Consider the following 57,671-nt stretch of genomic DNA (forward strand, 5'->3'; position numbering starts at 1 on the left):
CGTATCAATTCTGCCGAACATATCCGAATACTTCCCCTTATCCGGGAGGATGCCCTCCACGATCGTGCCGAGTGCTAGGGAGTCGAGCGGCAGAAGATCGCGCACCACCGGCTCCTGGCTGAAGGTGGAGCGGAAGTTAGTGTAGGCCACCGCCACGCGATTGAAGCCGCGGGAGAGGTAGCTCTCGATAGCGCGGCGTCCTACCTCCTCGAGCACAGAGAGCTCTGGCATATCGCCCGTCTTGTCGAAGTGCTCGAGTATTGAATAGCCGCGACGCTCGAAGTACTCGAAGCCCTTGCGACCGATAGCGATGATCTCCGTCTCCTCTTTGGTGATCCCTTTCTCTGCAAGATACGCTGCGGCAGCCTTCAAGAGCGAGCTGTTTAAGGCGCCCGCGAGCCCTCTGTCACTCGTCACTACGATGAACAGGAATTTGCCCTGCGCCTTCTTCTTCACGAGCGGATGCTCGCGACTCTCCATCGTGCCGCTTAAGCGCTTCAAGATACGGAGCGCGGAGACCGAGTACGCACGCGCCCTGAGCGCGCGCTCCTGACTCTTGCGCATCTTCACCGCAGAGACGGCTTCCATGGCACGGGTCACCTGCCGCGTCTTGTCGACGGCGCGGATCTTGCCTTTGATAGCTTTCAGGGACGCCATACGGGATTAAGAGCGATAGGCGGAGACGAAACCTTCGATAGCGGCACGGAGCTTCTTCTCAGACTCTTCGTCGAGATTGCGGCTCTCACGGATCGTCGTGAGAAGTTCCGCATGTTGCCCTTCGAGATACTCACGGAGCCGCTCTTCGGCCTTACCGATCTCGGAAATAGCGATACGGTCAAAGAGCCCATGCACTCCGGCATAGATAGAGGCGACCTGGAGCTCGAAGCCCAAGGGTTTGCCTTTGTCCTGGATGAGAAGACGAGAGAGGCGCTGACCCTTATCGAGGCGCTGCTTGGTCTCCGGATCGAGATCAGAGCTAAATTGCATGAAGGCTTCGAGCTCGCGGAACTGCGCGAGCTCCAGGCGGATGCGTCCGGCAACCTTCTTCATGGCCTTGGTCTGCGCAGCAGAACCCACGCGAGAGACAGAGAGGCCTACGTTGATGGCAGGCTTGCTGCCTTTGTTGAAGAGATCGGTATCAAGGAAGATCTGTCCGTCAGTGATGGAAATCACGTTGGTCGGGATGTAGGCAGAAATGTCACCTGCCTGCGTCTCGATGATGGGAAGCGCAGTGAGAGAGCCTCCACCCTTCTCCTTAGAAAGTTTAGCTGCGCGCTCGAGAAGACGAGAGTGGAGATAGAAGACGTCGCCCGGGTACGCTTCGCGACCTGGCGGGCGACGGAGAAGGAGGGAGAGCTGACGATAGGCCACGGCGTGCTTGGAGAGATCGTCATAGATGACCACCGCATCCCTGCCCTGCTCCATGAAGTACTCACCGATCGCAGCACCTGCAAACGGAGCGAGATACTGGAGCGTAGCCGGGGCGCTCGCAGAGGCAGAGACGATCACCGTGTAGGCCATGGCTCCTTTAGAAGCGAGCTCGTGAGCGAGGTGTGCCACCTTGGATTCCTTCTGACCAATAGCGACGTATACGCAGATAGGGCGCTTGTCCTCCGGCTCATTGAGCTGGTTGAGGATGGTATCGATGGCGATGGTGGTCTTACCAGTGAAGCGGTCTCCGATGATGAGCTCACGCTGGCCGCGACCGATAGGAATCATGCTATCAATCGCCTTGATACCGGTATGAAGCGGCACGTTCACCGCAGAGCGGTCGATCACGCCGTAGGCTTCCCGCTCGATGGGGTACTCTGCAGACGCTTTGATATCGCCCTTGCCGTCGATCGGAGCACCGAGTGCGCTTACCACGCGGCCGAGCATCCCTTCGCCCACCGGTATGGAGAGGACTTTGCCGAGGCGCTTCACCGTCATACCCTCATGCACGCGCGCGGAGTCCCCGAGCACTACCGCCTTCACGCCTTGTTCTTCGAGGTTCAGCACCAGGCCATAGAGCGGGTCCTTGGCAGTATCAAAAGAATCCTTGAGCGCCTTCCCTTCAGCCTCGTCGAACTGAAGCATCTCCGACATCACCGCCTTGGTGAGGCCGTCGATAGTGGCGACGCCGTCCCCCACGGACATCACGGAGCCGATCTCCTCCACATTAGTGGTGGGGACGAATCCTTCGATCTCCTTGCGGATCTTCTCTACGACGAGGTTATGCATGGAATTAGCGCTTAAGGGATTGCTGGTATAAATCGAGCAGATGGCGTTTGAAGCTCGCATCGATGCGGAGGTCGCGGGTCTTTATAGTAAATCCGCCGATGAGATACCCATCGAGCGCTTTTACCAAGGCCTGCTCCCCTACGCCGTACTCCGCGAAGCTCTTCTTGATCTGCTCCACATGCTCGGGAGATGCGGGAGTGGGCGTAGTGATAGTCACAGAATCGCGGGTCTTGAGGAGCTCGGAGTAGCGATCGAGCTCGCGGAGGATATGCGGCAGAAGCGTGACATGCCCCTTCTCCTTGAGGAGCACGAAGAAGCGCTCCAAGGTCGCGTCGAGCTCCTTGCCGGATTTTCCGGCGATGGCGAGAGCTATGGCGAGCGCGTAGTACTTAGCGAGCATGGGTAGGGTTTGCCTTCTGGTGAAGGATCTTCTCCGCTGCAAGCAAGGAGAGCTTAGTGATCTCCTCTTCGCTCTCGCGGAGCGCGCGGCGCTTCTCCTCGTCGGCTTCCTTCTGCGCCTGGCTGATCATCTCTGCACTGCGAAGGGCCGCTTCGCGGAGGAGCGATTCCTTCTTCTCCTCCCCGTGACGGCGCGCCTCTGCAGAGACCCTTTCCGCCTCACGCTGTGCTTCGTTGCGAGTATGTGCCGCCGCATCCTCCGCCTCGGAGAGCTTCTTCTCTGCCTCCGCCGCATCCTCTACCCCCTTGGTGATGACGCTCTGCCGCGCAGAGATGAAATCAAGCAACGGCTTGTACAGGAAGCGCTTGAGGATGAAGAGGAGCAGGACGAAATTGGCTGTTTGAATCAACAGCATCTTCCAGTCCAAGCCGAATGTATGTACGAGTTCTTCCATTGGCTAATGTGTTGGAATGAGTTCCAACTAGATTCACCTAAAACCTCTTCAGGCCTTAGGTGAACTTAACGATGAAGGCGATGACGAGGGCGAAGATGGCGAGCGCCTCCGTGAAGGCGATACCGATGAACATGGTCGCCGTGATCTTGCCGGAGGCTTCCGGATTCCTGCCGATAGCTTCGAGGGCGCGTCCTACGAGCATGCCGATGCCGATGCCAGGGCCTAATACGCCCAAGCCTACGGCGAGGGCCATACCGAGAGTCTTTGCTACTTCGAGTTCCATAGTATGAGGTTAGTGCGGTTCAGTGACCGCGATTTTGATAAAGAAGAGTGTCAGGAGAGCGAAGATCGCCGCCTGGATGACGCTCACCAGAAGCTCGAAGACTAAGAGCGGGACCGGGAGAACGAGCGGGACGAAAGCCGTCGCCACGAGGATCATCACCTTTCCTGCGAACATGTTTCCGAACAATCGGAAGGAAAAGGAGACGAACCGGGCTAATTCGCTGAACAACTCGATGATCCCGATCGCGAAACCGAGGACCGAGTGCAGATTAACAAACTTCGAGCCGTACTTCAACACGCCGAGGACCCCGATACCCGCCACCTGAATCGAGATCACTGCGGCTATAGCCAAGGCTAAAGTGACGTTGATATCCGTATTCACCGGGCGGATGAGGGCGGTCAGCGTACTCTCTCCATGATGCTCCTCGAAAAAGCCAATACTGCCTACCCCAGGGAGGAACCCGAGGAGGTTCCCGATGAGGATGAAGGAGAAGAGAGTGGCGATGAGCGGGAAGAAGCGCTCCGCGAGCTTACGGTCTTCAAGAACACTCTCCACGTACTCGAATCCCCCGCCGACTGCCGTCTCGAATAAGGTCTGACCTTTGGAGGGAATGAGCTTGAGGGTGCGCGGGATAACTACGGCGAGCACGAGAAGTATCACGCTCGTAAGAAGCGCTGGGATGAGGGTATTAGTGATGGGAATCCCGAGGAAGTGCCCGAGGGTATCCGCGCCGAGGGTGATGTGTAAGCCTTCCATACTAAAATGCGACGCGATGGAGCCCTGTGGTCGGGCCGCCGGGAATCGAACCCGGTCTCTACGCACCCGAAGCGCATGTACTACCGGTATACTACGGCCCGGCCACAGGACTCCATCAAAATGCGTTGCGAGTATAGCACGGAGGCTTAAAGCGAGCCACGGATACGGTGTATTTCAGAAGAACACGCCGCCATGGTAGCGTAAAGGCATCGGGCAGGTGGCGAAATTGGTAGACGCGCCAGCCTTAGGAGCTGGTTCCATCAAAAGAGTGGGAGTTCGAGTCTCCCCCTGCCCACAGCGATGTATCGTTTAGCCTTATGCCTTAAGGTTTTTTGCTGATTCTGCTACTTGACTTTTGTATTAATATGTGATAGCATTTTTGCCAGACCCAAACGGGTACCCTGACAATCGGATCGAGACGATCCCCCGACTCGAGAAAGGACTAACAATGACCCCCCTGGTTTCTATCCCTCTGGGGATCACCGGAGCAGCCGGCATTCTCTTGCTCGGTTACTACCAGCTCTCAAGCATCGCGTCCAAAAGCGCGAACCGCGAAGACGAGAATGGCATCTGGATCGTCAAACGAGAAGGTGAGGCCCGCAGCGTCATCCGCAACGGCACTCACATCAAGACGATCATGGCCTACAGAGGCCATACCATCGGCCGCAAAGAGGGCCTCCCCCTCGTCGGCGACGGCTTCGACGATGAATACGTCGTTCCCGAAACCCCACCCGCGCATCCTCGCCTGCACAAATACCTGCAGCGGATGAACTGGTTCCAGGGTATCGCCTTCGTGGGGGTCCTCAAGGGTACCGAGCTCTACCGAGGACCCTTCGCTTGGATGTCCTTCAAACGAGGACTCATGAGCGATAACGAAAAGCCGTTCAAGCAGCATGAGGAAAAGCCGTTTAGCTACCTCTACGTCCAGCCGGCCATATACGTCTTCAAGATGAGCAAGGTAGAGGTCGCAGGCGAATTCCCTCACGACATCTGGATCCTCGTAACCATCCAGGTGACGAACCCGGCACGGGCCTTTCATCGGATTCCGGCCTGGCTCGACGCCACCATCGCGATCCTGGAGCCCCAGCTGCGAGAACTTTTCGGACAGCTGACTCCTACGGAGATCAACCAGGGCAGCATGCGCACTGTGGCGACGGCTGCCTCTCCGGGAGCGGGTACAACCCCGACCCCAGGGGAAGTTGACGAGCGCCTCCAGAGACTCGAAAAAAGACTCCTAGAAGGGAGTGACGACGAAACCCAAGTCGCCAAGCTCCTCAGAGATCTCGCTGAGCATGTCACCTACGCAAGGAACAACCCGGAGAAGAGCACCGAGCTCGTCTGCGGAGCCGCCGTCCGGAGCATCGGGGTATTCTCGATCGACCCGAGCGACGAGTCCCGCCGCAACGCGCTTCTCGCTAAAGAAACCGCTCGGCTCGAGGGAGAAGCCGAAGTCGTCAGACAGACCCTTGGTGCGCGTGCAGCCGAAGCCGCAGCCGAAGGTGAGGCAAACGCCATCAAAATGGTCCGTAAAGCCTCAAAGAACATGAACCCGGCAGAGCTGACGATCGCTCTGGCCAACGTCACCACCAGGGGCTGGGTGGACGCCGCCAGCAAAGGCGCCCGCATCGTCATCAACACCGGCCAAGGTGGAATGACTTCTTCCCTCCTCACCGCAAGTGAGTTGGAAAAGCCTTGATTTGCCTTGCCGAACAGCAAACCCCGTCGCTCTCGCGACGGGGTTCTTTTTATGCTCTGTTACTTGACTTTATTTAATAAACGTGATATCATTCTTACAAAGCCCTTTAACAAGTTCGCAGAAAGAGGTTCTCCCATGATCGACCAAGCCCTCGACTTCCTCTCCTCATTCTGGGGATTCGTGAGTCTCGTTGCCCTCGGAGTGGCGATCCTTGCTGTCGTAAACTGGACCTACGGGAACAGGACGCGCATGGCATTCACCATCGTCGCTCTCATCGTGGGTTACACCCTGATCATCATCGGCTGGCAGCAGTGGGACACTGAGTACAACAAGCCAATCCTGGCCGTGTTGATCCTCGCAGCCATCGCCGTCGCCCTCACTCTTGGGCTCAAAAAGGCGTTCCCGCCCGACCAACTGAAGGCGTGGTTCAAAGAGTACTGGGGATGGTTCCTCATAGGGATCATGCCGCTTCTCGCTCTCGTGATTCTCTTCGGCGCAGACGGCTTAGCTATCGCCCTCTCCGGACCGTTCCTCCTGGCATACGCCATCATCATGATCTTGGCGGTGTTCCTCAAGTGGATTCTGGTGCCCTGGGGAATCGCAGCTTTCCTCCTGGGTATCTGGATCTTCGGCGGAACGCCGCAAGGCTTCCTGAACGGATTCGTTGGCAATACAACCTCGGTTGCTAAAGCCATCAAAGCCGACGCAAAAGCAGGAGCGGCACAGGCCAGCTGGATCGCGCAAGCGATGCAACCCGGGATGCGCCCTCATGAGAAGGCTCCTCCCGCCTACCTTGTCTCCACGATACCAGTCGAGACGGACAGGTTTCAGCTCTTCAACAACAAGAGTCACGGCTTCAAGGATCTATGCAAGGACAAACCCTGCATCAACCCCCCGAACGCCCCCTACTGGGACGGAAAGGTCAACCAGAACAACGCACAGACCGCCCCTGCTCCGGCCAAGACTCAGACAGCCAACCTCAAGCCGGCAGAGGTACCCTCCCTAATCGTCGAGCCCCAGTCAGCCGACGTCGTAAGCACCAGCCCGCTTCCTCGCGGCAGGTGCGTCCGAGCGAAGAGCGGCTATCCGGATATCTGGCACGCCGCCAGTAACCAGCGCCGGGAGCTCTACAAGGACTGGGTGGAGATCAGCATGTCGGGAGACACCTATCCCCTGCTGAGCGAGAATGGAAAAAAAGCGACGGTTGAAGTCGCCCCCTGCGCCCGCTCGTGAATATGTTCTTGCCCCGCAATCGGGGCGACCCGCCGCAGCTCCTCACCGAGCTGCGGCGGTTTTCTTTTCTTCAGTGTGGACCCTACCGGGATCGAACCGGTCACCTCTTCCATGCCATGGAAGCGCTCTACCAAATGAGCTAAGGGCCCTTATAGAAACAAAAATAGAGTAGCGTCTTAGACGATCAAGAGCAAGACGATACCGGAGTTATCCTCCTAGACCCTCCCCGCCACTCTCGCGTACAATATGAAGCACCTTTCTTCTCGAGAGCATATGAACCGCAAGTATCGCTTCCTGGTCATCGCCGCTTCTTCTTTCGTAGCCTTCTTGGCTATCGCCTCCCTCCTCGCCTGGCGCGGCTCGGTAGCGCCGGACGTTCCCCCTCTCCTCACCACCAACCTCGACTTAGAGAACAAGGTCATCCTTGATGAGCCCGGCTTCGAGATGCCCTGGCCGCTCTCTGCGGCCACCAATGTATTCTATGCCATCGGCGAGACCTTCTCGGATAGCGGGAACCGCCTCGTCGCCCTCGCGAGCCCTTCTACGAAGTACATAAAAGTCCTCCCTGGCATGCGCAAGGAACAGATGGCTGAGGTCATCGGCAAGCAGCTCGGCTGGGATGAGTATGACAAAGAGATCTTCGCCTCTGCGGTAACCTCCTCCGGATTGATCAACGCCGAGGGGTATTTCTATCCCGGCTCCTACCTCATCGGCTCAAGCACCAGCCCCCAGGCACTCAGCAGCATGATGCTGGAGCGCTACGAAGAGCAGATCGGCAGCCGCTACGCTTCTTCTACTAAGAAGACCATCAATCCGCAGACTGCTTTAAAGATCGCCTCCATCATCGAGCGCGAAGCGGGCGGCCTTCACGACATGCGCCTCATCTCCGGCGTCATCTGGAACCGCGTATTCAGAGGCATGAGCCTGGATATGGATGCCACTCTTCAGTATGTAAAAGGAAGCAAAGAGAACGGCTGGTGGCCTCGCGTCCTCTCCAAGGACAAGTTCATCGACTCCCCCTACAACACCTATCAAAACAAAGGCTTCCCTCCGACCCCTATTTCTAATCCCAGCCGCGCCTCCATCGAAGCAGCCCTCAATCCCAAAAAGACCGACTACCTCTTCTATCTCCACGATCGCTACGGCAACATCCATCCTGCACGCACCTACAAAGAACACGTCGCCAACATCAAGCGCTGGCTGTAGCTCCGTACTTTTAGATATTGTAGGCTTCCCCCTATGAAGCTTCTGGTAGTGATGAAGACCTACTCCAAGGACAACCGCGACCCTTCACGGGAGCGCTACTGCAAGGCGCCCAAGTCCGAGGTCATGCTGCGCTGCCTCTTCTCGGTAGTACGCTCCCTCGCCGAGCTCCAGGGGGATATAAAGCTGGTCCTCATCAACAACAAGGACGACACTGCGCACCTCCCTGCCATACGCGGCATCCTCTCCCTCCTGCCCCACCCCTCCGAGATCGTCTTCATCGACCCTCCAGTGCCGCCCATCGCTCCTACGACCACCGACCGACAGACTACGCCAGGAGCAGCCTTGGCCGCCTTCCAATACGGACTGGCCCACGGAGAAGGTGGCCTCCTGTACTTCGTGGACGACGACTATCTCCACGACGAGGGCGCCATCGCCAAGATGGTGGGAGCTCAGAGGCTCTTTAGCCAGAACCTTGGCCGCGAAGCCTGCATCGATGGTTTCAATGATCCCTTCCGTTACTACGAGCCGCGCAATATCGAGCCGACCCGCGTAGTGCACGGCCCTGACCGCCACTGGCGCCTCACCTATTTCTCTACCGCTACTTTCCTCATCCCCCACTCCATACTGAAAAACTACTGGCACTACTTCGAAGCTCTGGGCAAGCATCCTTCCGACGGCAAGGCCGAGGACGACACCGTCAACCACCTCTGGCAAGACGTGGGCGTGCCCCTGTTCATGCCCATCCCCTCAGTCTCCCTCCATCTGCAGTTTGATACCGAAAAAGATCCCTTCATCGACTGGAAATCTTGGTGGGAGAATGCGGATTACCGGCAGGCAATCGAGGTTATTTAGTCCTAAAGCACCGGGGCAAGAGAGACCTTGACAGGTCTATATATGTGGTTTAAGGTGTTCGAGCCTTGCCGGAGAGTCCGGTACAGTGCACACCCAACGGGAGTTCGTTCACATGCAGCGTTTCTCGAAGTTCAGTGGCAACCCGATCCTCCACACCCTTCTGACCTCCGCCGCGGCGACCATCACCGGCATCGATCCGCAGAAGGCGAAGACCGAGTCCTACCGCCAGCAGACCGTCGGCAAGATCGAGATGGCCGGCACGACGCTGAAGGCGCTCGCCAAGGACCTGCCGCCGAACGACTTCAAGGAGATCGTGAGCGAGTTCGACAGCATCATCGGCGGCCGCCTCGGCGACTTCAGCAAGCAGGGCTCGATCCACGCCAAGCTGGGCGACCTGAAGGTCGACCTCGGCAAGCTGGCCAGCCCCGGCGCCAACGGCACCGGCCACCAGAAGGACCAGCGGCCGCAGTCCGGCGCCAAGCTGGGCGATCGCATCGCCGCCTGATCGGCAACACTGCACCTTCCTGACGGGGCGCCTTCGGGCGCCCCGTTACCACCCTCACCCGCCCCCAAAGGCGGTTTTTGTTTTTATACCCACCCTCGATTCATCTAGCTTTTCAGGAGATTTCGTGTAAATATGCCTGTCTAAGGGCCCTTAGCTTAGTTGGTAGAGCGCCTCATTTGCAATGAGGAGGTCGGGAGTTCGAATCTCCCAGGGTCCACTACGGCAGACAAAGGGACCGCAAAGGTCCCTTTTGCTTTGAAAATACTAGCAAAACAAAAACTAATTATTCACCGCTAACCCCAACACATGATCCAAAAAGTTCGGCAACGGCAGCCCCGCTGCCTCTAACGCCATGGTCATAGGAGCGTCCGCGTAGAGACCAGGAAGAGTATTCACTTCCAGGAGATATATGCCGCGAGAGGGCGAGACGATGCAATCTACGCGAGAGTAGTGCCGCAGACCCAAACCTTTATGCACGTCGGAAGCCAGCTTCTCCACTTCCCTCTTCCTCTCTGCGCTGAGCGGCGAAGGACAGTGAAGCGAAGCTCTCCCTTTGCTTTTAGAATCGTAATCAAAAAACTTCGCGCCTTGCGGCTTCACTACCACGGGAAAGAGTGAGTACGCTTCATGCCCGCGAAACCCCTCCACGACCCCACAAGTCACCTCTTCGCCACGGATGTGCTCCTCAATGAGTACCGAGGTGCTATAGGCAAAAGCCTTCTTCACCGCGGCTTCCAATTCGGCGAAAGAATGTGCCACACTCACCCCGAGCGACGAGCCTGCGGAAGCGGGCTTAACCACTACCGGCATCGGAGAGGAGCGGAAGAGGAACATCAGGCGTTCCGGGAGGTTCTCCCTGATACTCAAGATGCTAGAGCGAGGAGTCTTGAAGCCCAGAGCACGGAAGCGCTCCTTGGCGAGCGTCTTCTGCATACCGACAGATGACGGCAGCACTCGTGAGCCTGTGTAGGGCACGCCGAAGGCCTCCAAAATCCGCTGCGCCTTGCCGTCTTCGCCGAATTCCCCATGGAGTGCGTTGAAAACTACATCTACGCCCGAAAGCGCTCTTCCTGGGGTCATGGGGATACCATTCCTGTGCCACGCGCCGTCTTTGCTGATGAGGATATCGGCGAGACGATGACGCTCGCGCAGAGCGCGCAGCACCATATTGCCCGTCTGAAGCGATATCTCATATTCGCTCGAAGGACCTCCCCGGAGCACGCCAACCATCGCGTGAGTCATGAGCTAAGTATACCAAAACGAAAGAGCAGGGGCGTGCCGGTGGCGCGCTCCTGCTCTTCTTATACGGCTCCTTCTTACGCCTACCTGTTCCCTGCCTTCATATGCATGAAGGACGAGTACGTTCGGTGCGGGGAGGGAGCCTCCTGCGTTCTTAGCCTCGTACACCCCGGCTCGAGGCGTGCCGTAACCCACCGGGCCACGACAGAAGCAGGAACATACTCGAACCGATAGAAGTTAAACAAAAGGCGAAAAGCAGGTCAAGCGCGGGTGATGAACTTTTTGCGGCGGAGATGCTTGTGATAGGCAATAGCGAAACGGTGGACCTCCTGGTTCAAAGCAAGGATCTCCTTCTCGTATTTCTTCATCATATCCGCCCTGCCCTCCAAGCGCTCGGGACGATGCCGCTCGTTCTTCACTACCGAGACGAGCGGGATGGAAAGGTTGTGCTCCTTGAGCACCTTCTCCGCAGCGTTACGCTGCGCGAGCGCTCCGTCGAGCACAATGAGATCCGGCAGCGGCCACTCCTCGTGGGCTAACCTGCGGCGGAGCACCTCTGCGAGCGCACCTACATCGTGTGCATCCTCAAAGCCGTAGATACGGAAGCGACGGTAGTAATTCTTGGCGAACTCGCCATCGATGGAGACCACCATGGCCCCCGCCATGGACTCTCCCGAGAGGTGCGCGATGTCGTACGCCTCCATGCGGAAGCCGCTGCGCTGCCCCAGAGAAGGATCCTGCTTGATCAGAGCGATATCGTGGATATGGAGGAGCGCTTCCAGGGTACGCTTCAGCTCCCCTGCTTTTTCGAACTCCTTCGCTTTCGCGTGCTCCTTCATCTCCTTCTCAAGAGTACGGAGGAGCGTAGCCTTCTTCCCTTCCAGGAAGAGCGCCAGGTGCTTGATCTGCTTCTTGTACGCCGCCTCATCCGCCACCCCCGCGCAGACGCCAGGACAGAGGCCGATCTGATAGTTAAAACAAGGTTTCGGAAGCTTACCGCGGGCAATAGCTTCGGAGGCTGGCTCGCAGCGATCCCGATATGGGAAAAGTTTCCTGATTATCTTCAAAGCATCCTTCAAGACTGCTCCGTGAGGAAAAGGCCCGATGAGGTAGAGACGCTTCTTCTCCGGATATTCCAGAGGAACGTTCCTGCCACGCGAGAGGAGTACCCGCGGGAAATCCTCGCGAGTGATGACGATGTAGTTGAAGCTCTTGTCGTCTTTCTCCTGGATATTGGCCGGAGGCTGGTGCTTCTTGATGAGATTGGCTTCAAGGATCACCGCCTCGAGCACTGAATCGGTCTCGGTATAGGAAAGTGCAGTTCCCCGCGTGACCATGTCCACGATGAGAGGTCCGCGGGTATGGATGACGTCATTGTTGAAATAGCTCCGCACGCGATCACGTAGCGAAGTGGCTCTGCCGATATAGAGGATGTGGCCCTTGGCGTCCTTGAAGAAGTAGACACCCGGCGCATCCGGTAAATTGAGTTTCTTGAAATCTTCGAGGGTCATGGGAAGTAGGTTCGCCGCGACAGGACCTCCAAGGTTGTCGCGGCGATATGGGGATGTCCTCATCGTGACCACTCCGAGCTGGGCACGTCCAGCCGAAGGATCCATTCCGAAGGCACAGGCTCCGACTCGCAGCCGAAGTATTTCTGAAGCAACGCGGCAAGCTGCCGAGCACGTTTCTTGGGAACCTTCTTGTTGGACAAGAAATTGCTCACCGCCTGCTCCACCTCGGTCCACAACCGATCATCCAGCCCGATCGGCGAGCCATCCTGTTCCACCCAAGAAGTCGGCGGAGCCTTCTCGAAGGACGAAAGGACGCGATTCACTGGGGGCAGGTCGAGCCATGAGAGCCCGGCTAGGTTACGCTCCCAGAAGGCGTCGATGGCTTGCGTGATACTCTTGGCGGCCTGATCGGGACATTGATCCAGCCATTCCGCCTGAGTGAAGGTGAGCCGAGCCAAGAAGCAGCTCAGATCCTTTGCTTTCGCCAACGACTGAAGCAATGCTTCTAAGCGCTGCTCGCGAGCCTTTTCACGGGCCTTCTGCATTTCTGCAAGCAGATTGACCCGCAGCGCCAGAGCCGGCGACATCAGGTCCACCACAGGAACGCGAGGGCGTTGATAGTGGTGTTGGGTCTGATGCTGAACGTGACTGTCAAACAAGGCGACCTCCGCAGATGAAGGAGAAGAATGGAGTGCAAGAACACTTCCTAAAGCCCAATCCTATCTTAGACGTGCAATGTTGTCGAACCTCATTTCTGACACTGTGGACAATACACGGTTGTGCGTCCATTCAGCTGTATGGTAAGCAGTTTTTTGGCGCATTTCGAGCATTTCTCACCCGTTTTTCCATACACTTTATGCTCCCTCGCATAATTTCCGCGCGATCCATCGGCCAGGAGATAATCCGCGACAGAGGAGCCGCCGAGGTGTATAGCCGCATCGATAGTACGTTTGATCGCTTTGTATAACTTCTCTATCTCCGCCGAGGTGACTTTTGCAATCTGCCGCGTCGGACGCACGCCTGCCTCATACGCCACCTCATCCGCATAGATATTACCGAGTCCAGTAACTACCTTCTGATCCATGAGCACTTTCTTGAGCGTACCCTTGCGTACTTTCAATGCATCACGGAAATATTCGAGAGTGAACGCTGGATCAAGCGGTTCCACTCCGAGATTGGAGAAATGCCCGAGCCTCTCTGCTTCCTCCAAGTTCTTGTAGTAAAGGAGATAGCCGAACATGCGCGTGTCGTTATAGAAAAGAGTTTCCCTCCCAAGATGGAAGATGAGACGGGTATGCTTGTTGGGAAGCTCACTCTCAGAGAGCTCGATAGGATGCCCTCCGGTAACGGCCTTCTTACCCTTCTCTTTGTAAACCAATTGCCCCGTCATCTTGAGATGCACGATCATGACTTTCCCATGCGAGAAATGGAAGATGAGGTTCTTGGCGCGGCGGCTGATCGAGAGGATCTTCTCTTTCTCTAAGCCATTCATGAAAGCCTTGGTCTTTGCAGGCGTAGCTGTACGTGCATTACCAAGCCCCGACACCATCTTTGGTGCGAGCACTTCTATCCTCTTTATTGTCTGCCCCAGTACCACCTTCTCCAGGCTGCGGCGCAGGCTCTCTACCTCGGGGAGTTCCGGCATAGAAACATGCTAGCACATTTGACAATACTAATATGGAGTTGTTCTATTAAAATATATCAACCCTTGGGAGGCGCCCAATGCAGTTCTTTCTCAACCGACTGGAGTCTCCTGCAGGACTCCGACCGCTCTCGACAACCTGCTGGATCGGCGTGACCATACCGTTCGTCCTGTTCTTCGTCGCGAATGGTCACGCGCGATATCCGTGGTACCTTCAATTCCCGCTTTTCTGGATGCTGGGTACTTCCCTGCTCGGCTTCATCGTGCTCGCGTTCCTCGGCAAAGCCGCGAAGGCGTATGCCGAAGCCAACGTGACTGAAGTGCGACGTCGAGCACTCCTCGCTCCCCTCGCCTTCGGCTTTTTCACCAGCATGCTGGTGATAAGCTGGCGTACCGGCGGGCTCCTCGCCGTCATCTTCGCGTTCGCAGCAATCATCGCCTTCTTCATGGCGATCCACTACGCCCGCAGCACATTCCTGATGGCCAAGAAGCAGGGACAGGTCGCAGCGAATGCCGCAAAACACGCGGCTTCGCGCTAAGAACAACCCCCTCCCGCGCGATGCGCGGGAGGGGGTTCGTCATTTTTACACTACGCCTTGAGCGCCTTCTTCAGATACTTGCCGGTATACGACTTAGAATTGTTAGCCACCTCTTCCGGAGTACCCTTAGCTACGATATCTCCCCCGCCTACGCCACCATCAGGACCGATATCGATGATGTAGTCCGCGCTCTTGATGATCTCCATGTTGTGCTCGATCACCACCACGGTATTCCCCTTGTCTACCAACTTCTGCACGATCTCGATGAGCTTCTTCACGTCTTCGTAGTGGAGACCTATGCTGGGTTCGTCTAATAGGTAAATGGTCTTCTGGAGATGTGCCCGGTAGAGCTCAGAGGATATCTTCACGCGCTGTGCCTCGCCGCCAGAGAGAGTGGTAGCGGATTGTCCGAGTTCCAAGTAACCGAGACCCACATCCGAGAGCGTCCGCAGGCGGTCGTAGATAGATGGAATATCCTCGAAAAACTCCATGGACTCTTCCACGGTCATACGGAGCACGTCATAGATACTCTTCTTCTTGTACTTCACTTCAAGAGTCTCCTTCATGAAGCGCTTGCCGTTACAGACATCGCAGGGCACGTAGACGGTAGGCAGGAAGTGCATCTCCACAGCGATCTCTCCATTACCCTGGCAGGCTTCACAGCGACCCCCCTTCACGTTGAAGGAGAAGCGATTGGCCTTCCAGCCGCGCGCACGGGCTTCCGATGTTTCTGCAAAGAGATCACGGATGAAAGTGAAGGAGCCGGTATAGGTAGCGGGGTTGGAGCGCGGAGTGCGGCCGATAGGAGACTGGTCGATGAGGATGACACGACTCACGTATTCGCTGCCAGTAAAGGAGGTTGCATTGAAGGTCTGATTAGAGCGGTAGCGGCGCTCAAAGCGGGCCTGCAGATTCTTGTGGAGGATCTCGTAGAGAAAAGAGGACTTACCCGAGCCGGAAACGCCAGTGACCAGCACGAGCTTACCGAGCGGAACGTCCACATTGAGATTCTTGATATTGAAAACCTTGCCGCCCTTGATCTTAAGCGCACCCTTGTCCGCCGTACGACGCGTCTCGGGGATCTCGATCTTCTTCTCGCCACGGAGATACGCGAGCGTGAGCGAACCGGAATCGTTCTTCTTAGCGGTGAGAAGCTTGTCCAAGTCCCCCGCCACTACCACGTTGCCGCCGTGCACGCCCGCGCCCGGACCTATATCCACCAGATAGTCAGAAGAGAAGATAGTATCTTCGTCATGCTCCACCACGATGATGGTGTTGCCGAGGTCGCGCAGGCGGATGAGCGTCTGGATGAGACGATCGTTGTCGCGGGAGTGGAGACCGATAGTAGGCTCATCGAGCACGTAGAGGGCACCCACAAGACCTGAGCCGAGCTGGGAAGCAAGACGGATGCGCTGGCTCTCTCCTCCCGAAAGCGTATTGGCCCTGCGATCGAGCGTGAGATAGTCGAGGCCGACGTTCAGCATGAACTGCAGGCGCGCAGAGATCTCACGCAGCACCACCTTGGCGATGCTCTTCTCCGTAGGAGTAAGGTCGAGATCCTCGAAAAAGACGTGCGCATCTTTTATAGAAAGATTGGTCAGCTCCACGATGTTCTTCCTCTTCTCCTTGTTCCCTCCGAGGAAGACATGGAGTGCCTCCGGACGCAGACGTGCGCCGTTACAGGTAGGACACGCCTCCGAGCCGAAGAAGTGCTTAGTGCCAAGGCCGTTACAGGCAGGACAGGCTCCGTAGGGAGAGTTGAAGGAGAAGAGGCGCGGCTCGATCTCCGGGAAAGAGAAGCCGTCGTAGGGACACATGAACTTAGCGGAAATGAGACGCTCTCCCTCAGGAGATTCCAGCTTGATGAGACCGTTCGATTCCTCAAGGGCTTTTTCTACCGCCTCCGAGAGACGCTCCCGCGCAGCAGATTTGTTATCCCGAAACTCCGTAAGAAAGAGCTCGTCCACCAGCACGTCGATGTCGTGCTTCTTCTGCTTGGCAAGGATGATCTGCTCACGCAGGCGCTTCATCTGACCATCCACCTTGACCCACTCGTAGCCCTTGCCGAGGAGGTCATAGAGGAGCTGGTAGTATTCACCCTTCCTACCCACCACGAGCGGAGAGAAGATCTTGATCTTGGCGTCCGAGAGCGGTACACCCATCACTTCCCCCTTCTTCTCCTTGTTGCCCTTCTCTGCCGTCTCCAGGATGGTCTCCAGGATCTCTTCGTTAGTGAGCTTGCGGATCTCGCGACCACAGGTGAGACAGTGCGGCTTACCTACGCGTGCATAGAGAATGCGGAGATAGTCATATATCTCGGTGATGGTGGCCACCGTAGAGCGAGGGTTGTTGGAGCGAGACTTCTGATCGATGGAGATGGCTGGAGAGAGGCCTACGATCTCGTCCACATCCGGCTTCTGCATCTGATTCAAGAACTGCCGGGCATAGGCAGAGAGAGACTCCACATAACGGCGCTGGCCTTCCGCGAAGATGGTATCGAAAGCAAGGGATGATTTGCCGGAGCCGGAGAGCCCAGTGAAGACCACCATCTTGTTGCGCGGCATCTCCACCGTGATGTTCTTCAGGTTGTGAGTACGCGCACCCTTTACGATTATGCTGTCGTGTATCTTTGAGTCCATATGGATATGCCCCGCGCGGAGGCGCAGGGGGTATGTAGCAAAAAGTCTAGCATATTAGGGCTTTTTTAGCTACAACATTATTTGACTTTAGTGTATTAATGGGATATAATTAGACACACGTTCTTTACACAAACACGAGGTAAGAATGCCCCTCGAGAAAAGCTTAGCCCTTACCCTCCTCTTTCTGGCCCTGCTTACCGTTGTCTTGTGGACTTCTCGAAAAGTCTGGTACAGAAAGGAGAATCGGGCCAAGAAGGCCGCCATACTCCGCCAGAGGACGGAAGAATACCGCCGCTTGGCGGATCCCAACGACCCCATGCTCCAGGAGAACGCAAAGAAGGTGCGCTGGGCAAAGCCGCTCGACGACATCCGGCGGCTCCTCCAAACCGAACGCAGTTGGATACTCCGCAAGGCGTTCTCGCTACGCCATGCGAACGAATTTTCCTGGAACCTCTTCGGCACGGATCGCGAAGAGATCATCACCACCCACCTCCTGGCGGAGATCTCCATCAAGCTTCGCCTTGGAAACGAATATGTGGAGTGGGAAATCCAGAGACTGAGGGAGAAGGCTGACAAACCTTCCTCTTCCCGCGGCGAACTCAAAGTCGCCTTGATGGAACTTGATCACCGCCGAATCGCGATGGAGAAGACGACCAAGTTGTGCATGAAGTTCTACGCGGACTTCGTGTTCAACAAAAACTCCAAGCGCCAGAAAGGAACGAAGGACCTCACAGTCTTCAAAGCCCTCGCTAAAGAGGTCGAACAGTTCCTGAAAAGCGGAGAGTCATTCGAAGCGCTTCGCAAAGATGTGGAAACATCTTCTCGCATCATTCGAAAGGACGTAACCTCAGGCCCGGAAATTGTTGATCTCTCAGGAGGAGTGAAGTGAACAAACTTCTTGTAGTCACCCCCCTCATCGGGCTGCTGATGGTAAGCAGCAACCAAACCGCTAGCGAAACACTGCAACCCAAGGAACCTCCTGAATTTCGCACCCTGAGCCACATCGAAAGCCGGCCAGGGCCCACCAAGGACACCAGGGACGAGGACAATCTCCTCGTACTCCTGAATCAGTGGGAGGCACGCCTCAAGGGAATGAATCCGCTCCCAGGCCTCGAGGAGCGAATCAGAAAGCTCAAAGGCTTCATGAAGATCGAGCAGGACGAATTGCTCAATCTTCAAATCGATCTGCTCATCATCGAAACGGAGGTCTTCCTCCTCGACCTTGATCCTCCGTGATCAAGGTCGTCTTCTTTTTATACCTTCTTCTTCCTCCCAATCTTCTGTCTCGTAATGACCGGCCGGTTATCTTTAAACGTCCTCTCCTTCTCTTTCTTCTCCGGAGGCTTTCCCGAACCAATAGCCTTCCCTTGTAGTGCCTCTATCTCATCCCGCAAAAGCGCAGCGGTTTCGAAATCCAAAAGCTTCACCGCCTCATTCATCTGCTTGGTCTTCTCGCGGATGACCTTGGCAGGATTCTTCTTGTACTCCTCCGCATCAAGCATGGCGAGCGTACCTACCGCCTTCTGATGCTCGCTCTGGAGCTGATCGGTGATGTCCTGGATCTTCTTGATGATCGTCTTCGGAGTGATGCCATGCTTCTTGTTGTAAGCCACCTGAATAGCGCGACGACGATCGGTCTCTTTGATAGCGCGGTCAAGGGAGCCAGTCATGTTATCGGCATAGAGGATGACGCGCCCGAGCACGTTACGCGCTGCGCGGCCGATGGTCTGGATAAGCGAAGTTTCTGAGCGCAGGAAGCCTTCCTTGTCCGCGTCCAGGATACCAATGAGTTCCACCTCTGGAAGGTCGAGACCTTCACGAAGCAGATTCACGCCCACGAGACAGTCGAACTTACCCCTGCGGAATTCGGTGAGGATGGTGATGCGGTCGATGGTCTTTATATCGCTATGGAGATACTCGGCCTTCATCCCCTTTTCTTTGAGATACGTGCTGAGATCCTCTGCCATCTTCTTGGTGAGCGTGGTGGCGATGGCGCGACCGCCGCCCTTTATGACCTTCTCAGCTTCCAATATGAAATCAGGAATCTGACCCTTGTAGGTACCTTTACCTGTCACCGGACGCACAGAGAGCTCCGGATCAATGAGACCGGTCGGGCGAATGACCTGCTCCACTACTTGCTCGCTATGCTCCTTCTCATACGCCCCCGGAGTAGCGGAGGTGTAGATGACCTGACCCACGCGCTCGTCGAACTCAGCGAAGGTAAGCGGACGGTTATCCTTGGCGGAAGGCAGGCGGAAGCCATGTTCCACGAGGGTCTCCTTACGGGAGCGATCTCCCGCATACATGCCGCCGATCTGCGGTACGGTCACGTGGGACTCGTCGATGATGGTAAGGAAATCAGGAGAGCCATCCGCTTTCTTGGGGAAATATGAAAGAAGAGTGTACGGCGCCTCTCCTGCCTTGCGGCCATCGAAATGGCGGGAGTAGTTCTCGATGCCGTTGCAGTAGCCCACCTCGCGGATGAGCGCAAGGTCATAGCTGGTGCGGCGCTTGATGCGCTCATGCTCCAGGACCTTCTCCTCGCTCTTAAATTTCTTAAGCTGTGCTTCAAGCTCGGCCTTGATGTCATCGATGGCACGCAGGCGCTCGTCTTCGGGCGTGACGAAGTGCTTGGCCGGGAAGAGGAAGAAGCTCTGGAGCGTATCGAGAATGGAGCGGGAGATAGCATCAATGAGCGAGATACGCTCTATAGCCTCCGGTCCAAACTCCAGGCGGTAGATGACCTTTTCGTTCACCGGCATGATCTCCACAGTGTTGCCGATAGCGCGGAAGCTACCCGGCTTGAGATCAGCGGGAGTGCGCTCGAAATAGAGACCGATGAGCTTACGGATAAGGTCCTGCCGGGAAAGCTTGTCACCTACCAGGAACTTGAGGTGAACCTTCTCATACTCCTCCGGCGAGCCCAAGCCGTAGATGCAGGAGACAGACGCTACGATGATCACATCCTTCCTGGTGAGAAGCGCTTGAGTAGAAGCATGACGCAGACGATCAATCTCCTCGTTGATCTGCGCTTCTTTCTCGATATAGGTATCGGAAACTGGGAGATACGCTTCCGGTTGATAGAAATCGTAATAGGAGACGAAGTAATGCACCGCATTCTCCGGAAAGAACTCCTTGTACTCCTGAGCGAGCTGAGCCGCGAGCGTCTTGTTGTGCGCGATAACCAGAGTAGGCTTCTGAATCGCATTGATTACGTTGGCCGCGGTGAAAGTCTTGCCCGATCCAGTCACACCAAGGAGCGTCTGATGGCGCATACCCTTGTTCACGCCTTCTATGAGCGCGGGAATGGCTGTGACCTGGTCACCCGCCGGTTTCCAGTCTGCTTTGAGCTTAAATCCTTTGTCGGTTGGTTGAGACATACTGCTTCATAAATGTATCACGGAAGGATTCGAAGCGGTCTTCCAGGATACTTGTGCGGATATCCCTCACCAGATTCACGATGAAATGGAGATTGTGGATGGAGGCAAGCATGCCGCCGAGGTGCTCCCCTGCACGGAGGAGATGCGTGATATAGCTCTTGGGGAAATTGGCACAGGCATAGCAAGGACAGCCTTCATCGATCGGTCCCTGGTCATGCAAGAACTTCTCGTAGCGAAGCGAGGTTTTGCCGCTCTTGGTGTAGACCGTACCATTGCGTCCCAAACGCGTGGGCGCCACACAATCGAAGGTATCCATACCCTTCTCTACCCCGATGAAGATATCCTCCGGCTCACCGATACCAAGAAGATGCCTCGGCTTATCCTCCGGCAACTCCTCTACTACCACGTCGAGCGCCTTCACCAAATCCTCCTTGCTGAAGGACCCACCGATGCCGTAGCCATCGAAATCCATATCGGCCAGAATCTTGGCGCTCTCGCGACGTAGATCCTCGAAGCGTCCGCCCTGTACTACTCCATAGAGTCCCTGTCTCTGGGACGCATCTATATTCTGCTTGTGCGCCTTGAGGGAGCGATCAGCCCAGCGATGAGTACGGTCCATCGCCTGCTTTTGATATGCATGGTCGGCAAGCGGAGAGGTGCACTCATCAAATGCAAACATGATGTCCGCTCCGATCTTGTGCTGTATCTCCATGGAGCGCTCCGCAGTGAAGCGATGGAGCGTCCCATCGTGATGTGAAGTAAAAGTCACCCCCTCTTCGTCCACGATGGCGAGCTTGCCGTGGCTTGTGGCGAGTTCTTTGTCATAGAAAACAGGAGTCTTGTCCTCTTCCACTTTTATCTCCTCCTGTGTCGCAAATTTCCCTACACCCGCTTCAAAACCCGCGCCAAGCGAGAATACTTGGTAGCCGCCAGAGTCAGTAAGCGTGGGTCCTTCCCAACGCATGAACTTCCCGAGTCCACCCGCCTCCGCCACCACATCCTCTCCCGGCTGAAGGTAGAGATGGTACGTATTAGAAAGCACCGCCTGCACACCCATCTCTTTCAAGAAATGCGGTGCGACACCCTTCACTGTCGCTTTCGTCCCGACCACGGTAAACGCAGGCGTCTCGATGACGCCGTGGGGAGTATGGATGACCCCGGCTCTCCCCTTCCCACCGGGGAGGGATTTGGTTATAGAAAAAGTGACGGGACGCATTAGGAGCGCTTGGCGCGCACACGATCCGCTTCGGTGAGGAACTGCTTGCGGAGACGCGTAGAGAGCGGCGTGACCTCGAGATATTCCTCTTCGGTCATGTTCTCGAGTCCGCGCTCGATAGAGAGCGGCAACGGAGGAGTGAGGTCGATGGCTTCGTCGGAACCGGAAGCACGGACGTTCGAGAGCGCCTTGCCCTTGGTCGGGTTCACGATCATCTCCTCCCCCTTAGAGGTATTGCCGATGACCATGCCCTCGTACACTTCGGTACCAGGAGCGATGTAAAGCACACCGCGATCCTGCAGGTTCCAGAGAGAGAAGCCGAGCGCCTTGCCGGAAGCCATGGACACCATAGAGCCGACCGCGCGCTTCCTGATCTCGCCTGCGTACGGACGGAATTCGAGGACACGGGAAGAGAGGATGCCCTCGCCGCGAGTGTCTACCACGAACTGCCCCTTGTAGCCGAGAAGGCCGCGCGTAGGACCTTCGAGTATGAGGCGCACCGTGCTGTCATGTACGCGCATATCCGAGAGGATGAAGGCACGCTGACCGAGCTTCTCGATGACTGCACCCTGGTACTCGGAAGGGATATCGATGACCAGTTCCTCGAACGGCTCCATCTTCACACCGTTCTCTTCCTTGATGATGACCTGCGGCTGAGAGACCTGCATCTCGTAGCCCTCGCGACGCATGTTCTCGAGAAGGATGGCAACATGGAGTTCACCGCGGCCGTACACGCGGAAGTAGTCGATATTCTGGTACGGCAGGGGCGGTGGAGTGAAGTCCACGCGAAGACCGACGTTCACTTCGAGCTCGCGCTCGAGGCGTGCACGAATCTGGCGGGAGGTCACGAACTTCCCTTCCTTGCCGGCGAACGGAGAATTGTTCACCAGGAAGTTGAGGGCGATGGTCGGCTCGTCCACGTGGATAGCTGGGAGCGGCGTAGCCTCCGCATCCGCAGCGATGGTCTCGCCGATATAGATGTCTGGGAGACCCGCGATGACCACGATGTCGCCGGAAGTAGCCTCCTGGACCTCTTTGCGCTCGATACCCTCGAAGGTGAAGATCTTGATGATCTTGCCCGTGCGCTTCTCCCCTGTGGGCTTTAGTACAAAAACAGAACTACCAGTCTTGAGCACGCCTTCCTGCACGCGCGCGATGGCGAGGCGTCCCATGAAGTTGTCATAGGCGAGGTTGAACGGCTGCGCGCGAAACGGTACATCCAGAGCGCCATTGGCCTTGGGCACATGCGCGAGTACGAGATCGAGGAGCGGAGCGAGATTGGTGGATTCCTCTTCGAGGGAACGCTTGGCGATACCCTGACGGCCGATGGCATAGACCACCGGGAAATTACACTGCTCGTCATTAGCCCCGAGCTCCATGAAGAGCTCGAGCACGAGCTCTTCCGCATGCTTCGGGTTGGCTGCAGGCTTGTCGATCTTGTTGATGACCACGATAGGCTTGAGACCGAGCTCGAGGCTCTTCTTGAGCACGAAGCGGGTCTGCGGCATGGGGCCTTCCTGGGCGTCCACGATGAGGAGCACGCAGTCGATGGAGCGGAGCACGCGCTCCACCTCGGAGCCGAAGTCGGCGTGGCCCGGAGTGTCCACGATGTTGATCTTGGTGTCCTTGTAGAAAATGGAGGTGTTCTTGGAGTAGATGGTGATGCCGCGCTCCTTCTCCAAGTCATTGGAGTCCATGGACACGCCGTTAGCCACCATCCCCGTTTCCTTGAGGATGGCGTCTGTAAGCGTGGTCTTGCCGTGGTCCACGTGCGCGATGATGGCGATGTTTCGGATATCCATAGCTAAAATGAAAAAGGCTCCGACGAGCTCGGCTACGATACCACAATTCCCCCTATATTGAAAGGAGGTCTCTCTCAGCCCCTTGGATCGAAGATGGAAGGCTCAGTGACAGCGCCACTTAGGAAATCAGCGATCTTCCTGCCGCCATACACAGAAGGCAGGATGCCGATGCCGTTGCAGCCGAGGTTATAGAGAAGTACCGGATTCGCGGGCTCCGGGCCGATGAGTCGGATGCCGTTCGGGGTGTAGCCCATGAGGCCGTGCCATTTAAACTTGAATTCGATCTGCTCCTTGGGCGAGTGCAGATGCGTCTTGTGCAGGAATGCGTCTATCTCCTTCCAGGCAGCCTCCGGATATGAGCGGTCGTGCGCATAGACATGCGTCTCCTCGATGGACTCCTGAGGGCCGCCCACACATACGAGGTTGTGTATTTCGCTCTTCTCGAGCTCGTAGGGCCTCCGGGTGAGGTAGAAATACGGCTCCTCGAGATAGATATCCTTCTGATGCACGAATTTCTCGGGGATGTAGCTGATCGCCGTCGGCGGTCGGTTCAAGGGCTCTATGTACCCCGCCATATAGCCGATGATGCCGCGCACCTCGTGATGGAACTTCTCATCGATATCCGGACCCGCCGTATTCTCAAGCGTTATCTTCTCGAAGCCGTTCGTACAGAGGACGACGCGGCCCGCCGTCACGGAGAATTCCTTGCCTACGAGGTCGGCTGCTCCGTCACGAAGCACGATACGCTCGACGCCAGAGTGCTCCGCAAGCATGAAGCGCGCGGGATATGTCGCCACGAGGTAACCAGCGAGCTCTTCGGTGAAGAGCGCACTGTTGAGGCAGCCTTTGCGCATGGAGAAGGCGGCGATGTAGCGTGAGTCCTTCGTCTCGAGGAGAGAGAGGATGTTCTCGCGCTCGGTCACCTGATAGAGGCCGGCGTACTCGGCAGGAATGCGTCCGAGGTCAGGAGCATCGGAGGCCAGGTAGATCGCCTCGCAAGGAAGCTCTGCGGACACCCGCAGAGCACAGGTCTTCAGGCGATCGAGCACCTGATCGAGCGACATGGAACCGTCATAGCCCATGAACTGGGACATCGGCGTAGAAAGACGCGCATCCGCATATATCTCGTCGAGGAGGCGCCAGGCGGATTCGATTTCTTTCTCCCCTTTCGCGGCGAGCTCCGCTCCGAATTCCTCCGCAATATCGAGGAACGGCCGTTCGAAGCGGCTCACCAACTGCCCCGCGTTATGCCCCGTCGCACCGTGCGAAACCTTGTACGCCTCGAGGAGGATGACCGAGGTAGACGTATTCTTGAGGGCGTAGTAGGCCGTGACTATGCCTGCGATCCCGCCGCCGACAATAGCGACATCCGCAGAGGCGTCTTCCGTGAGCTTGTTCACCGGGCGCATTCGCTTCAGCTGATGGAGCCAGGGGGATAGGTTACCGGTCATACAGGAAAAGATGAGTAGATTATAACAGAGTACGGCGGCAGGAGATCCGGAGAGGGAGAAGGCACTAAGATATGCGCTTAAGAGGACGTGTCGTCGCCTTTGAGCTCTTCTGATAACAGACAGTACTCGCAATCTTTTTTGTCACAGCGATTACCCCAGAAGGAAAGCATAGCGATTTCACTAGCCACACCCTTGATAACAGTCTCCAATTCTGTCACTTCCTCGTCTGTGGGCGCAAAGGATTCCCGATGGAACTTACCTTTCTCATCTGGCTCGAGGAAATCTATCTCACCAGCTACCATGCGATATCTCTTGTCTGGCGCTTTAGCTAAGAGAAGCTTGTAAAAAACCAGCTGTCGGTAGTAATTGCCGTCTGCATCCTTGGTCTTGCCCTCTAGCTGATTGCGGGTCTTCCACTTACCTGTCTTGTAGTCGGTCACGTTTACCTTCTCGCCATCAATAACTTCTACCCTGTCGAGAGTACCCTTGAGAGGAAAAGTTCTTTCTCCTTCCTTAAGCGCTATGCTCATCTCAACACCTTTAACCGCATATTCAGATAGAATCGGCGGCTTCCAAGAAGTGCGCCATTCATTCCAATACCCCATGAGAGCTTTCTTCCCCTTGATGAGCGCGTCCTTCTGATCCGTGAGCGATAGTGGTTGTCTCTCCAGAGCGTTTTCAAAAGAAGCGATGAGACCGGGTAAAGAGATCTCTGCGCCCTTGCTTAAAGCAGAGAGCGTATCGCTAAGTGCCTTGTGCATGGCAGTGCCATAGAGCTGGTGCTTGGTCTCTATCTGGGGCACGCGCACCAAGTTCACGAAAAAGTAGCGCCACGGACAAGCGAGATAGTTATTAAGCGCAGAGACGGAGAGCCCCTGCTCGAAGAAGCGTTCGCGGAGGTACTCTTTGTCCGCGATAGAGGGGCCTTGTGGAAGAGCAGCGGCGAAGCTTGATTCGGAAATCGCAGGAAGTAAGACTTCCTCGCGAGTAAGAAGAGAGGGATCAATCTCAGAGAGGAATTGCGATGGCGCGTTGTCCCGACCATCGCCATTGCGGGCCGCGTAGCTGATGACCGCCTCCTCCTTGGCCCGAGTAAGGGCCACATAGAAGAGCCTACGCTCATCCTCCACTCCACCCTTGCCTACTCCTACGATGGGCAGAGCACCAAAGTGAGTTCGGCTGCGGCCACCGCCCCAGGAGCGCTCGTCTGCTCCGGTGATATATACCCGCTCGAACTCTAGTCCCTTGGCGCGATGCGCAGTCATCAGGCGCACCGCTCCTCTATCCTTTGGCGCGCTGTAGCGGATGGGTAGGTTGTAGCGCGAGAGCATATCTAGATGCTCCAGGAAACCGGCGAGTGTCTGCCCCGGATCTGCCTTGAGCGCTTCGCGCGCTTCTGCGAGGAGCTGATGGAATTTGGCGAGAAGCTCTGCTGAATTGGAGCGAGAGAGGATGTGCCGGAGGAAACCAGACTCGCGAAAAAGCTCCTCGAGCGTGTGGAGCGAATCGTTGTTCTTGGAGGTCACTGCAAAGCGAAGCATGTTGCGGCTGAAGTCCAGCCACGGAGCCGCCTCTTGTATGCCTGCCTCGGTGAGAAGTCGCGCACTGGAGCAGATCTCCAGAAGAGGAAGGTGATGCTTGCGCGCGAAGGCCAGAAGCCTAAAACCTTCCAGTGTCGGGAGCTTCCAGAAATCTAGGAAGATGAGTTCACCGATGTTGGCATCCGTAGGCTCTACGGCAGAGCGTGCTAGAAGAAGGAATTTGCGAATCTCCCTATTAGCCAGCACATTGCGCTCCGACTCTATCTGATATCGCACACCCTTCTTGGCGAGAGCTTCGCCGAGAGGCATAGCGTCATCGTTGTGACGATACAGGATCGCTATCTCATTCGGCGTAACGCCCGCAGCTATAGCTTCAGACACAGAGGCAGCTACCCCATCTGCTTCAGACGGCTCGTCCGGATACTCGCGAAGAATCAGCTTGGCCTTCTCCTTCTTCTGCGCTACTAGCGGGATGCGCAAATCACTCCCCTCCGCACTCGCAGATTTCATGAGGCTGTGTGCGCTGTCGAGAATCGTCTGGCCAGAGCGGTAGTTGTCAGTGAGGGCTACTACCACAGCCTTCGGATACTTTTGTTTGAAATATAAGAAGTTCTCAAGAGAGGCTCCCTGGAAGCGAAAGATGGCCTGCTTCTCGTCGCCGACAATGAAGAGGTTGGGGCTCTCATGAAAATCAGAGAGGAGCTCTAGGATACGATTCTGCGCGCCGTTGGCATCCTGGTGCTCGTCCGCGAGGAGATACTGGTATTCCTCCTGGAGGCTACGCAGGAAATCCACTTTGGCCTCGAGCGCGCGGATAAGCTCCAGCAGCATGTCCTCGTAGTCGTAGCGCCGTTCTTTAGCGAGCGCTTTCTCGTAAGCGTCATAGAGAACAAGCAGTTCTTTGTTCTTGGCTATCTGCTTGGCCAGATCACGAAATTCGCCCTTCATCTCTCCCTTGTAGCGGCCTTTCTCGTGGATCTTGTCTGGCGTATCGATGTACTCCTGCTCCTGCTTCTTGAGGAGCACGGCGAAGCGCTCGGCAGTCACGTTCTCCCGCTTCATGGATTGGATGGCGGAGAGCGCGGGCTTTACGTAGTAGAGCGGGTCGCCCCAAGGTCGCAGCAATTCCAGGCTCTCTTCCTTCTCCAAGATCTTCTCCATAAGACGAATCTGTTCCGTCTCTGTAAGAGCAGTGCCGCCGATGATGCGTGGGAATTCTTCTGGATAGCGGCGGATGATCTCGTTGGCAAAGCCGTGGAAGGTATGGATATGTACGCGATACCCCTCCGCTCCCATGATGGAGACGAGACGTGCACGCATGGCGGAGACGCCGGACTCGGTGAAGGTGAGCGCCAGGATGCTATCTGGAGACGCATCCGTCTTTTTTAAAATGTTGGCAATACGGAGCGTAAGTATCTGCGTCTTACCGGTACCAGGACCCGCAATGACCATCACCGGCCCCTCCACCGTATCCACCGCCTCTCTCTGGGCAGGGTTCAGCTTCTTGTAGAGCGCATTAAAGGAATCGTTGGTCACGCAGGCATTGTAACAGACTCAAAGTCGTCCCAAGAAGGACGACTTTGACAATAATTAAAATAAATGGTATCGATAATTCATGCAGCAAGTAATGCACAACTGGGTCCGCGGGAACACCTCCTACAAGGGAGGGCTTATTCCCCTTTTCTCCAATGGATTTTGGAGAGCCCAGGCGCATTAACTTCTACTAACTCCTCAAGTTTTTGATGCTCCTCGGCTCTACGAAAGCCGAGGAGTTTTCATTTCGCAGAGCATGTTCCTTAACAAAGAGAGGATACGTCTATGACCATGGATCGCATCGTCTTCCGCACAGGTAAGAAGACCCTTCTTGTCCTCCCAGAAGAGAAGGATGAACGGCAGTTCGCCTGTTGGATCAACGACTACGATACCGCGCAGTTCCTGGGAGTCCCGCGCTCGATGAGCCTCGTGCAGGAACACGAATTCTTGACTCGTATCCTGAAGAACCGCGACAAGGAAGAAGTCTTCTGCCTCGCACTTCATTCCGGCGAGATCATAGGAATGATGGGGCTGCATAACATCAATCTCATCAACCGGACAGCAGTCACCGGAGCCTACATCGGCAATCCAAAGTACCGGAGCGGTGGCTATGGCTCTGACGCCAAGATGCAACTCCTCTACTACGCCTTCGTCGAACTCGGGCTCCGTAAAGTGAATTCCTCCGCTCTCGGAACAAACAAACGAAGCATCGCCTACCTCGAAAAGACTGGTTACAAGGTCTGGGGCGTAAACAAGAAGGAGTGCTTCCGCGGCGGGAAGATCGTGGACCAAGTCCATCTCGCCGTTACCAAAGAAGACTTCATGCCTCTCTGGCGGGGATATTCCCGCTCCTAAAAGCAAAATACCCTCTCGCCACTAGCGAGAGGGTATTTTTTATTAGTAATTCCTCAACCTATTCGACTTCTGGTGCTCCCGTATCTTGCTATGCGCTTTGGCCTCGATCTGGCGGATACGCTCGCGGGTAACGCCGAATTCCTTACCTACTTCTTCAAGCGTATGGGTGATGCCATCAAGTAATCCGTTTCTCATTTCCAAAATCTTGCGTTCCTTCGGCGAGAGATCGTCCAGGATTTCCTTCACCTGATCGGCCAGGATGCGCTGGGAGGTCTCCTGATCCGGCGAGAGGATCTTGTCGTCTGCAATGAAGTCGCCGAGCACGGACTGACCCGCGTCTCCACTCTCTTCACCTACCGGCGTCTCGAGAGAAACCGTCTCCTGGTTGATCTGTTCAATGTTGTAAATCTTCTCCACTTCCACACCCATCTCAGTAGCAATCTCATCCGGCAGCGGATCACGCCCAAGGTCCTGAGAGAGGCGGCGTACCACCTGCTTGTACTTGGCGATGGTCTCCACCATGTGCACCGGGATACGAATAGTGCGAGACTGGTCGGCCAAAGCGCGAGTGATGGCCTGGCGGATCCACCAGGTGGCGTAGGTAGAGAATTTGAAGCCCTTGGAGTAGTCGAACTTATCTACCGCCTTGAAGAGGCCGAGGTTACCTTCCTGGATTAGGTCGAGGAGGGTGAGGTCCGGAGAGCGACCTACGTACTTCTTGGCGATGGAAACCACGAGACGGAGGTTGGCGCGAGCCAGGAGGTTCTTGGCCTCGATATCCCCTTCCACGATACGCTTGGCGAGCGCACGCTCTTCCGCAGCAGAGAGGAGCGGGTACTGACCGATCTCCTTGAGATACATCTGGATGGAGTCATATGCTCCGCCAACACGGCCTTCTCCATAGGAATATTTCTTGTTCTCCGGCTCCACTTCAATGTTGAGCATGCCGCCGCCCTCGAGCACGTCGATACTCGCTGCACTGAATTTCTCATACAGCTCATCGAGGAACATGAGATCTTCTTCGACGTTCGGGAACTCGCGCAAGATTTCGTCGTAGGTGACGAAGCCGCGCGCGCGACCCTTGGCGATGAGACGATCCGCGCGAAGCGAAGACTCGCGCTCCTTGCGGGAAGCCTTGGCAGACTTCGGAGCAGCAGATTTCTTGCTGGCCTTAGGCTTGGCAAGCTTCTTGAGATTCTTGGCCTTGAGCTTGGCGAAGGCTGCACGTGCCTGAGCTTTCTTGTCGGGCTTTGCACGGGTGACTTTCTTAGCGGAAGTTTTCTTGGTTTTTTTCATATGCAAATGATGATTAGGACTGCATTCGGGCGTCTATCTCCGAGAGTCTCCTCGCGGCATTCCGGCTCTCCTCAAGGAGCGTCGCGGTCCGCTCTGTGCTTCCGGCGCGTTCAGATTCAGTAAGGTTAAAACGAAGAATGTCTATTGCTTGGCGCAATGACTCGCGCTCTAAACGAAGAAGCAGGTCGTTTATTACCTGCGGCAGATCAGCCACTTGAGCATAGAGCAATTCCGCCTGAAAAACAAGCTTATTCCTCAGATTCTCGTCCTCTCCGAGGCTAGCTGCTTCCGGCGCAAGCGCTAAGAGCCGTCTCTTCAAGTCCATCGCTTCCTCTACCCTTCCCTGGCTCCCCTCAAGCCACCAGAGGATGCTGCAGAGCGTGTGGAGCAGTACCTCCTTGTGCGGACGGAGTGCTTCTTCTGCACGCGCTACCGCAGGCGCTAATGCAGAAGGCTGCGCGCGGAAACTCTCCACTTCCTGTCGCACCGCATCCTCCGGCAGATGCACCGCCTGGGCTACGCGCGCAGTGAAGTGCGCGCGATCCATGGGCTTTGCGATGAGGGCGACGTATGGCAGCACGGTGGCAGAGACAGCAAGGCGTCGCTTACGCTCGTCCTTCTCTTTGTCGAGCACGATCTTGAGATAGTAATCGACGATATGCACGGCGCTCTTGACCGCTTCCTTCCAGAGTTCGGGATCGGCTTGGATGAGATCCGCCGGGTCCTTACCCTGAGAGAGGAGCGCTACCTTCACATCAAGTCCGCGGCGAAGCGCGAGTGTTGCAGAGCGTCCCGCCGCAGCGATCCCTGCCTTGTCGGTATCAAGTGCGAGCACCAAGCGATCCGTGAGACGCAAGAGCTGATCCACGTGCTCGTCAGTAAGCGCAGTACCAGAGAGCGCCACCGCATTCCGGTAGCCTGCCTGGTGCGACATGACCAGATCCATCTGACCTTCCACCAATATGGCGAAGCTCCATTTGCGAATCGCCTCTTTGGCCTTGTCGAAGCCATAGAGCACTTTCGATTTGGAGAAGAGCGGTGTCTCCGGGGAGTTAATGTACTTCGCCGGCTCTTCCTTCCCCTGCGGGATATCGAAGACGCGTCCGGAGAATGCGATCACCCGCCCGGACGTATCCATGAGCGGAAACATGATGCGTCCGCGGAAGCGGTCATACACCCGATCTCCTCCCTCAGTCGCACGCTTAGCAAGCCCTGCTTTCTCGATGAGCGCCTCGGGGAAGCCCTTGCGAACAAGGTGCTCAGTGAGAGAACGCCACTCCGGCAGCGCATAGCCGATACGGAAAGAATCGAGTGTCGCCTCCGTGAGCCCGCGCTTCATGATGTACTCTCGCGGCGCAGGATGCGCCGCGAGATTCGCCTTGAAGTAACTCGCAGCCTCTTCCATCACCCGGAAGAGCTCCTCCCTCTCATCACGCTCCTTGGGGTCCTCCCGCACCAGCTCGATGCCCGCTTTCTCCGCGAGCATCTTGAGCGCCCCCCTGAAGTCCACACCTTCGTAGCGCTCCACGAAGGTGAAGATATCTCCCTTCGCTTCACAGCCGAAGCAGTAGAAGCTGTTGCGCGTCGGAGACACGTAGAAGGATGGTGTCTTCTCGTTGTGGAAGGGGCAGCGTGCACGGAAACTGCCTCCCGCTTTTTCAAGCTTGATGTAGGAGCTCACCACCTCGGCGATGCTCAACCTCTCTTTGATGAGTTCAGCGTTGCTGCGCATGGCAGGGGTCTACCCCCGATTAGCTCTAACGCGATGCCTCGTCGGCTACCTTCTCGATCATTTTCTGCTTGGGAGATCCGCGGAATCCGGTACCGGCGGGGATGAGGCGTCCGATGATGACATTTTCCTTGAGTCCTATGAGGTCGTCCTGCGCTCCACGTACGGCGGCGGAGATGAGGATCTTAGTGGTGTGCTGGAAGGAAGCGGCAGAGAGGAAGCTCTTACGAGAGAGGGAGACTTCCTGGATACCCATAGCGAGCGTGTTAGCCTCGGCCTTCTCGCCTCCGGCAGCTTCTGCACGCGCATTCTCGCGATCGAAGTGATACGTATCCGTAATCTCGTTGACCGAGAAGGAGGTATCGCCCTTCTTAACGACACGGCGGCGGGAGAACATCTGGCGGATGATAACCTCGATGTGCTTGCGGGAGATGGAGGCACCCTGAAGCTCGTAGATCTTGGAGATCTCGTGGATGATGTAGTTCTCCGTCTTCTCCTTGCCCGCGTACTGGAAGAGCTCTTCGATGTCAGCGGAGCCGTCGGTGAGGAGCTGTCCTTTGACGATCTTCTCGCCTACGGAGACGAGCGGCGTGCGTCTGAAATGCACGGTGTACTCGATGGCTTCCTTGGCCTTCTTGCCCTTGCGGTCCTCCAGGTCAGGCATGACTACGAGGATCTTCTCCTTGCCGTCGTTCTTGATCTCCATGATTTCGCCGTTTACACGGGAGATGACTGCCGGGTTCTTGGGGAGGCGGCGCTCGAAGACTTCTTCGACGCGCGGCAGACCCTGAGTGATGTCGCCGCCGACGGATGCGGTTCCTCCTGCATGGAAGGTACGCATGGTGAGCTGAGTGCCCGGCTCGCCGATGGCCTGAGCGGCCACGGTACCTACGGCTTCACCGATGGCGATCGGCTGGTTGTTACCGAGGTCTGCGCCATAGCACTTCTGACAGATGCCGGTAGGCGTTGCACAGGTGAGCGGAGAGCGCACCATCACTTCAGCCACTCCTGCAGCCTCTACAGATTCTGCATCCTTGTGAGTGAGGAAGTGTCCGCGCTTGAAGAGAGTCTCACCGGAAGCATTCACGATGTCGGAGGCGAGATAGCGTCCGCGGATACCTTTGGCGAGCGAGATCTCGATACCAGAGGCGCTCTTCTTGGTGATGAGGGTGCCGAGCTTAGTACCACAGTCTTCCTCAGAGACAACCACGTCCTGAGCCACATCGAAGAGACGACGGGTGAGGTAGCCGGCGCGGGAAGTGTTGAGCGCGGTGTCGGAGAGACCCTTACGTGCACCGTGAGTGGAGATGAAGTACTCGATCGGAGTGAGGCCTTCCTTAGCGGAAGAGAGAATCGGGAATTCCATGGTCTCGCCGGCAGTGTTCTGGATGAGACCCTTCATGCCCACCATCTGGGTGATGTTACCCATGGAGCCGCGGGCGCCGGAGCGAAGCATGTCGTAGACAGAACCGTGCTCTTCGAGGGTAGCCGGGATGAGCTTCTCGATGTCGTTCTTGGCAGCGTGCCAGATCTCGATGTTGGAGCGGTATTTCTCTTCTTCAGAGAGGAGACCTTCGTTGTACTCACCGAGCACCTTCTCGGACTTCTCCTTGGCCTTGCGGATGACCTCATACTTCCCTTGCGGGACCTTGATGTCATCAATACCCCAGGTGATGCCGGACTGCGTGACGAAGCGGAAGCCGAAGGCCTTCATCTTGTCGAGGATGGCAGGCACGCGCTCAATGCCATATCGGTCGATGAGGTCGTCCACAGTGGAGGACATGATCTTGCGGTCCACTTCCTTGTTGAGATACGGGTAGTCAGACGGGAAGACGCTGTTGAAGAGGAGGCGGCCAACGGTCGTCTCGAAAGGTACTCCTCCGAACGCCTGGTACTTGATACTCTCAGTCGGCATGACCTTGATGCGGGCGCGGTAGGAGACGACGCCGAAGTCGGCTGCGGTGATGGCGTGGTTCGGGCTCGCGAAGACCTTGTCCTGACCCTTCTCGCCTTCGATGACCTTGGTCATCCAGTAGGCGCCGAGCACGATGTCGAGGAGCTTGTTGGTGACAGTAGGCTCACCAGAACCAGGCTTGAGGATGTTCTTGTCCGCAGCCATGATCTCGCGGGCTTCAGCCTGCGCTTCTTCGCCCAAGGGAACGTGCACAGCCATCTGGTCTCCGTCGAAGTCGGCGTTGAAGGCCGTACACACGAGCGGGTGCACCTGGATTGCATTACCTTCGATGAGCACCGGGCGGAACGCCTGGATACCGAGACGGTGAAGAGTCGGAGCACGGTTGAGGAGGACGCGCTTGTCGCGGATCACATCTTCAAGGATGGCCCACACCTCAGGGATACCTTCGTCGATGAGACGATTGGCGCCGCGGATGTTGAAGGCGAGTTCCTTGCGGAGGAGCTGCTGGATGACGAACGGACGGAAGAGCTCAAGGGCCATGTGCTTCGGCAATCCGCACTGGTCGAGACGGAGGTCGGGACCAACCACGATCACGGAGCGACCGGAGTAGTCTACGCGCTTACCGAGGAGGTTCTGGCGGAAGAGACCCTGCTTGGTCTTGAGGTTGTCGGCGAGCGACTTCAGCGGGCGACGCTGGGCCTGATTGACCGCGCCGGAAGAGGCCGCGCCATGACGGATGGAATTATCTATAAGAGAGTCTACTGCTTCCTGGAGGATGCGCTTCTCGTTGCGGAGGATGACGTCCGGCGCATTGATGTCCTTCAGCTTGCGAAGACGATTGTTGCGGTTGATCACACGACGATAGAGGTCGTTGAGGTCGGAAGTAGCGTGACGGCCACCGTCGAGCGCCACCATCGGACGAAGTGCCGGCGGGATGACCGGGATACGCGAGAGGAACATCCACTCAGGGCGGATGTTAGCCGCGATCATGCCGGTGATGAGGCCGAGACGCTTGTGCGTCTTCTCACGCTCGGCTGCCGGAGCCTTCTCAAGGGAAACCTCGAGTTCGGCCTTCAATTTCGGAAGGTCGAGCTTCTTGCAGAGCTCGTGGATGGTCTCTGCGCCGATGCCAGCTTCGAACATGGTGCCGTAGCGCACGCTGAAGCGGTGATAGGTCATCTCGTCGAACACGCGTCCAGGGACGATGCTCTCGATGTCGTTCTTGGCGTTAAGAAGGAGTTCCTTGACCTTCTCGCGGCTCTTCTCATCCGAGAGAGACTTCACTTTCGACTTGTACTCCAGATCGAGGTCGCGAAGGATGCGATCGCGCTCATCCGGCAGGATCTTGGTGACGATGTAGCCCGCGAAGTAGATGACACGCTCGAGCTCGGCTGCAGGGATACCCATGACGAGAGCGATACGAGAAGGCACGCCGCGGAGGAACCAGACGTGAGAGACAGGGGTAGCAAGCTCGATGTGACCCATGCGGTCACGACGGACGATGGAGCGAGTCAGCTCGACTCCACACTTCTCACAGACGATGCCCTTGTAGCGAATGCCGCGGTACTTTCCACAGTAACACTCGTAGTCCTTCTCCGGTCCGAATATCTTCTCGTCGAAGAGACCGGCACGCTCAGGACGCTGGGTGCGGTAGTTGATGGTCTCCGGCTTGGTGACTTCACCAAAGGACCACTCCAGGATGCGCTCAGGAGAAGCCAACTTGATCGATACCAGATCAAACTCGTTCTGATCAAACACTTTGCGTGTGGGTGTATTCATAGAAGAGTTGATTAATTGGCGCTTCCCGAACGCTTGTCGAGAGTGACGTCAAGCGAGAGGCCGCGGAGGTTGTTAAGCAATACGTTGAAGGATGCAGGCACGTTCGGCTGGAGGATCCTCTCCCCTTTCACAATCGCATCGAATGCCGCGGAGCGGCCCACGATGTCATCGGACTTGATGGTGAGGATTTCGCGAAGGATGTGAGACGCACCATATCCGAGGAGCGCCCAGACTTCCATTTCTCCGAAGCGCTGACCGCCGCCCTGCGCCTTGCCGCCCAAGGGCTGCTGAGTAATGAGAGAGTAAGGACCGATGGAGCGCATGTGGATCTTGTCCTCCACCATGTGATGGAGCTTGAGGATGTACATGTAGCCCACTGCGATGGCCTGATGGAAGGCTTCGCCCGTGCGACCGTCGAAGAGATTGATCTTGCCGGTCTCCGGGAAGCCTGCCTTCACGAGCTCCTGCTTCACTTCCACGTCGGTAGCTCCAGCGAACGGAGGCACCACTGCCTGGTAGTTGAGGGTATTGGCGGCCATACCGAGGTGAAGCTCGAGGATCTGTCCGAGGTTCATACGAGAAGGCACGCCAAGCGGAGTGAGGATCACGTCCACCGGAGTACCGTCTTCCATGTACGGCATATCCTCTTCAGGAAGGATGCGGGAGATAACACCCTTGTTACCGTGACGTCCGGCGAGCTTGTCACCCACGGAGATGTTACGGAGCTGGGCGATTTCGATGTAGATCTTCTTGATGATACCGCTCTCCAGGTTGTCGCCCTTCTCGCGAGAGAAGACCTTGACCGAGATGATGCGTCCGCGCTTGCCGTTCTCCATGCGGAGAGAGGTGTCCTTCACGTCGCGGGCCTTGTCTCCGAAGATGGAGCGGAGCAGGCGCTCTTCCGGGGTGAGCTGAGTCTCACCCTTCGGGGTGATCTTGCCCACCAGGATGTCGCCGGGCCTCACTTCCGCACCGATGCGGATGATGCCGTCCTCATCCAAGTTCTTAAGCTTGGCTTCGCTGATGTTAGGAATGTCGTGAGTAGTCACCTCAGGACCGAGCTTGGTGTCGCGCACAGAGACTTCGAACTCCTCGATGTGGATAGAGGTGAACTTGCTCTTCTTGACCAAACGCTCGGAGATGATGATGGCGTCTTCGTAGTTGGCACCAGACCAGGACATGAAGGCAACGAGCGCGTTCTGACCGAGGGCCATCTGACCCATATCGGTAGAAGAGGTGTCTGCGAGGAGATCGCCGCGCTTGACCTTGTCACCCACAGAGACGGACGGACGCTGGTGGAAGGCGGTGAAGCCGTTAGTACGAGAGAAAGAAACGAGAGGATATTCGTGAGTGTGCTTACCCTTCACGATGACATGGCGGGCATCCGCGTGAGTGACCTCGCCGTCCTCCTTGGAGAGAATGAGGCGGCCAGTGTCGCGCGCAGCCGGGCCTTCGATGCCAGTAGAGACGAGCGGAGCTTCAGGCACGACGCAGGGCGTTGCCTGCTTCTGCATGTTCGATCCCATGAGCGCACGGTTGGCGTCGTCGTGCTCGAGGAACGGAATCATGGAAGTAGCCACGGAGAAGGCCTGGTTGGTGTCCACGTCTATGTAGTGCACATCCTTCTTAGCGACGATGCCCGGCTCGCCGTGCGAGCGAACTTCTACCTGCTCCACGGTAATGAGGCCATCCTTGTCGTACGGAATGGCGGCGTGCGCGATATTGAACTGCTCCTCTTCGAGGGCGTTGAGGTAGGCGATCTCGCCAGTGATCTTGCCATCCACCACCTTGGCGTAAGGCGTCTCAATCATGCCGAATTCGTTCAGCTTGGCGTAGGTAGAGAGGCGCAGGATGAGACCAATGTTCGGACCTTCCGGCGTGTGAATAGGACAGAGGCGGCCGTAGTGGGACGGATGCACGTCGCGCACTTCGAAGCCGGCGCGCTCGCGAGTGAGTCCGCCAGGACCGAGGGCCGAGAGGGTGCGGAGATGCTCCATCTCAGAGAGCACGTTCTCCTGCTGCATGAACTGGGAGAGCTGGTTGGTGGTGAAGAATTCCTTGATACCAGCCTGGAACGGACGAGGGTTGATGAACTGTATGGGAAGAGTGGAATCCGTGTCGATGGTCGACATACGGTCCTGGATGTTGCGCTTCATGCGTGCCATGCCGATACGCATCTTCTGCTGGAGCATCTCGCCAACGTAGCGTACGCGGCGGGAACCAAGGTGGTCGATGTCATCCGGTACTGCGCCCGGAGTGACGTTGAGGTAGACCACGTGACCTACGGTGACAGAGAGGTCGTCGAGAGAGAGCGTGCGCTTGCCGAGTTCCTTCTCCTCGAGGGAGTAGCCAAAGCGCTTATTGAAGCGGAAGCGGCCCACGCGGGAGAGGTCGTAGCGATCCGCCTCGAAAATGGAATCCACGAAGTTGCGGGCGTTCTCCGGAGTGGCGAGGTCGCCGTCGCGGAGGCGCTTGTGTATCTCGATGTATGCGGAAGAGAGATCCTTGGCGGGATCCTTGGCGAGGGTCTGCTTGAGAGCGTTCTCGTACGCCTCGTTACCCTTGGCGAGCGCGAGGATGTCGGTGTCAGTATGCGCGCCGCGGATACGGAGAAGACTGGTGACTGGGAACTTACGCTTGCGGTCGATGCGGGCGTAGATAGCGCCATCGGGATCTGATTCGATCTCGATCCAAGCACCGCGAGAAGGAATGACGCGGGCACCGAAGAAGGTGCGGCCCTTCACTTCAAGGGAGGCAAAGAATATACCGAAGGAGCGTGCGAGCTGCGGCACAATGACGCGCTCAACACCGTTGATCACGAAAGTACCGTGATCGGTCATGAGCGGGAAATCCGCCATGAAGATCTCCTGCTCCTTCACGGAGCCGATCATGCGGTTCTTGAGGCGCACCATGGCGCGAAGAGGAGCTTCGTAGGAGAGCTTGTTCTCCTTAGCGTAGTGCTCGCCGAACTTAGGCTCACCGAGCTCGAAGCTCGCGAACTCCAGGTCGAACTTCTTCTCGGAGTAGTCGCGGATAGGAGAAAACTCCTTGAAGATTTCCTTCAGGCCATTCTCTACCAGCCACTTATACGAATCGATCTGCGCCTCTACCAGGTTCGGAAGCGTCGCCAGCGGTTTCTTGAAACGTCCGAAGGTCTTCTGGGTAGTAAACATTGGCAAGATGTTTTAGGGGAATTAGTAAATCCGCTCCTGCGCAAACGCAAAAAAGAAAACTGCCCTGACACCGAAGGCTGTCTTCAATTACGTTCGAGAACTCTGTACTTCCTTCGTTATTACTTAAAACCTCGCAGCCAGGACTCAATCAAAAAGGTTGGAAGAAGTGTACCGGAAAGGTGGAATTATGTCAAACCTGTCAATACCGGCTATCCCCAGGTCTTTTAAGTCCTAGGCCTTCCCGTCCTTCTCCACCTTCCAGGCATCCATTTTGGCGTGATGACCCGAAAGGAGGATCTTGGGCACGCGGTATTTCTTCTTCTTGTATTCAAAGACTTCCGGACGGGTATATACCTCGGAGGAAGACACACGACGCTCCTCTACAGATAGTTCGTTGCCGAGCACTCCGGGAAGCTTGCGGGAGACTGCGTCCATGATGGCAAGCGCCGGAAGCTCCCCTCCAGTGAGCACATAAGGACCGACGGATACCTCCTCCGCCTTTAATATCTTCTTCACCCGCGCGTCTATCCCCTCATAGCGGCCAGAGATCATCACGATATCGGAGTATTTGGAGAGCTTCTCTGCCATGGCCGTATCAAACTGCTTCCCTCCCGGGCTCATGAGGAGCACCTTGGTCTTCTTGCCTTTGATCTTCTTGAGCGCTGCTTCTGCGGCATTAAGCATCGGCTCCGGCGCGAGCACCATTCCAGGGCCGCCACCATACGGGCGCCCATCCACCTTCTTATGCTTACCCATGCCGAAATCACGCAGATTATAGAGATCCACTTTGACGATACCCGCCTTGATGGCCCGCGCGATGATGGACTCCTTCAGGTAGGAATCGAAGGCGCCTGGGAATAGAGAGATGAGATGGAAACGCATAAATGAAAAACGCGGTACTTTTTACGGTACCACGTTTTTCTAACTCTGTCACTCTCTTAGAGTTTCAGGTCTGCCATCGCCTCATCCACGGTCTTCGAAGGAGAATAGGCGGGCTTTCCTGCCGGCTCGTTGATTTTGAGGTTCACACGAGCGTTGTTCTTCATGCCGACGACGCGGAGGAGGGTGCGGATCGCCTTGGCGGTATTGCCGTCGCGGCCGATGACCTTGCCCATGTCTTCCCCATTCACATCAAGGAGGAGAAGAACTCCCATCTCGTCCACCGTGCGCTTTATCTTCACCTCTTCCGGATGTTCTACGAGAGCCTTCACGACGTATTCAAGGAATGCTGTATCCTGATCTGCCATATAAGTATGCCGTTACTATGAGGGAATCGAGTTTTCCCTGGTAACACCAGAGTACCACAAAAGCTGAAGTAAAGGAAGTGCTGTGCACAACCTCGTGCTAAAAACAAAACACCGCCTTCTGGCGGAGTTTTGAGCGAAAGACAGAGTAGAAAAATTTAATTGGAGACAGAAGCGTCGCCAGAAGCTGCAGCAGCGTCTGCGGAAGCGTCGGCAGCAACCTCAGGAGCCGGAGCTTCTTCAGCGACTGCTTCCTCGGGAGCAGCAGCAACAACTGCAGCAGCGGCAGCGGGAGCCACAACCTCAGCAGCAGACTCTTCCTTCTTCGGCACAGTCTTCTTCGGAAGGACGTTCACCTTCTTGCCGGTGAGGATACCCTTGGTGACGAGGAGGTTATGAACGGTGCCGGAAGCCTTGGCGCCCTTACCGATCCAGAAGAGGATGCGCTCGCCATTGAGAACCGGATCGCCCTTGCGCGCATCATGAGAGCCGAGCACTTCGAGGAAGCGGCCGCTCTTGGTGGAATTGTGGGAATCAGTAAGAACCACACGGAAGGTGGGCTCGTGCTTGCGGCCAGTGCGCTGAAGACGGATCATCAACATAAGTACGTGGGACTCTACCAAAAGTATGGATAAGCGTCAATAAAGACTAGGGGGCCAGCCGTGCGCACGGCTGGCCCCTGAGGCTTAGATTATCTCGGGCTTTTGCCGCGAGAAGTTGGGTGGACTCCCCTATGCTGGACTTGGGAGCCCTTGATCTGGGTGGCGCGACCCGGAGACAGGACAGAGCCGGGGTAACGGGTTCCCGATCTCGTCTTAACTGAAGGCAGATCAATCATTGAGGCCGGTCCGAAGGCGCGGGCTTCCGCCAAGAACCCATTCGCCAGAGCCCCACCGATGCTGTGATGAAGAACCCCGAGGCCGTTGAAGGCAATAACGTCCACGATAGCCTGAGACCCTTTCCGTTCTGCTACCTGGAGCAGTGCATGATCCCTCAGGAAGAGGAGCCTTGCCTCATCCGGCATACCCAGAGGCTCTCGAGACACCGTGCAGAGATAGTCACCGGCGCCGACGATGTCCGGGCTTTTCTTGCCCTCCCATACCGGTCGGAACCAGATTACGATCCGGAAATTATCGAGCACGAGGTTGGCATCTTGCAGTTCGCCCATCGAAGGCTCGCGAAAGAACTGGAATCGGCAAACATCGTCGAGCTTCAGAAATATTGCGCAGAACGCGATGCGCGAAAAGCCCCTGGAGAGGGTCCGCAATTTCGACATTCCAACGATCATTGGATTCCCCCAATTGTTGTGCGGACCTCATCCAATCACGAAACCAGATTGCCAGCAAATGCTATGAAATGGCTCTCTCCCGTGCTAATTTAGATGCCTATGCCCCCCATCTCTAAGTCCTCCTCGAGCAAAGCTCTCGAAGGTGTCATCAGCATCTCAAGCCGCGCGGTGGGCTACCTCAAGACCACCCCTCCTTCTGCAGTAGATATCGAGATCCAGCCGGAGAATCTCAGTGTCGCCATGCATGGTGACACTGTGTTGGTAGAGCCCCTGCGCGAGCAGGTCCGAGGCCGTGATCAGGGCAAGGTCATCAAAGTGGTGAGCCGCGCACGTACCCGCTTCGTAGGCTTCGTCGCCATGACCCCGATGGGTAAGGCGCTCATCCCCGACAACTACCGTATCCATGTGGCACTCATCTTGCCTGCTGATGACAAGACCCCCCTCAACTACAAAGCGCAGGTAGAACTCGGAGAGTGGAACGAGGGCGAGACTAATCCCCGATGCCGCGTGGTGAAAGTCATCGGCCCCAAAGGCAACAACGACGTGGAGATGGAATCTATCGTGCTCGAGAAGGGCTTCGAAACCGGCTTCCCTACTGCCGTAGAGGCGGAAGCGGAGGAGATCAAGAAGCATTCTGCGGAGAATATGCGCAAAGAGCTCGAGATACGCCGCGACATGCGCAGCGTCCTCACCATGACCATCGATCCGAAGGATGCCAAGGACTTCGACGACGCCATCTCCATGCAGACCCTCCCCTCCGGGGATTACGAGATCGGCGTACACATCGCGGATGTAGCGCATTACGTGACCCCTGGCACCGAGCTCGACAAGGAAGCCCAGAAGCGCGGCTGCTCCATCTACCTGGTGGATCGCACCATCCCGATGCTTCCCGAGGTTCTCTCGAATGACCTCTGCAGCCTCAACCCCAACGAAGACAAGCTGGCCTTCTCTTCCATCTTCGTGATGGACAAGAACGGGAGGATAAAGGATCGCTGGTTCGGCCGCACCGTCATCCGCTCGCATAAGCGCTTTACCTACGAAGACGCGCAGCAAGGCATCGTCACCGGAGAGGGCCCCCATGCCGCAGAACTCCAGGAGCTCAATCGCCTGGCGAAGATCATGACCAAGGAGCGCTTCGAGAACGGCGCCATCGAATTCGAACAGGACGAAGTCAAATTCGAGCTCGACGAAACAGGCAAGCCCATCCGCGTCTTCCGCAAGCAGCGCCTCGACGCCCATCGTCTGGTGGAAGAGTTCATGCTCCTCGCCAACCGCGAAGTGGCTACCTACGTGCATCGCTTGCCAGGCAACGAGAACAAAGATGCTCCTATCTTCATGTACCGCATCCATGATCTTCCGAAAGAAGATCGTATCGCTGAACTCGCCATCTTCCTGCGCGCCCTCGGACACGAGGTGCACGTAGACAAGAAAGGCATCTCCGCCAAGGACATCAATGCGCTCTTCAAGCAGATCGCAGGACACGCAGAGGAAGGCATCGTAAAGACGGCGGCTCTCCGCAGCATGGCCAAGGCTATCTATTCCACCCGCAACATCGGGCACTTCGGCCTCGGCTTCACCTACTACACCCACTTCACCTCCCCCATCCGCCGCTACCCGGACACCCTGGTGCACCGACTCCTCGCCATCTACCTCGCAGGCTCACGCGTCTCCAAAGAAGAATTCGCTTTTTATGAAAAGATGGCGGCCCAGAACACCGAGTCCGAGATCCGCGCAGTCGAAGCCGAACGCGATTCCATCAAGCTCAAGCAGGTGGAGTACATGAGCACGCGCGTGGGCCAGGTATTCGACGGCGTCATCTCCGGCGTCACCGAGTGGGGCATGTATCTTGAAGAGAAGGAGACCAAATGCGAAGGCATGGTGCGCCTCCGCGATATTGGGGATGATTTCTATACGTTGGACGAAAAGAATTACTGTCTCGTGGGCGAGCGCACCAAGCGCAAATTCTCCCTCGGCGACACCGTGCGTTTCAAAGTGGTGAATGCGGATACCGAGAGGAAGACCTTGGATTACGCTTTGGCGGCATAAAAAATCGCCGCCGAGACAAGCTCGGCGGCGACTACCAGACACTCTCCTTAACAGAGAGATTGTCTGCCAAAATATCTTGCGGTTCAGAAAGAAAGAGCCAGACATTGGCTGCAACCCTCGCTGACTCAGTCATCTCGTGGAACTCGTCAGACCGCGCGAGCCTAAAGGAACGATCCTCCAGATTTTCAACGGCTACTGATTCCCGAGCCGTCATCGCTTCTTGTAGAATTTTTACCGCAAGCGGTATCTTCTGAACATCAAGAGAGGTATGTCTTCGATGCATCCTCTTTTCTCTTCTACGAGTCCACCACTGCTCTAGAAAATTCATGGGGGCTAAATAGAGAGCGAGGATTTCGTTGCGCTCCTGTGCAACCCCGGCAAGATCCGTAACGAGCTTGGTAATAACTCCTCCCCGATCAAAAAACCTTACTACCAGTTTTATACTTGAACCGTCCATGCGGCGTTCGAGGGATTCACGAAACATCCCCTCAAAAGTGGTGATGTGCCTCGGCCGCAGGATAAATTCAGCCTGCACGAGGTTGGGCCGTTCGCTCACCATGGTACAACCTCCTCTCTATTTTGGTTCTGGGTGGAGCCTAACGCCATTAAACATAAAAAGAAAGATGGCCCGGACACTTGTCCGGGCCATACCCTATTCGGGATTTCTAATCCTTGGGCACGAGTCCCGCTAGCTTTTCAGCGCGCTTAGCAATCTTGAGAAGCTTCTCGCGAGTCCCCAGGCGTTCGCCAGGAGTCCTGGCGCGAAGTGTGCTGACGAAGCCGGCCTGATCATGCTCGAGACTGATTTCAAGCATCTCCAAGTGACGATCGAGCCGCTCTGTCAGCACCCTGAAAGCAGTGGAAGGTTTCTGCTTCCTGGTCCGACGCTGCACCCCGAGTTCTTTGGCCATCTTGCGGATTTGCACGACGGCCATGGCTACGGAAAGCCCTTTCACCAAAAGAGCAGCTTTCATCTGCGACTCAGGAGGAAGGTCGGAGATAGCTATGGCCACATCCGTGACCAACTTATCCGTCGTCTTGCTCTCCTCGCCGGCTTTCAGGGCGACGAGCGCCCTGACCTCAGGAACGAGGTTAGTCAATCGGAGAAATCGTGAGACGTTGACTTGATTTTCCCCAACCAACGCTGAAATCTGCGTTTGAGTGAGGCCATCCTTCCTGAACTGCTCGAACGCCAACGCCTTCTCCATAGGCGTATGAGTCTGACGGTGGAAGTTCTTCATGACCGAAAGGGCGAAAAGGATTCTCCTGTCCGCCGGGTCATCGCAGACCACGGCAAGGTAGGTAGGTATCCCCGCTGTAAGACACCCTTGCCACCGACGCTCGCCATCCACGATCATGTAGAGCTTGCCCACCTCGCCATCGTAGGGCACGACCAATGCAGACTCTTGTTGCCCGACCAGCTTGAGCGAATCGACCAAGGCCACCATCGCAGCCGGATCGAAATATTTCCGAGGCTGATTCGGATTCGGACAAACCTGAGAGGTGGGCACCTCTATAGCTCCCCGAAACCTGTACTTTTCGCGAAGCTCTTTTAGCGAAGCGATGTATGCTTCCGAGATTGCCGCGGCTTTCCGGGAAGCAGACAATTCCAACGCTTCCGTTTCTAGAGGAATCCGAGCTGACACCGCGATAGGCTTCGGCTCGGGTTTCGGCTTCGAAGAAGGCGCCTGTTCCGCGACGCGCGGTTCATGAGGAACCTCCTTGTTAACAACCTCGGGCTTGAGTGGTGCCGACTTTGGAGCGGACGCAGGAGAAGTCAGTGCTGATTTCGCTTGAACCGGTGGCTGCACAGGCGCAGCTGCCGGCTTAGACGGAGCAACCAATACTGGTCTTTCCGAGGGCGGATCCTTACGAAGAGTTGATCCTGGCCTCGCGGGCAAAGTCGGCCTAGCAACCAGCGAGCCTCTGGACTGATGCACAACTCTGGAACGACATGCGTCTGTCCCCTGACTCTCGTGGAATTCGCAGAGACCCTTGATAGGATCCTTCACTCTCGCCTTAGGGTCCACGAAGCCCTGCAAGATACAAAAACCGCAGAGCCTCCAACGTGAGGTGCATCCTCCGCAGAACTCGCTGTTTTTCCGGTAGACACTCGTAAGCCCTTCGCAGGTAACCTGAGGAACCGGTTTACCAGCTTGCGCCTTGCACAGATGTGTCTGCCCCGAAGGGCCGACGGACGTATCAGTCATGATAGCCTCCCGGGGCTTTTGTGGTTGGGGGCGCCGACGTCAAAGACCTCGGTCTGCGGGGAATTATGTCCGAGAAGGCTTTAAAAGCAAGTTAGTGCTTAACCTAAAAAATATAGAAAGCACAGGCCGCGGCGCTGAGCCAACAGATAGTAGAGATGGCTCCGCTCGCGAAAAGCCAGAATTTTTCATTCTTCGAGAGCGCAGCGAAAGAGCGTTCGAAGGCTACATTCATGAGCCTGCCGATGAAGAGTGCGTTCACCGCGAGTACCGCAACGAAAAACATCTTCTTGAAGAAGGTCGGAGACTGCCCCGAGAGGAGATAATCGCGCGTGGGCCAGAAGAGCAGGAAGCCAGTAGCGATCATGCCGAGCAAGCCTATCCAGACAAGACGATGGAGAAGCATTGTCTTCTTCCTATCAAGCACCTGCTTTGTGCCGCGGAAATAAGTGAAGGCGTCGTGGTCAGCAAGCAGAATCGCGAGTGCGGTCAAACACAAGATACCGATATGCACCGGCAGGATAGGGAGCTGAGAAAGCGTGTCGAGAAAAGAGATCATTCTTGCTATTGAACTAACGTACCGATCTTGAAGGCAGCGAGCACGTCATTGGGCTGCGCCTGGCTTCCATGCTGGCCATTGAATGCAGCGGAGCCATCCTTACCGCATATCTTAAGTATATTCCTCTCCCCTCCCGGATGCTGGCTTATCCACGCAGTCAGATCGTAGACTCCGCCATCAATGGCGCTCCAGCAGCTCTCCTTCGCAGCGTGAGTGGCTACATCCGCCAGGGTATAGGTCTTGGAAGTATCAACGGAAGTAGTGCCTATGGGCTGACCGTCTTTCCCTACAAAAGAGCTGGAATTGGTGCTGCTAAAATACCAATAGCCTACGCCGCCCAATACTGCTACCGCGACGAGTCCGATCAGAATTTTGTTCATTGGATAGCTAAACTAGAGTTAGATGTCTTCTATTATAGTACAAAATAACTTCTTATTTATTTCAAAAATAGATACCGAGAAAAAGACTTTCGATTATGCATCGGTGTCATAAAAGAAAGACGGCCCGGACATTTGTCCGGGCCGTACCCTTTCGGGATTTAATACTACCCCTTGGAAACCGCCCTTGCAGGAACTCTCTGCGCCAGCCTGGAGGCAAGCTGGGAAAGATGGAAGATCCTGGCCCGGAGATCGTTGGACTCCTGGATAGGCATCTTCCCAAGGGCGGATTGAAAAGTGCCGATAGGTACCTGGAGATTGCGCTCCAGTTCGGCGCACATCTTATCGACGCGCTTCTGCAGAGCCTTGGCACTCACGGGAATCGCGCCGTCTTTGGGCGACGATCGCAATACTCCCGGCTTCGATGCCGAGGTAGATTGGGTTCTCGGTCTTTGTGCCAATCCCGAACTCGCAGCCCCCGCCCGCCCAGCGGAACGAATCATGGACGGACGCCAGTTCTCATTTCCACCCATCTGACTAACGCTCATTGGTGCCCTCGTAGCTGATGTGATTGTTCCCGAATTACGATTCGTATTGTTTATAACACTAAAATTGTGTCAGGTCAATGTTATCAAAAGAAGGTAACGTGGATCTATTTCGCCACCGCAACCGCTTCATCAAAACGAACCGAGAGAAGCTTCGAAGCTCCTTCACTACCCATGGTCACACCATAGAGGACACCTGCACGGCTCATGGTCTCACGGTTGTGAGTGATGAGGATGAGCTGGGAATATTTGGAAAGACTCTCCACCATATCGCCGTACTTGCGGGAATTAGCTTCGTCGAGCGCCGCATCTGTCTCATCGAGAATCACAAAAGGCGGCGGATTAACCTGAGAGATAGCAAAGAGGAGCGCGATGGAGGTAAGAGCGCGCTCGCCACCAGAGAGCATCTGGAGACCCTTGGTGCGCTTATTGGGAAGAGAGACGCTGATGTCTATTCCCTCCTCCGCTTCCTCCTGCGGCGCCTCCCCTTCGAGATCCTCCGCTGCCTGCCGGCGACGCTTAGGTGCCTCGACAGTAGAAAGCGCGGCCGTGCCTCCGCCGAACATGAGCGCAAAGAATTTCTGGAAAGCGCTATTTATCTTCCCCATACCTTCGGTGAATTCTTTCTCGAGTTTCTCAGAGAGCTCTGCAATCAAACCTCGTAGTGTCTCAGCGGAGTGCGCAAGATCTACCAGTTCTTTTTCAAGATAGGCATCGCGTGTCTTGGTATCCTCGTACTCCTTCTCTGTATCAGCTCCACCTGCTCCACCCATCTCCTCCAAACGGATCTTCATCTTCTCCAAAGTCTTGCGGCGCGTCTCCTGTTCAAAGCGCGCTTCGCGGCCACCACTCAGCACCACTTCGTTGTAACGCAGCACCGGGAGCCCAAGAAGCGCTTGGCCCTCCATGAGTTCTGATTTGAACGCAGCTTCGTCACGCTTCAATGTATCCTCACGAGAACGCAGTACGAAGAGCTGCTGAGAAAGATCGTTGCGCTTAGAGACCAGCGCAAACATCTCACGCTCCGCGTCGCGGCCAGAGCGCTCATCAGCTTCGATAGCTTCTTTCAGTTCCTGGTAGTGTTTACGCGCCGCTTCGCTCTTCTCCTTGGCAGCCGATGCCTTACCACCAAGCGCCGCCTTCTCCCCCTTCAGCTTCTTTATCTCCGCCTCAATCTCTCCGGAGTGATCATCCGCCGCACGCTTGCCGGAGACGAAAGAGCGGACCAGGCCAGCTATAGTATTCAAAAGTTCACGGAGAACTGAAATGTTCTCCTCGCGCGAAGCCTGCGCTACGAAATTCTCCGCCTCCTTCACTACCCGCTCAAGCTCGGAGCGTGGAATAGTGACACTCTCAGACTGAACACTGTTTGCCGCGCGCGCGAGTGCTTTCTCTTCGGCGAAGATGATACCGTCGAGACGGCTCTCCTCGCGACGAAGCGATTCCATCTCCTCTTCTGCTTGGCGTAGCGCTCTTTCCGCTTCTGCGAATTCGCGACCCTCTTTGTCCCGACCCTTGCCGGAGAGCAACGACTCGATAGCTTTTACCCGTTCATCCACAGCCTTCAATTCCGCTGTAGGTCCTTCAAGGGAGGAGGCAAGTGACGCGCGCTCCTCCCCAAGATATGTCTCCTCGCGCTTGAGATATTCCTGATACAGCGTCTCGAGCTCGCGCTTCAGCGCTTCCGCCTTACGCACCTTCTCCATCTGCTTCTCCAGGAAGCGCAGATGCGGTGCCAATTCCTTACGAAGCGATTCCACCTGCTTCATGTTCTCGGCAGTCTTCTCCAATTTGCGCTCACTCTCCTCGCGCTTGTACTGATACACCTTGAGGCCGAGTGCATCCTCGATCATCGCTTTGCGCTCCTTGATGGAGGCATTCAGGATCCGATCCGCTTCGCCCTGAGAGATGATGTGATGGCCGGAGGCGCCGATGTTGGCAGACGCGAGAAGTTCGAGAATATCCTTGAGGCGCACTTGAGTGCCGTTGAGGCGGTATTCGTTGGTACTATCGCGGAAGACCGTACGCTCCAGAGAGACTTCATCGAAGTCCACATTGAAGACCTTGGGATTGTTGTTGAAGACGAGCTTCGCAGAAGCACGTGCAGGCTTGGGCAAGGTCTTGGAGCCGGAGAAGATGAGGTCCTCGCCGCGCTTGCCACGCATGCTCTTCATGGACTGCTCGCCCAAGACGAAGCGGAATGCTTCGGCCACGTTTGATTTACCAGAGCCGTTCGGCCCCACGATGCCGGTGATCGGCGTAGTGAAATTGAGCTCAGTCTTCTTGGCGAATGACTTGAAGCCGTAGAGTTCGAGGCTCTTTAGATACATTGTCTTGTATTGTAACGGTAAACCGGCCTCGAGGGGAGGCCGGTTCTGTTAGAAAGTCTTGATATTTTAAAGCCACGCCCTCGCCTTAAGCCCCGCCCTCGCCGCAGACTGCTCGGCCTCCTGCTTTGACTTGCCATCGCCCTTGGCAATGAGATCGCGACCGATGTAGACCGCCACAGTGAAGTGTTTGTCGTGATCCGGGCCCTCTTCCTTCATCACCTGATAGGAAGGCGTGGTACCTTCGATCTCCTGAGCCTTCTCCTGGAAGTGACTCTTGGCATCGAGCCAGAGCTTGTCGCTCACCACTTTGTCAGTAAGCGGGAACACTGTGCGAGAGATGAATCCGCGCGCAGCTTCGTAGCCCTGATCGAGGAAGATGGCGCCTACAAAGGCTTCGAAAGTATTCGCCAGGATGTACTGGCGCGCGCGACCCTTGTCCTTGGCTTCTCCTTTGGAGAGCAGCAGGTACTTATCCATATGAAGATCCGCAGCGATGTCCGAGAGGGTGTTGGCGTTCACGAGTGCCGCACGGTACGAGGTAAGATCACCTTCAGTGTCTTCCGGGAACTTGGCGTAGAGGAATTCGGTGACCGCAAGCTCAAGAACAGCATCCCCTAGGAACTCCAGACGCTCGTTGTGCCCTACGGAGAGTTTCTTGTGTTCGTTTAAATACGAGCGGTGCGTAAAAGCCTGCTTGAGGAGGTTAGCATCCTTAAAGGGGACGCCTAATTCTGTTGCGAATTCAGGGACAGTGGCTGGCATGAGGGTTACGCTACTAGATTGAGCCTTTTCGGGCAACTCGTTACTTTTTCAATAAAAGGTTGATGGCTTTGGTGACGATGGCCAGGATATCGTCATAGAAATTGAGGTTGAGGATATCGGAGAGCTTGAACCACTGAGTAGCATCGAGTCCGCCCGTCTTCTGGAGCGTCACGTTCTGGAAGGGACCCTTGGCGAGATAGTAGGTGACCTGCTTGCGGAGCTTGCCCTTGTCCGGGTCCGATGCGATGTACTCGTTGTCCCCCAGCTTGTCCTCTACCACTATAGGCAGATCTATCTCCTCCTTGATCACGCGCACCACGCCCTCCTTGAGATCCTCGTTCTCCGCCACATGGCCCTTGGAGAGCGTCCAATGTCCAAAGATGTCGTGTACGAGAGCGAGGTAGACATCGTCTCCCTCCTTCGCATACACCACCGCTCCGACTAATTTCTCAATGGGCATCTGCTCGTACGGAATGTCCTCAATCTTCTTACGCTTCCTCTTCGAGACCTCGTCTTTCCCCGGCTCACCAATCTCCTTATAGACCGCTCCCAAGACGCCGTTCACGAACTTACCGCTGTTCTCCCCGCCGAAGGTCTTAGCAAGCTCGATAGCTTCGTTGATGGCCACCTTGGCGGGCACCTCTGCCCTATCCGCAAAGAGGAGCTCGAAGAGCCCGATACGCAGAATATTGCGATCCACCGGGGCGATCTTGTCGATCGGCCAGTCCGGCGCAGCGCGTTCGATGATGAGGTCGAGGTCCGGACGCTTGGCGAGCACATTTGCCCCTAGCTCCAGCATGAAGGAGAGGTCCCCGCCGCCAGGCGCAAATTCTTCGGCATTCCTATTTACCACTTCCGGGAGAGCCTCGTTCGGCAAACCGCGACTATCCCACTCGAAGAGGGATTGCATCACGATAGAACGGGAGAGGTGTCTATTTGCCATACGTGTGGTGCGGGAGTACCGAACCGGCCGTCAAAGAACTTTTCATATATGCCCTTACGGGACTTTGTGGAGAGTTATTACTTCGAGTCCGGAGTAGCCTTCGCCTTTGCCTTCTTTGCCTTGCGTGCCTGCTTCGCGACGACGTCTATGACCACGCGGCCGCGATACTTTCCGCAAGTAGCGCAAGCACGGTGGGAAGAACGCATCGCTCCGCACTCGCACTTGCTAGTGCGCGGCGCTACAAGCGCATGATGGCTGCGGCGATTGGCCGTGTGGGCCCGAGTATGTCGCATTCGTACTACCATACGGAGACTTTAGCAGATATGGGTTAGAAAATCAAAAGCGCCGGATTTTACTCCGGCGCCGGGCAGACCCCTAAGTCAGATACATTGTTATTGTTTTGAACCAAACAGAGCTCAGCCCCCTATTGCGGAGGATGATCCACCTTGAGCCTCAAGAGGATTCGGCCTTCGACCTCCTTGATGTGATCCGCCGGGTTAAGTTCTTCCGACGAGGTGTTGGGCGGCATCACCAGCAGGAAGTCTGAGCAGTAGCCGAGGACACGGGTGGTTGGTGAATCAGCCCTCCCACAATCGGCGAAGTTTCGACAGAAATCCCTGCAGAGAGCTTTGCACTCCACACCATAGGGAGTGTCTTCAAGAAGTTTGCACAGATTCTCTGGGTCCGCCAGAGTGGAAAGGTAGCGCTGGTCCGTCTCCTGACGAGAGACAGCCAGAGGTATTGCAGGCATTTTTCCCCCACATGGACTTAGTTGCACGAAACGAACTAGGAAATAGCAGACCCCACTATCCCACAGACTGTGACTGTAAGTCAAACGTTACGGCAGAAGGAAATCCGATGCTCCGGGGATAGCCCGAACGCCCGTATGGCAGTCCTGTGTACTAAAGTTCCATAACCCTTATGCACCTCAAATGCGTACTTGGGATACTTCTTCGCTAAACGCTTCATCAGGCGATCGCGCGAAACCTTGGCGGCAATGGAAGCGAGCGCGATAGAAGGTTCTTTCTCATCCCCTTTTATGATCGTCTTCTGATTCTTAAATTCCGAAGGAGCCTTGAGCCCGCCATCGAGGAGAACTTGGGTATTCCCAGAGTCGGGGACAAGCTTACCGAGCGCCCGAGCGAGCGCGCTCCGTACCGCCGGCACTATCCCCTCCCTATCAATCACTCTCGCAGAAGCAAAACACACTGCGTAATCAATCACCCCCTCCTTCTTCCACTCCCTCATACGCAAAAGCCAGGCTTCGCGATTCTTCTCAGAGAGCTTCTTAGAATCACGGAAACCAGCAAAGCGACGCTCTTCTCCCCTTCGGATACGACACGCTCCCACTGCTACCGGACCCGCGAGCGGCCCTCTTCCCGCCTCATCAATTCCCACCACAAAAATATGCTTCTCGGGAGAACTTCGCGACATACCCCTACGGTATACTAGGCACGTGAGTTTCGTCCATCTCCATACCCATAGTCACTACAGTCTCCTCACTGCGCTCCCCAAAGTGAAGCAGCTCGTGGCTGCAGCCAAGAAAGACGGCGCTACTGCGCTCGCCCTCACCGACAACGGCAACATGTATGGCGCGATCGAGTTCTACAAGCGCTGCAAGGACGAAGGTATCAAAGCCATCCTGGGAGTAGATTTCTACCTCGCGCTCCGCACCCGCTTCGACAAGCAGCCGGGCGTGGATAACCGCCGCTTCCGCCTGGTGCTCCTCGCGGAGAATCTCGCGGGCTACAAGAACCTCATAAAGCTGGTCACTGCTTCGAACCTGGAGGGCTTCTACTACAAGCCGCGTGTAGACAAGGATCTCTTGCGCCAACATTCCGAAGGCCTCATCGCTCTCATTCCTTCTTTTTCTGGTGACACTACGCTGGCGCTTAAGAGCGGAGACATCGAGAAGGCAGATTTCCTCGTCTCGGAATACAAATCAATATTCGGAGAGAATAACGTCTTCCTGGAACTCTCCCATCATCCGGAAATTGAAGGTCACGAAGCGACCGGTACGCTCATAAAAGAGCTAGGGAAGCGCACCAACACCCCGCTCGCCGCCGCCCACGATACGTATTACATCCACCCCGAGGACAAGCGCGCCCGCGAGACGCTCGTCTCCATCCAGAGCAACACAGATTTTGAAAAGAATGGATTCCAAGAGGATGCCTCTGACTTCTCATTCATAACCGAAAAGAAAGCCTTAGAGCTCTTCAAGAATGAGCCAGAGGCACTCGCCAACACTGCAGCCATCGCGGAGCGCTGCAATGTGAGCCTCGACCTCGGCAAGTGGGTCTTCCCTAACTTAAAGATCGAAGAAGGTAAGACGTATGATCAGGCGCTCCGCGACGTGGTCATGCTGGGCTTTGAGCGCCGCAACGTAGTACAGGACGAGACGACCATGAAGCGCGTCAATTACGAGCTTGAGGTCATTGAGAAGAAGGGCTATGCCCCTTACTTCCTAGTGGTAGCCGACCTGCTGCGCTTCGCGCACGAGAACCACATCTTCACCACCATCCGCGGCTCGGTGGCAGGCTCCATGGTGACCTACCTTGCAGGTATCACCAACGTGAACCCCCTCGAGTACAAGCTCCCCTTCGAGCGCTTCCTAAACCCCGAACGCCCCTCCGCTCCGGATATCGACATGGACTACGCCGATAATCGACGCGATGAGATGCTCGAATACGCGCGTCAGAAGTATGGCCGCGACCATGTGGCCCAGATCGGTACCTTCGGCACCATGATGGCGCGCGGCGCCGTGCGCGACGTAACGCGTGCCATGGGCTTCTCCTACGCTATTGGCGATCGCATCGCCAAACTCATTCCTTTTGGTGCACAAGGTTTCCCCATGACCATCGACCGTGCGCTCGAAGAGACCGCAGAGCTTAAGGAAATCTACGACAAAGAGGCGGAAGCCAAGGAGATCATCGAGATGGCCAAGAAAATCGAAGGCTGTGCCCGACACATCTCCATCCACGCCGCGGGCGTGGTCATATCTCCCGTACCCCTTAACGAGATGGTGCCGCTCCAGTTCGACCCCAAAGAAGGCGACAAGATCATCACCCAGTACGACATGCGCGCAGTGGAAGAAGCTGGCCTTCTCAAGTTCGACTTCCTCGGTATAAGAAACCTGGCCATCCTCGCGGACGCGGTGCAGCAGGTGAATGCGCGCCACGGCGGCAACCTCGATATCGAACGGATCCCGCTTGATGATCCCAAGACTTTCGCCATGCTCGCCAAGGGCGAGACCATGGGTCTCTTCCAGCTGAACGGCTCCGGTATGACCCGCTACCTCAAGGAGCTCAAACCCACCACCATTCACGACATCAACGCCATGGTGGCGCTCTACCGCCCAGGCCCTATGGAATCGATCCCCATGTATATTGAGCGCAAGCAGGATGCGAGCAAAGTAAGCTACCTCGATCCCCGTCTCCGGACGATACTCGATCAGTCCTACGGCGTGATCACGTACCAGGACGACGTGATGCTCATCGCCATCGAGCTCGCAGGCTACTCCTGGCTTGAAGCAGACAAGCTGCGTAAAGCCATGGGCAAGAAGATCCCAGCAGAGATGGAGGCGCAGAAGGAGCACCTCCGCCAAGGATTCGTGGAGCACGGGCTCACGCCCGGGAAAGCTGAGGCACTCTGGAAGCTCATCGAGCCCTTCGCTTCCTACGGTTTCAACAAAGCGCACGCCGCAAGCTACGGCCGCGTGGCCTACCAGACAGCCTTCATGAAGGCCAACTACCCTGGGGAGTATATGACTGCTGTGCTCACGGCAGAATCGGGCAATACGGAAGAAGTAGCCACCATCATCCATGAGTGTAAGCGCATGGGCATCCCCGTGCTCCCGCCGGAGATCAATCAGAGCTACAAGGACTTCACCTTGGTAGAAGAGGGCGGCAAGCCTGCCATCCGCTTCGGCCTCGGCAGCATCAAGAACTTCGGTGAAGGCATCGCGGAGGCACTCATCACCGAGCGCGAAGCGCGCGGACCCTTCAAGAGCTTGGCTGATTTCCTAGAGCGCCTGCAGAATCGCAATCTCAACAAGAAATCCTTGGAGTCCCTCATCTACGCCGGAGCCTTCGACAACTTCGCGGAGCGTGCGCGGCTCCTCGCCTCCGTCGAAGACCTCCTCACTTACAATCGCGAGAGCGGCAAACAGAACAGCGATCAGAGCTCCCTCTTCGGAGGACTCGCCATGGCCCCGAGCACCATCCGCCTCCAGGAAGCGCCGCCCATGGAGATGGCGGACAAATTACGTTTTGAAAAAGAATTGCTCGGCCTCTACGTCTCCGGGCACCCGCTCGATCGTTTCCAGGAGAAGCTCTCCAAGGCCATGACCATCAAGCATATCCGCGAGGAGATGAAGCCGGGAATGGTAGCAGTCGTCTCTGGAATAGTGGAAGAGGTCAAACCAATCCTCACAAAGAAAGGAGACAAGATGATCTTCCTGAAGATGTCCGACTTCACTGGCGTGATCGAGCTCGTAGTCTTCCCCAAGATATATCAGCCGCTCCAGGAGCTTTTCATACCGGATCGCTGCATCGCGGTGCGCGGCGCCATCAGTGCCCGCGAAGGCGAACTCTCCATATTGGCGGATGCGGCCAAGCCGCTGACCGTCTGACCCTTTGTCTTGAGCCGGGGAATTGATACTATGTCCGAATATGAACGCAAATCCGGACGAAATCGCTAAAGACCACGATCACCGCACCTTGGGCAAGGAGCTCGACCTCTTCACCTTCTCCGAGCTCGTAGGTCCGGGACTTCCCCTCTGGACCCCCCGAGGCACCATCCTCCGCGAAGAGCTGGACAAGTACGTCTGGGAACTCCGCTCCCGCTATGGCTACCAGAAGGTGACCATCCCGCACATAACCAAGCGCGAGCTCTACGAGACCTCCGGCCACTGGGAAAAGTTCGCTGGCGACCTCTTTCGTATTGTCTCCCGCGAAGGCAAGGACTACGCGTTGAAGCCGATGAACTGCCCGCATCACACGCAGATCTTCGACCGTAAGCCCCACTCCTACCGCGAGATGCCCCAGCGCTACGCCGAGACCACCATGGTGTATCGCGACGAGCAGTCCGGCGAATTGGGCGGCCTCACCCGTGTACTCTCCATCACCCAGGACGATGCGCACGTGTTCTGCCGCATGAGCCAGATTCGCGAAGAATTCCTCAACATCTGGGATATCGTGGATACCTTCTACAAGACGTTCGGCTTCAGCCTGCGGGTACGCCTCTCCTTCCGCGACCCCAGCACTCCGGAGAAATATATCGGTACCAAAGAAATCTGGGACAAAGCCGAAGCAGAACTCCGAGAGATGGCGGAGGAGCGTGGCGCTGACTATATCGAAGGCCCTGGTGAAGCCGCCCTCTACGGACCAAAGCTCGACTTCATGGCTAAGAACGCCGCAGGGAGAGAGTGGCAGGTAGCCACCATCCAGCTCGACCTCAACCAGCCAGAGCGTTTTAATCTCACCTGCGTAAACGAGAAGGGAGAGAAGGAGCGTATCGCCATGATCCATGCCGCTATCACTGGCTCCATCGAGCGCGCTACCGCCGTAATCCTGGAACACCTCGGCGGCGTACTCCCCGCCTGGCTCTCACCAGTACAGGTAGCCCTCCTCCCTGTGAGCGACAAGCACAAGGAATATGCGGAGTCCGTGCACAAAGAACTCATAGCTGCGGGCGTACGCGCAGAGCTCGCAGCGGATAATGAAAGTCTGGGTAAGCGTATCCGCGAAGCCAAGCTCATGAAGATCCCCTATCTCCTCGTCGTAGGAGACAAGGAGGTGGAGAGCAATCAAGTCTCTGCAGAGAATCGCTCAGGCAGCCTCGGCGCGATGAGTCTTGGAGATTTCAAAGGGATGATTTTGAAGGAGATACAGGAGAGAAAGTAAGAAAAGTTCGAACGGCCGTCCCAAGCATGCTTGGGACGGCCGTTTGGCGTTGAAGGACTGCGACTGGCTTCACCAGCCGTTGGGGCAAGCTCGCGTCCTCATTTCGTCCGTGAGCTTGTACTTCTCGGCATCTGCCGAGTAATCGCGGTAGAGACCGGTGGAGCTGAAGGCCGAAACCTGCCGCGGAAGCAGCTGGCCGGCGTCATAGATCAGGTCGTAGAAGTTCCCGCCGGCGTCGTTGATGAAGACGTGCATGGGGTGACCGAGCTTCTGAGGGCAGTTGAATCGCCAGAAGTTCGGATGCCGCTCGACCCTCATACTGATCGTGCCGGACTCGCGAGCCCAGCTGTAGTCGTGGCCAAGGTGGGTCACCTGGCCATAGACGACCGGTGGATACTGGGCGAAGCTTGCCGAGACACTCGCCAACGACACCAGCAAGCTCAGCGCGACCAAACGGAACAACTTGAGCATTTGAGACCTCCTCATTCTGCTCGTTGAAACACTGCTTTATACTATACACTATAAATATACATAAGTCAAGCTAAGTGAAGCAAGCAAAAAGCCGCTCCAAAGGAGCGGCTTTTTGCTTTAGTAACAAAGTGAATTATGCCTCAGGGAATTC

Annotated in this window: 49 protein-coding genes and 4 tRNA genes (2 of these 53 running past the window's edge); 14 read left to right on the forward strand and 39 right to left on the reverse strand. The window is 56.2% G+C overall.

The window, feature by feature from the left end:
• The 7 genes from atpG to K8Q93_03415 form a co-directional block, all read right to left on the reverse strand.
• On the reverse strand, positions 1-657 hold the 5' portion of the coding sequence (gene atpG, locus K8Q93_03385; protein MCE9644257.1) for an ATP synthase F1 subunit gamma. The gene continues 267 nt to the left of window position 1, outside the view; the window shows 657 of its 924 coding nt (coding positions 1-657); it begins with the start codon at positions 655-657; the stop codon falls past the left edge of the window.
• 6 nt (positions 658-663) lie between these two features.
• Positions 664-2,220 carry a F0F1 ATP synthase subunit alpha gene (gene atpA / locus K8Q93_03390; protein MCE9644258.1) on the reverse strand — a complete coding sequence of 519 codons (1,557 nt, stop codon included), beginning with the start codon at positions 2,218-2,220 and terminating at the stop codon, positions 664-666.
• A 4-nt stretch (positions 2,221-2,224) separates the two neighbouring features.
• Positions 2,225-2,620, reverse strand: a complete 396-nt coding sequence (locus K8Q93_03395; protein ID MCE9644259.1) for a F0F1 ATP synthase subunit delta — start codon at positions 2,618-2,620, stop codon at positions 2,225-2,227.
• The gene (atpF, locus tag K8Q93_03400; protein MCE9644260.1) at positions 2,610-3,074 is read right to left on the reverse strand and encodes a F0F1 ATP synthase subunit B; all 465 of its coding nucleotides are present in this window, start codon (positions 3,072-3,074) and stop codon (positions 2,610-2,612) included. Before atpF ends, K8Q93_03395 begins: the two co-directional genes overlap by 11 nt.
• A 55-nt stretch (positions 3,075-3,129) precedes the next feature.
• Entirely contained in the window at positions 3,130-3,357 is a 228-nt protein-coding gene (gene atpE / locus K8Q93_03405; protein MCE9644261.1) for an ATP synthase F0 subunit C, read from the reverse strand.
• Positions 3,358-3,366: 9 nt separating this feature from the next.
• On the reverse strand, positions 3,367-4,113 hold the full coding sequence (locus tag K8Q93_03410; protein ID MCE9644262.1) for a F0F1 ATP synthase subunit A: 747 nt from the start codon (positions 4,111-4,113) through the stop codon (positions 3,367-3,369).
• 27 nt (positions 4,114-4,140) lie between these two features.
• A tRNA-Pro gene (locus K8Q93_03415) sits at positions 4,141-4,214 on the reverse strand.
• A gap of 110 nt (positions 4,215-4,324) precedes the next feature.
• On the opposite strand from K8Q93_03415, the gene K8Q93_03420 reads away from it, so the two are divergent.
• The 3 genes from K8Q93_03420 (at position 4,325) to K8Q93_03430 (ending at position 7,042) form a co-directional block, all read left to right on the forward strand.
• Positions 4,325-4,408, forward strand: a tRNA-Leu gene (locus K8Q93_03420).
• 153 nt (positions 4,409-4,561) lie between these two features.
• Entirely contained in the window at positions 4,562-5,809 is a 1,248-nt protein-coding gene (locus K8Q93_03425) for a hypothetical protein (GenBank protein ID MCE9644263.1), read from the forward strand.
• Between the two features lie 135 nt (positions 5,810-5,944).
• Positions 5,945-7,042 (forward strand): hypothetical protein, encoded by a 1,098-nt coding sequence (locus K8Q93_03430; protein MCE9644264.1) that lies wholly within the window; start codon positions 5,945-5,947, stop codon positions 7,040-7,042.
• A 76-nt stretch (positions 7,043-7,118) separates the two neighbouring features.
• On the opposite strand, the gene K8Q93_03435 is transcribed toward K8Q93_03430, so the two are convergent.
• Positions 7,119-7,191: transfer RNA gene (locus K8Q93_03435), tRNA-Ala, on the reverse strand.
• 97 nt (positions 7,192-7,288) lie between these two features.
• Here K8Q93_03435 and mltG point away from each other — a divergent pair.
• From mltG to K8Q93_03455, 4 genes are all read left to right on the forward strand, one after another.
• The gene (mltG, locus tag K8Q93_03440; protein MCE9644265.1) at positions 7,289-8,248 is read left to right on the forward strand and encodes an endolytic transglycosylase MltG; all 960 of its coding nucleotides are present in this window, start codon (positions 7,289-7,291) and stop codon (positions 8,246-8,248) included.
• Between the two features lie 33 nt (positions 8,249-8,281).
• Positions 8,282-9,100, forward strand: a complete 819-nt coding sequence (locus tag K8Q93_03445; protein ID MCE9644266.1) for a hypothetical protein — start codon at positions 8,282-8,284, stop codon at positions 9,098-9,100.
• Between the two features lie 112 nt (positions 9,101-9,212).
• Complete coding sequence (locus K8Q93_03450) at positions 9,213-9,605, forward strand: hypothetical protein (GenBank protein ID MCE9644267.1); 393 nt, start codon at positions 9,213-9,215, stop codon at positions 9,603-9,605.
• Positions 9,606-9,749: 144 nt separating this feature from the next.
• Positions 9,750-9,822, forward strand: a tRNA-Ala gene (locus K8Q93_03455).
• Positions 9,823-9,884: 62 nt separating this feature from the next.
• On the opposite strand, the gene K8Q93_03460 is transcribed toward K8Q93_03455, so the two are convergent.
• The 4 genes from K8Q93_03460 to mutM form a co-directional block, all read right to left on the reverse strand.
• Positions 9,885-10,847, reverse strand: coding sequence for an ATP-grasp domain-containing protein (locus K8Q93_03460; protein MCE9644268.1), 963 nt, complete (start codon positions 10,845-10,847; stop codon positions 9,885-9,887).
• Positions 10,848-11,104: 257 nt separating this feature from the next.
• Positions 11,105-12,460, reverse strand: coding sequence for a GIY-YIG nuclease family protein (locus K8Q93_03465; protein MCE9644269.1), 1,356 nt, complete (start codon positions 12,458-12,460; stop codon positions 11,105-11,107).
• Positions 12,415-12,942, reverse strand: a complete 528-nt coding sequence (locus tag K8Q93_03470) for a hypothetical protein (GenBank protein ID MCE9644270.1) — start codon at positions 12,940-12,942, stop codon at positions 12,415-12,417. Before K8Q93_03470 ends, K8Q93_03465 begins: the two co-directional genes overlap by 46 nt.
• A 161-nt stretch (positions 12,943-13,103) precedes the next feature.
• Positions 13,104-14,000, reverse strand: coding sequence for a bifunctional DNA-formamidopyrimidine glycosylase/DNA-(apurinic or apyrimidinic site) lyase (mutM, locus tag K8Q93_03475; protein ID MCE9644271.1), 897 nt, complete (start codon positions 13,998-14,000; stop codon positions 13,104-13,106).
• Between the two features lie 77 nt (positions 14,001-14,077).
• Here mutM and K8Q93_03480 point away from each other — a divergent pair, with 77 nt between their 5' ends.
• Entirely contained in the window at positions 14,078-14,536 is a 459-nt protein-coding gene (locus K8Q93_03480) for a hypothetical protein (GenBank protein MCE9644272.1), read from the forward strand.
• A gap of 50 nt (positions 14,537-14,586) precedes the next feature.
• Here the strand turns inward: K8Q93_03480 and uvrA are convergent, their stop codons facing one another.
• A complete protein-coding gene (gene uvrA / locus K8Q93_03485; GenBank protein ID MCE9644273.1) occupies positions 14,587-17,163 on the reverse strand; it encodes an excinuclease ABC subunit UvrA in 2,577 nt (858 codons plus the stop codon).
• Between the two features lie 157 nt (positions 17,164-17,320).
• Between uvrA and K8Q93_03490 the strand changes: the two genes are divergently transcribed.
• Positions 17,321-18,064: a hypothetical protein gene (locus K8Q93_03490; GenBank protein MCE9644274.1), complete on the forward strand. Its 744-nt coding sequence runs from the start codon at positions 17,321-17,323 to the stop codon at positions 18,062-18,064.
• Complete coding sequence (locus tag K8Q93_03495; GenBank protein ID MCE9644275.1) at positions 18,061-18,411, forward strand: hypothetical protein; 351 nt, start codon at positions 18,061-18,063, stop codon at positions 18,409-18,411. Before K8Q93_03490 ends, K8Q93_03495 begins: the two co-directional genes overlap by 4 nt.
• A gap of 17 nt (positions 18,412-18,428) precedes the next feature.
• Here the strand turns inward: K8Q93_03495 and uvrB are convergent, their stop codons facing one another.
• From uvrB to K8Q93_03520, 5 genes are all read right to left on the reverse strand, one after another.
• Positions 18,429-20,555 (reverse strand): excinuclease ABC subunit UvrB, encoded by a 2,127-nt coding sequence (gene uvrB, locus K8Q93_03500; protein MCE9644276.1) that lies wholly within the window; start codon positions 20,553-20,555, stop codon positions 18,429-18,431.
• Positions 20,527-21,771: a tRNA guanosine(34) transglycosylase Tgt gene (gene tgt / locus K8Q93_03505; protein MCE9644277.1), complete on the reverse strand. Its 1,245-nt coding sequence runs from the start codon at positions 21,769-21,771 to the stop codon at positions 20,527-20,529. The genes uvrB and tgt overlap by 29 nt, the downstream gene beginning before the upstream one ends.
• The gene (gene typA / locus K8Q93_03510; protein ID MCE9644278.1) at positions 21,771-23,573 is read right to left on the reverse strand and encodes a translational GTPase TypA; all 1,803 of its coding nucleotides are present in this window, start codon (positions 23,571-23,573) and stop codon (positions 21,771-21,773) included. The genes tgt and typA overlap by 1 nt, the downstream gene beginning before the upstream one ends.
• A gap of 74 nt (positions 23,574-23,647) precedes the next feature.
• Positions 23,648-25,024, reverse strand: a complete 1,377-nt coding sequence (locus K8Q93_03515) for an FAD-binding oxidoreductase (protein MCE9644279.1) — start codon at positions 25,022-25,024, stop codon at positions 23,648-23,650.
• A 77-nt stretch (positions 25,025-25,101) separates the two neighbouring features.
• On the reverse strand, positions 25,102-28,101 hold the full coding sequence (locus K8Q93_03520; GenBank protein ID MCE9644280.1) for an ATP-dependent helicase: 3,000 nt from the start codon (positions 28,099-28,101) through the stop codon (positions 25,102-25,104).
• A gap of 282 nt (positions 28,102-28,383) precedes the next feature.
• Between K8Q93_03520 and K8Q93_03525 the strand changes: the two genes are divergently transcribed.
• A complete protein-coding gene (locus tag K8Q93_03525) occupies positions 28,384-28,953 on the forward strand; it encodes a GNAT family N-acetyltransferase (protein MCE9644281.1) in 570 nt (189 codons plus the stop codon).
• A gap of 42 nt (positions 28,954-28,995) precedes the next feature.
• On the opposite strand, the gene K8Q93_03530 is transcribed toward K8Q93_03525, so the two are convergent.
• The 8 genes from K8Q93_03530 to K8Q93_03565 form a co-directional block, all read right to left on the reverse strand.
• Positions 28,996-30,249, reverse strand: coding sequence for a sigma-70 family RNA polymerase sigma factor (locus tag K8Q93_03530; GenBank protein MCE9644282.1), 1,254 nt, complete (start codon positions 30,247-30,249; stop codon positions 28,996-28,998).
• A 13-nt stretch (positions 30,250-30,262) separates the two neighbouring features.
• Positions 30,263-31,981, reverse strand: coding sequence for a DNA primase (gene dnaG, locus K8Q93_03535; protein ID MCE9644283.1), 1,719 nt, complete (start codon positions 31,979-31,981; stop codon positions 30,263-30,265).
• A gap of 25 nt (positions 31,982-32,006) precedes the next feature.
• Positions 32,007-35,672 (reverse strand): DNA-directed RNA polymerase subunit beta', encoded by a 3,666-nt coding sequence (gene rpoC / locus K8Q93_03540; GenBank protein ID MCE9644284.1) that lies wholly within the window; start codon positions 35,670-35,672, stop codon positions 32,007-32,009.
• 11 nt (positions 35,673-35,683) lie between these two features.
• The gene (locus K8Q93_03545) at positions 35,684-38,845 is read right to left on the reverse strand and encodes a DNA-directed RNA polymerase subunit beta (protein ID MCE9644285.1); all 3,162 of its coding nucleotides are present in this window, start codon (positions 38,843-38,845) and stop codon (positions 35,684-35,686) included.
• Between the two features lie 231 nt (positions 38,846-39,076).
• Entirely contained in the window at positions 39,077-39,727 is a 651-nt protein-coding gene (gene trmD, locus K8Q93_03550) for a tRNA (guanosine(37)-N1)-methyltransferase TrmD (protein ID MCE9644286.1), read from the reverse strand.
• 56 nt (positions 39,728-39,783) lie between these two features.
• Positions 39,784-40,092, reverse strand: a complete 309-nt coding sequence (locus tag K8Q93_03555) for a KH domain-containing protein (protein MCE9644287.1) — start codon at positions 40,090-40,092, stop codon at positions 39,784-39,786.
• 155 nt (positions 40,093-40,247) lie between these two features.
• The gene (rpsP, locus tag K8Q93_03560; protein ID MCE9644288.1) at positions 40,248-40,691 is read right to left on the reverse strand and encodes a 30S ribosomal protein S16; all 444 of its coding nucleotides are present in this window, start codon (positions 40,689-40,691) and stop codon (positions 40,248-40,250) included.
• A gap of 89 nt (positions 40,692-40,780) precedes the next feature.
• Positions 40,781-41,365, reverse strand: coding sequence for a hypothetical protein (locus K8Q93_03565; protein MCE9644289.1), 585 nt, complete (start codon positions 41,363-41,365; stop codon positions 40,781-40,783).
• 111 nt (positions 41,366-41,476) lie between these two features.
• Between K8Q93_03565 and rnr the strand changes: the two genes are divergently transcribed.
• Complete coding sequence (gene rnr, locus K8Q93_03570; protein ID MCE9644290.1) at positions 41,477-43,423, forward strand: ribonuclease R; 1,947 nt, start codon at positions 41,477-41,479, stop codon at positions 43,421-43,423.
• A gap of 31 nt (positions 43,424-43,454) precedes the next feature.
• On the opposite strand, the gene K8Q93_03575 is transcribed toward rnr, so the two are convergent.
• The 11 genes from K8Q93_03575 to K8Q93_03625 form a co-directional block, all read right to left on the reverse strand.
• Positions 43,455-43,982 carry a hypothetical protein gene (locus K8Q93_03575; GenBank protein MCE9644291.1) on the reverse strand — a complete coding sequence of 176 codons (528 nt, stop codon included), beginning with the start codon at positions 43,980-43,982 and terminating at the stop codon, positions 43,455-43,457.
• Between the two features lie 106 nt (positions 43,983-44,088).
• Complete coding sequence (locus tag K8Q93_03580; GenBank protein ID MCE9644292.1) at positions 44,089-45,069, reverse strand: ParB/RepB/Spo0J family partition protein; 981 nt, start codon at positions 45,067-45,069, stop codon at positions 44,089-44,091.
• 667 nt (positions 45,070-45,736) lie between these two features.
• Positions 45,737-46,189, reverse strand: coding sequence for a hypothetical protein (locus K8Q93_03585; GenBank protein ID MCE9644293.1), 453 nt, complete (start codon positions 46,187-46,189; stop codon positions 45,737-45,739).
• Positions 46,190-46,194: 5 nt separating this feature from the next.
• On the reverse strand, positions 46,195-46,569 hold the full coding sequence (locus K8Q93_03590; protein MCE9644294.1) for a cytochrome b5 domain-containing protein: 375 nt from the start codon (positions 46,567-46,569) through the stop codon (positions 46,195-46,197).
• A gap of 164 nt (positions 46,570-46,733) precedes the next feature.
• A complete protein-coding gene (locus K8Q93_03595; GenBank protein MCE9644295.1) occupies positions 46,734-47,114 on the reverse strand; it encodes a hypothetical protein in 381 nt (126 codons plus the stop codon).
• A gap of 104 nt (positions 47,115-47,218) precedes the next feature.
• Complete coding sequence (locus tag K8Q93_03600; protein MCE9644296.1) at positions 47,219-49,441, reverse strand: AAA family ATPase; 2,223 nt, start codon at positions 49,439-49,441, stop codon at positions 47,219-47,221.
• A gap of 66 nt (positions 49,442-49,507) precedes the next feature.
• Positions 49,508-50,203, reverse strand: coding sequence for a ribonuclease III (rnc, locus tag K8Q93_03605; protein ID MCE9644297.1), 696 nt, complete (start codon positions 50,201-50,203; stop codon positions 49,508-49,510).
• A gap of 40 nt (positions 50,204-50,243) precedes the next feature.
• The gene (gene nusB, locus K8Q93_03610; protein ID MCE9644298.1) at positions 50,244-51,146 is read right to left on the reverse strand and encodes a transcription antitermination factor NusB; all 903 of its coding nucleotides are present in this window, start codon (positions 51,144-51,146) and stop codon (positions 50,244-50,246) included.
• 77 nt (positions 51,147-51,223) lie between these two features.
• Complete coding sequence (rpmF, locus tag K8Q93_03615; protein MCE9644299.1) at positions 51,224-51,451, reverse strand: 50S ribosomal protein L32; 228 nt, start codon at positions 51,449-51,451, stop codon at positions 51,224-51,226.
• A 119-nt stretch (positions 51,452-51,570) separates the two neighbouring features.
• Positions 51,571-51,897, reverse strand: coding sequence for a hypothetical protein (locus K8Q93_03620; GenBank protein MCE9644300.1), 327 nt, complete (start codon positions 51,895-51,897; stop codon positions 51,571-51,573).
• An 80-nt stretch (positions 51,898-51,977) separates the two neighbouring features.
• A complete protein-coding gene (locus K8Q93_03625; protein ID MCE9644301.1) occupies positions 51,978-52,580 on the reverse strand; it encodes a ribonuclease HII in 603 nt (200 codons plus the stop codon).
• Positions 52,581-52,602: 22 nt separating this feature from the next.
• Here K8Q93_03625 and dnaE point away from each other — a divergent pair, with 22 nt between their 5' ends.
• Both dnaE and thrS read left to right on the forward strand, forming a co-directional pair.
• A complete protein-coding gene (dnaE, locus tag K8Q93_03630; GenBank protein ID MCE9644302.1) occupies positions 52,603-55,776 on the forward strand; it encodes a DNA polymerase III subunit alpha in 3,174 nt (1,057 codons plus the stop codon).
• Between the two features lie 40 nt (positions 55,777-55,816).
• The gene (gene thrS / locus K8Q93_03635; GenBank protein ID MCE9644303.1) at positions 55,817-57,049 is read left to right on the forward strand and encodes a threonine--tRNA ligase; all 1,233 of its coding nucleotides are present in this window, start codon (positions 55,817-55,819) and stop codon (positions 57,047-57,049) included.
• A gap of 69 nt (positions 57,050-57,118) precedes the next feature.
• Here the strand turns inward: thrS and K8Q93_03640 are convergent, their stop codons facing one another.
• Positions 57,119-57,520 (reverse strand): hypothetical protein, encoded by a 402-nt coding sequence (locus K8Q93_03640; protein MCE9644304.1) that lies wholly within the window; start codon positions 57,518-57,520, stop codon positions 57,119-57,121.
• Positions 57,521-57,653: 133 nt separating this feature from the next.
• Positions 57,654-57,671 carry the end of a hypothetical protein gene (locus K8Q93_03645; protein MCE9644305.1) on the reverse strand. Its footprint extends 1,824 nt past the window's final position, so only the last 18 of its 1,842 coding nucleotides appear in the window; its start codon lies beyond the right edge, outside the window; it ends in the stop codon at positions 57,654-57,656.

It is taken from the genome of Candidatus Parcubacteria bacterium (assembly GCA_021414235.1).
Taxonomy (GTDB): Bacteria; Patescibacteriota; Minisyncoccia; order Phycocordibacterales; family JAKFXT01; genus JAIOOV01.

Excerpts from the sequence above, each read along its gene's own strand:
- atpF (MCE9644260.1), bottom strand. The coding sequence starts at position 3,074 with ATGGAAGAACTCGTACATACATTCGGCTTGGACTGGAAGATGCTGTTG.
- rpmF (MCE9644299.1), bottom strand. The coding sequence starts at position 51,451 with ATGGTAGTACGAATGCGACATACTCGGGCCCACACGGCCAATCGCCGC.
- atpA (MCE9644258.1), bottom strand. The coding sequence starts at position 2,220 with ATGCATAACCTCGTCGTAGAGAAGATCCGCAAGGAGATCGAAGGATTC.
- K8Q93_03530 (MCE9644282.1), bottom strand. The coding sequence starts at position 30,249 with ATGAAAAAAACCAAGAAAACTTCCGCTAAGAAAGTCACCCGTGCAAAG.
- K8Q93_03555 (MCE9644287.1), bottom strand. The coding sequence starts at position 40,092 with ATGGCAGATCAGGATACAGCATTCCTTGAATACGTCGTGAAGGCTCTC.
- rpsP (MCE9644288.1), bottom strand. The coding sequence starts at position 40,691 with ATGTTGATGATCCGTCTTCAGCGCACTGGCCGCAAGCACGAGCCCACC.
- K8Q93_03480 (MCE9644272.1), top strand. The coding sequence starts at position 14,078 with ATGCAGTTCTTTCTCAACCGACTGGAGTCTCCTGCAGGACTCCGACCG.
- K8Q93_03525 (MCE9644281.1), top strand. The coding sequence starts at position 28,384 with ATGACCATGGATCGCATCGTCTTCCGCACAGGTAAGAAGACCCTTCTT.
- K8Q93_03515 (MCE9644279.1), bottom strand. The coding sequence starts at position 25,024 with ATGACCGGTAACCTATCCCCCTGGCTCCATCAGCTGAAGCGAATGCGC.
- thrS (MCE9644303.1), top strand. The coding sequence starts at position 55,817 with ATGAACGCAAATCCGGACGAAATCGCTAAAGACCACGATCACCGCACC.
- K8Q93_03595 (MCE9644295.1), bottom strand. The coding sequence starts at position 47,114 with ATGAGCGTTAGTCAGATGGGTGGAAATGAGAACTGGCGTCCGTCCATG.
- rnc (MCE9644297.1), bottom strand. The coding sequence starts at position 50,203 with ATGCCAGCCACTGTCCCTGAATTCGCAACAGAATTAGGCGTCCCCTTT.
- atpE (MCE9644261.1), bottom strand. The coding sequence starts at position 3,357 with ATGGAACTCGAAGTAGCAAAGACTCTCGGTATGGCCCTCGCCGTAGGC.
- K8Q93_03460 (MCE9644268.1), bottom strand. The coding sequence starts at position 10,847 with ATGACTCACGCGATGGTTGGCGTGCTCCGGGGAGGTCCTTCGAGCGAA.
- rpoC (MCE9644284.1), bottom strand. The coding sequence starts at position 35,672 with ATGAATACACCCACACGCAAAGTGTTTGATCAGAACGAGTTTGATCTG.
- K8Q93_03620 (MCE9644300.1), bottom strand. The coding sequence starts at position 51,897 with ATGCCTGCAATACCTCTGGCTGTCTCTCGTCAGGAGACGGACCAGCGC.
- typA (MCE9644278.1), bottom strand. The coding sequence starts at position 23,573 with ATGGATATCCGAAACATCGCCATCATCGCGCACGTGGACCACGGCAAG.
- K8Q93_03430 (MCE9644264.1), top strand. The coding sequence starts at position 5,945 with ATGATCGACCAAGCCCTCGACTTCCTCTCCTCATTCTGGGGATTCGTG.
- K8Q93_03545 (MCE9644285.1), bottom strand. The coding sequence starts at position 38,845 with ATGTTTACTACCCAGAAGACCTTCGGACGTTTCAAGAAACCGCTGGCG.
- nusB (MCE9644298.1), bottom strand. The coding sequence starts at position 51,146 with ATGGCAAATAGACACCTCTCCCGTTCTATCGTGATGCAATCCCTCTTC.
- mutM (MCE9644271.1), bottom strand. The coding sequence starts at position 14,000 with ATGCCGGAACTCCCCGAGGTAGAGAGCCTGCGCCGCAGCCTGGAGAAG.
- K8Q93_03625 (MCE9644301.1), bottom strand. The coding sequence starts at position 52,580 with ATGTCGCGAAGTTCTCCCGAGAAGCATATTTTTGTGGTGGGAATTGAT.
- K8Q93_03600 (MCE9644296.1), bottom strand. The coding sequence starts at position 49,441 with ATGTATCTAAAGAGCCTCGAACTCTACGGCTTCAAGTCATTCGCCAAG.
- K8Q93_03590 (MCE9644294.1), bottom strand. The coding sequence starts at position 46,569 with ATGAACAAAATTCTGATCGGACTCGTCGCGGTAGCAGTATTGGGCGGC.
- K8Q93_03410 (MCE9644262.1), bottom strand. The coding sequence starts at position 4,113 with ATGGAAGGCTTACACATCACCCTCGGCGCGGATACCCTCGGGCACTTC.
- K8Q93_03470 (MCE9644270.1), bottom strand. The coding sequence starts at position 12,942 with ATGTCGCCGGCTCTGGCGCTGCGGGTCAATCTGCTTGCAGAAATGCAG.
- K8Q93_03640 (MCE9644304.1), bottom strand. The coding sequence starts at position 57,520 with ATGCTCAAGTTGTTCCGTTTGGTCGCGCTGAGCTTGCTGGTGTCGTTG.
- rnr (MCE9644290.1), top strand. The coding sequence starts at position 41,477 with ATGCCCCCCATCTCTAAGTCCTCCTCGAGCAAAGCTCTCGAAGGTGTC.
- uvrB (MCE9644276.1), bottom strand. The coding sequence starts at position 20,555 with ATGTCTCAACCAACCGACAAAGGATTTAAGCTCAAAGCAGACTGGAAA.
- K8Q93_03490 (MCE9644274.1), top strand. The coding sequence starts at position 17,321 with ATGCCCCTCGAGAAAAGCTTAGCCCTTACCCTCCTCTTTCTGGCCCTG.
- K8Q93_03575 (MCE9644291.1), bottom strand. The coding sequence starts at position 43,982 with ATGGTGAGCGAACGGCCCAACCTCGTGCAGGCTGAATTTATCCTGCGG.
- K8Q93_03395 (MCE9644259.1), bottom strand. The coding sequence starts at position 2,620 with ATGCTCGCTAAGTACTACGCGCTCGCCATAGCTCTCGCCATCGCCGGA.
- mltG (MCE9644265.1), top strand. The coding sequence starts at position 7,289 with ATGAAGCACCTTTCTTCTCGAGAGCATATGAACCGCAAGTATCGCTTC.
- dnaG (MCE9644283.1), bottom strand. The coding sequence starts at position 31,981 with ATGCGCAGCAACGCTGAACTCATCAAAGAGAGGTTGAGCATCGCCGAG.
- K8Q93_03565 (MCE9644289.1), bottom strand. The coding sequence starts at position 41,365 with ATGTCGAAATTGCGGACCCTCTCCAGGGGCTTTTCGCGCATCGCGTTC.
- tgt (MCE9644277.1), bottom strand. The coding sequence starts at position 21,771 with ATGCGTCCCGTCACTTTTTCTATAACCAAATCCCTCCCCGGTGGGAAG.
- K8Q93_03585 (MCE9644293.1), bottom strand. The coding sequence starts at position 46,189 with ATGATCTCTTTTCTCGACACGCTTTCTCAGCTCCCTATCCTGCCGGTG.
- K8Q93_03445 (MCE9644266.1), top strand. The coding sequence starts at position 8,282 with ATGAAGCTTCTGGTAGTGATGAAGACCTACTCCAAGGACAACCGCGAC.
- K8Q93_03425 (MCE9644263.1), top strand. The coding sequence starts at position 4,562 with ATGACCCCCCTGGTTTCTATCCCTCTGGGGATCACCGGAGCAGCCGGC.
- K8Q93_03450 (MCE9644267.1), top strand. The coding sequence starts at position 9,213 with ATGCAGCGTTTCTCGAAGTTCAGTGGCAACCCGATCCTCCACACCCTT.
- trmD (MCE9644286.1), bottom strand. The coding sequence starts at position 39,727 with ATGCGTTTCCATCTCATCTCTCTATTCCCAGGCGCCTTCGATTCCTAC.
- K8Q93_03465 (MCE9644269.1), bottom strand. The coding sequence starts at position 12,460 with ATGGATCCTTCGGCTGGACGTGCCCAGCTCGGAGTGGTCACGATGAGG.